This window comes from Kitasatospora sp. SolWspMP-SS2h, assembly GCF_003259315.1.
Classification (GTDB): domain Bacteria; phylum Actinomycetota; class Actinomycetes; order Streptomycetales; family Streptomycetaceae; genus Kitasatospora; species Kitasatospora fiedleri.
In genome coordinates this window covers 171,348-227,231 of record NZ_QLLT01000003.1, presented here as the reverse complement: position 1 = coordinate 227,231, position 55,884 = coordinate 171,348, and the positions used below count along the sequence as shown (strand labels likewise).

The window sequence follows — 55,884 nt, the reverse complement described above, 5'->3', positions numbered from 1 at the left end:
GTTGGTCAGCGCCTCCTGGACGATCCGGTAGACCATCAGCTGCACCCCGCGGTCCAGCGACTCCAGCGCGCCCTCGGTGCGGTGGACCACCTCCGGCCCGGCCGCCCGGATCCGCCCGCACAGTTCGGCCAGGTCGGCGATGCCCGGCTGCGGGGCCAGTTCGAGGCCGTCGCCGTGCTCGCGCAGCACGCCCAGCATCCGGCGCAGCTCGCCCAGCGCCTGCCGCCCCGAGTCGCCGATCAGCACCAGCGCCTCCCGGCCGCGCTCGGGCGTGGAACGGGCCGCGTACGCGCCGCCGTCCGCCAGGGTGATGATCACCGACAGGTTGTGGCCGATGATGTCGTGCATCTCCCGTGCCACCCGGGCCCGTTCGGCCGCCGCGGCCAACCGGCTGCGCTGGTCGCGCTCCACCTCCAGCCGGGCCGCCCGCTCGCGCAGGCCCGCGAGCCGCGCCCGGCGCATCCGGACGGCGATGCCCAGCGCGACGGCCGCCGTCACCGCCGTGGTCAGGAAGAACAGCACGTCCCACACCGGCACCGCCGAGGACATCCGCACCGCCACCGCCACCGCCCCCACCGTGCTGGCCGCGCACGCCCAGGCCAGGGTCCGCAGCCGCCCGTGCAGGGCCAGCGCGTACAGCGCCAGCAGCAGCGCCGCGTCCGCCCGCTGCGCCGCGCCCAGCGACCACTGCACCAGGAACACCGCGCCCACCACGGCGAACGCCGCCCCCGGCCGGCGGCGGCGCCACAGCAGCGGCAGCAGCAGCGCGGCCTGGAAGGCCAGGGCGGCGGGCAGCGGCAGGGGGGTGAAGACCACGCGGTGCCCGCGCGGACCCTCCCCGTCCCCGTCGCCGTCGGGGTGCAGCAGTTCCGGTACGCCGAGCAGCAGGAACGCCCAGGCCACCACGCCGACGTCCAGCAGCCACGGCCACCGCTCGTCCAGCCCGCGCAGGCGCTGGCCGACCCGGGCCAGGCGGTCCAGGAAGGGATGGCCGGGCGCGGTGTCGGCACCGCCCGGATCGGACGGGCCCGGCAGCGGGACGGCGGGCGGCGTGGCGCCGGGGGAGGCCGGATCGGACACGGGAGACCCCCAGGGTGGTCGGACGGCGGTGCGCCACGGCGCCCCGGAAATCGCTCACCGGGGCACCGCGGCAGGTCGGTGGGTCGTCAGTAGATCAGCAGGTCGGCAAGTCGGTGGGCCGGGAGGTCGACAGATCGACACGTCGGCAGGTCAGTCTGCCAGGTGTCGCGCGCTCGACCCGGACGTCCGCCCCCGCACATCCGGCCGCCGCGCGTTCACGCGTCGCGGCGTACCAGCCGTACCGCCGCGCCCGCCAGTGCCGCCGCCGTCCACAGGGCGAAGACGGCCAGTCCGGCGCCCGGCGACAGGGTGGCCTGGTCGTGCTGGAGGGCGAAGACCGCCTGGCCCGCGTTGCTCGGCAGGTAGGGGCTGATGTGGTCGTGCCACGAGCTGGGCAGCAGCTGGACCAGGCCGGGCACCAGCATCAGCGCGGCGACCAGCACCGAGATGCCGCCCGCGATCGAGCGCAGCAGCATGCCCAGCGCCACGCCGATCACGCCCACCAGGCCCAGGTACAGCCCCGCGCCGAACAGGCCGCGCAGCACGCCCGGGTCCGAGAAGGTCAGCGCGGCCCGGGTGCCGGACAGGACGCCGCTGCCGATCGCGAAGGCCGCGAACACCCCGGCGGTGGCCAGGACCAGCGCCACCGCCCCGAACACCGCGGCCTTCGCCCACAGCACCGGCAGCCGGCGCGGCACCGCGGCCAGGGTCGAGCGGATCATGCCGGTCGAGTACTCGCCCGCCGCGATCAGGACGCCCAGCACGCCCAGGGCGAGCTGCGCGAAGTTGGTGCCGAACAGCGAGAGGGTGAGCGCGTTCGCGTCGGCGAAGTCGCGGTCCATCGGACGGCCCGAGTCCAGCCGGGACTTGAACTGGAAGGCCGCGATCAGGCCGAACGCCACCAGGAAGAGCAGCCCCAGGCCCAGGGTGATCCAGGTGGAGCGCAGCGACCAGGTCTTCGCCCACTCCGAGCGCAGCACCCGGACGCCGGTGACCCGGTACGGGGGACGGGCGGGGCGCTCGGCGGCGGGCGACGGGGCGGGGGACGGGGCGATGGCGCTCACGCGGCGCTCCTCGGGTCGGCGGCGGTGGCGGCGGTGGTGACGGCGGCGGTGGTGGCAGCGCCACCGGTGGTGGTGCCGTGGTACTCCACGGCGTCCCGGGTCAGGTCCATGAACGCCTGTTCCAGCGAGACCGTCCGGGTGGCCAACTCGTACAGCGCGATGCCGTGTTCGGCCGCGACGGTGCCGATCCGGCGGGCGGTCAGGCCGGTCACCTCCAGCTCCTCGGCACCGGCCCGGCCGGTGATCTCCACGCCGGGGCCGGTGAGCAGTTCGCGCAGCTTCGCCGGGTCGGCGGAGGCGACGGTGACCCGGTCGCCGCCGGCCTGCCGGACGAGGTCCCGCACGGTGGTGTCGGCCAGCAGGCGGCCCCGGCCGACCACGATCAGGTGGTCAGCGACCAGGGCGACCTCGCTCATCAGGTGCGAGGAGACGAAGACGGTGCGGCCTTCGGCGGCCAGGCCGGTGAGCAGGTTGCGGATCCACAGCACGCCCTCCGGGTCGAGGCCGTTGACCGGCTCGTCCAGCATCACCGTGGCCGGGTCGCCCAGCAGCGCCGCCGCGATGCCCAGCCGCTGCCCCATGCCGAGCGAGAACGCCCCGGCCCGCTTCCCGGCCACCGACTCCAGCCCGGTCAGCCCGATCACCTCCTCGACCCGGGCACGCGGGATGCCGTGGGTGTGGGCCAGCGCCCTCAGGTGGTGGAACGCGAAGCGGCCCGGGTGGATCGACCTGGCCTCCAGCAGCGCGCCGACCTCCTGCAGCGGCGCGGCGTGCTCGGCGTAGCGGCGCCCGTTGACCCGCACCGAGCCGCTGGTCGGCGCGTCCAGCCCGACGATCATCCGCATGGTGGTGGACTTCCCGGCGCCGTTCGGGCCCAGGAACCCGGTCACGCTGCCCGGCCGCACGGTGAAGTCGAGCCCGTCGACCGCGGTCTTCTCCCCGTAACGCTTCGTCAGCTGCTGCGCCTCGATCATCCGGTCCGCTCCCTCGCCGATTCCGGGCCGGGCCGTCCCGACCCGCCTCTTGCCGCCACGCTAGGCCCCGCCCGGGCCCGGACGGCGGCACCCGGGGACGATCATTCGGCCGGGGGTGGTACCGCGGTACCACCCCCGGCCCCGGAGGCCGTTCCGGTACGCCCGTCGGCCCGTTTCGCCGTCCGGGCCGGGGACACACGCGCCGCATGGACCAGTCCCAGGCACCGGTGCTGGAGGCCCTGGCGGCCTTCCACGCCAATCCGCTGACCGCGTTCACCCCGCCCGGCCACAGGCAGGGGAGGGGGCCGACCCGCGGGTGCCGGCCGCCCTCGGGCCGGACGTGTTCCGCTCGGACCTGCTGGCCACCGGCGGGCTCGACGACCGCACCGGCTCGCGCGGCATCCTGCCGCACGCCCAGCGGCTGATGGCCGAGGCGGTGAGCGCCGAGCACACCTTCTTCTCCACCTGCGGCAGCTCGCTGTCGGTCAAGGCCGCGATGCTCGCGGCCGCCGGGCCGCACGAGGAGCTGCTGGTCGGCCGGGACGCGCACAAGTCCGTGGTGGCCGGACTGATCGTGGCCGGCATCCGCCCGGTCCGGGTCGACCCGTCCTGGGACGCCGGCCTGCACCTGGCCCATCCGCCCCGCGCCGAGGCGTTCCGCGCCGCGCCGGCCCGCCACCCCGACGCCAAGGGCGCCCTGGTGACCTCGCCCACCCCGTCCGGCACCCGCACCGCCCGCCCCGAGCCGCCCACCACCCGGCCCGCCGACATCCGCGCCACCGCGATCGAAGCCGCCCTGCGCCTGCTGCGCGACCTGCTGCGTCCGCTCGACTGAATCCGCCCGCCCGAACGGGTCGTCCGGACCCCCCGCACGCATGCCGCCCGGCCCGCCGGGTACACGCGCCAGCCGCAGGAACGCAGAAGCACGAGGGCCTGACGGCCACAGGAGGAGCACCATGCGCATCGGATACACCTTGATGACGGAGCAGCGCGCCCCGCAGGACCTGGTCGCCGACGCGGTGCGCGCCGAGCGGGCCGGGTTCGACTTCGCGGTGATCTCCGACCACTACTCCCCGTGGCTGGACGAGCAGGGCCACGCCCCCTACGCCTGGGCGGTGCTCGGCGCGGTCGCCCAGGCCACCGACGCGCTGCCGCTGATGACGTACGTGACCTGCCCGACCGTCCGGTACCACCCGGCGGTGGTGGCGCAGAAGGCCGCCACCGTGCAGCTGCTCTCCGGCGGGCGGTTCCGGCTCGGGCTGGGCAGCGGCGAGAACCTGAACGAGCACGTGGTGGGCCGGGGCTGGCCGCCCGTCGCGGTGCGCCAGGAGATGCTGGCGGAGGCCGTGGAGATCATCCGGGCGCTGTTCGCGGGCGGGTACGTGACGCACCACGGCAAGCACTTCCAGGTCGACGGCGCCAAGCTGTGGGACCTGCCCGGCCAGCCGCCGCCGATCGGCGTCGCGGTCTCCGGGCCGGTCTCCTGCGCGACGGCCGGGCGGCTCGCCGACCTGGTGATCGCCGTCCAGCCGGAACGGGAGCTGCTCACCGCGTTCGCCGAGGCCGGCGGCGCGGGCAAGCCCTCGGTCGGCCAGGTGCCGGTCTGCTTCGACCGGGACCGGGACGCCGCCGTCGCCCGCGCGCACGCCGAGTTCCGCTGGTTCGGCGGCGGCTGGAAGGTCAACGCGGACCTCCCCGGCACCGCCGGTTTCGCCGCCGCCAGCCAGTACGTCCGGCCCGAGGACGTGGCCGGGTCCATCCCGTGCGGCGACCGCGTCGAGGACTTCCTCGACGCGGTCCGCCCGTACGCGGAGGCCGGGTTCGACGAGCTCGCGCTGGTCCAGGTCGGCGGCGACAGCCAGCCCGCGTTCCTCGACTGGGCCGAGCACGAGCTGCTGCCCGCGCTGCGCGCCGTCTGAACCGGAGCCGCCGCGCCCGGCGGGACGACCCCCCGGCGGGCGCGACGGCGGCGCGGCGCGGCGCGGTCAGGGCGGCGCGGTCAGGGGCGGAACAGCACCTTGATCGCGCCGTCCCGCTTCTGCTGGAACATCGCGTACGCGTCCGCCGCCTCGCTCAGCGGGAGGTGGTGGGTGGCGAAGGAGTCCACGCCCAGCGGGTCGTCGTCGGTCAGCAGCGGCAGCAGGTCGTCCGTCCAGCGCCGCACGTTGGCCTGGCCCATCCGGAGCTGGAGCTGCTTGTCGAACATGGTCAGCAGCGGCATCGGGTCGGCCGCGCCGCCGTAGACGCCCGCCACCGAGATCGTGCCGCCGCGCCGCACCAGCTCCACCGCCAGGTGCAGGGCCTGCAACCGGTCCAGGCCCGCCTTCTGCATCAGCGGCCGGGCCAGCGCGTCCGGCAGCAGGCCGGCGGCCCGCTGCGCCACGGTGGCGACCGGGGAGCCGTGCGCCTCCATGCCGACCGCGTCGATCACGCTGTCCGGGCCGAGCCCGTCGGTCAGGTCGCGCACCGCCTGCGGCAGCAGCTGCGGCCGGTCGTTCAGGTCCAGCACGACCGCGCCGCGCTCCCTGGTCCGCCGCAGCCGCTCCGGCACCAGGTCGATGCCGATCACCTGCCGGATGCCCGGACGCCGCAGCGCGATCCGCGCGCACATCTCGCCGATCGGGCCGAGGCCCAGCACCAGCAGCGTGCCGCCCTCGGGGACGGCCGCGTACTCGACGGCCTGCCAGGCGGTCGGCAGCACGTCCGACAGGAAGACAAACCGGTCGTCCGGCGGCCCGTGCGGCACCTTCACCGGCAGCGTGTCGCCGAACGGGACGCGCAGCAACTCGGCCTGTCCGCCCGGCACCTGGCCGTACAGCTTGGTGTAGCCGAACAGCGCCGCGCCGCTGCCGTACTCGCGCACCTGGGTGGTCTCGCACTGCGAGTGCAGCCCGTTCGCGCACATCCGGCAGGTGCCGCAGCTGACGTTGAACGGCACCACCACCCGGTCGCCCGGGCTCAGCGTCCGCACCGCGCCGCCCACCTCCCGGACGGTGCCCATCGCCTCGTGGCCGAGGATGTCGCCCGGGTCGAGGAACGGACCGAGCACCTCGTACAGGTGCAGGTCGGAGCCGCACAGGCCGGTCGAGCTCACCTCCACCAGCACGTCCGTGGGGTCCTCGATCCGCGCGTCGGGCACCTCCTTCACCCGGACGTCCCGCCGGCCCTGCCAGGTCACCGCACGCATCGCGTGCTCCTTCCGTTCGATTTCCGTCGGTCTGTGCCGATGTCCGTCCGGGTCCCGTCCGGGATTCCGCCCCGGTTCCGTCCGACGGCCGGTGCCCTCAGCTGCCCGGCTCGTTGGCGTTGCGCCCGGCCCGGTCGCCGAGCGCGGTGAGGACCGGCACCAGGCGCCCGGTGCGCCCGGCCGCCGCCTGGCCCGACAGGTCGTGCTCCGCGACCCGCCCGGGGCCCGGCAGCAGCCGGCCCGCCGCGCCCAGCAGCGCCCCGAAGGTCGCCGGGGCCACCCCCTGGAGGCGGACGGCGAGCTTCGCGGCCGGGGTCAGCACCAGCTCCGCCCGGCCCGCCTCGGCGGCCCGCACGATCCGGCGCGCCGCCCGGCCCGCGTCCGTCGACAGCAGCGGCGTGCTCGCCGCCGCGCCGAACCACGCGTACTCCCGCGGCGCCTGCCCGGAGAACCGGGCCGCCCGGTGCGAGCCCGTCCGCATCAGGCCCGGCACCACCGTGGTCACCCGCACCCCGCTGCCCGCCAGCTCCACCCGCAGGCCGCGGGAGAACGCCGCCAGCCCGGCCTTCGCCGTCACGTACGGCAGCAGGTGCGGGGCCGGGACCGGGCCGCCGATCGAGGCGATGTTCACCACCGAGCCGCCGCCGCGCTCGCGCATCCCGGGCAGCACCGCCAGCACCAGCTCCACCGGCGCGGCCACCATGGTGTCCCACGAGCGGCGGAAGTCGTCCTGCTCCAGCGCCGCCAGCGGGCCGACCTGGATCACCCCCGCGTTGTTCACCAGCAGGTCCAGGGGCCGCCCCAGCCGTTCGGCCGCCTCCGCGGCCACCGCCCGGCCCGCACCCGGCTGGGTCAGGTCGCACTCCAGCGCCGCCCGCCGGTCCGTCAGCCGCGCCAACCTCCGCTCCGCGAAAGCCAGTTCGCTGCCGTCCCGGGCGCACACCGCGACCCGGCAGCCGCGCCGGGCCAACTCCTCCGCGATCAGCAGGCCCAACCCGCGCGACCCGCCGGTCACCAATGCCGCCTTGCCCGCGAAATCCACCCGCTGCACGGCCGTCACCTCTCCCTCGATAGCCGACTGCGCCGCGCCTGCCCGAGGTGCGGGAGCGGAAACGGCGGGATAAGGGATGTTTGGGGACGTTCACCCGTTTCCGTCCGGTCCCGACCGGTTGGTCGGGCCGATGACGCCCCGCGCGGACCGGACCGGAGCCCAGCTCCACGGGTCCGGGCCTGGGCGCGTGCCCACGTCCCGTCCACGCTCCGTCCACGTCCACGCTGTCCACGCTCCGGAAGGACACCCACGACTGCCGACGACACCCGCCCCGACCTGCCCGGCGCGCCGAGCGCGGGCGAGCCGACGGTGGCCGAGCCCACCGAGCCGCGCGAGCCGCTGCCGCCCAAGCCCGACCAGGGCGCGCCCGCGCCGCTGTCGGCCACCGGCCGGCCGGTCGAGGGGGCGGGCGTGCGGGCCCAGGACGGCGCGTACCTCACCACCGCGCAGGGCACCCGGCTGCCGGACTCCGACCACTCGCTGAAGGCCGGCCCGCGCGGCCCGGTCCTGCTCCAGGACCACCACCTGCGCGAGAAGATCACCCACTTCGACCACGAGCGGATCCCCGAGCGGGTGGTGCACGCCCGCGGCGCCGCCGCGCACGGCGTGTTCGAGAGCTACGGCACGGGCGCCGGGCCCAGCAGGGCCGGCTTCCTCGCGGAGGGCGCCCGCACGCCCGTCTTCGTCCGGTTCTCCACCGTGCTCGGCTCGCGCGGCTCCGCCGACACGGTGCGCGACACCCGCGGCTTCGCGACCAAGTTCTACACCGACGAGGGCGTCTTCGACCTGGTCGGCAACAACATCCTGGTCTTCTTCATCCAGGACGCGATCAAGTTCCCGGACGTCATCCACGCGGGCAAGCCGCACCCGGACCGGGAGATCCCGCAGGCGCAGTCCGCGCACGACACCTTCTGGGACTTCGTCTCGCTGCACACCGAGGCCACCCACCACACCCTGTGGAACATGTCCGACCGGGGCATCCCGCGCTCCTACCGGACGATGGAGGGCTTCGGCATCCACACCTTCCGCCTGGTGGCGGCCGACGGGTCCACCAGCCTGGTCAAGTGGCACTGGAAGCCCAAGCTCGGCGTCCACTCGCTCACCTGGGACGAGGCGCAGCTGATCGCGGGCACCGACCCCGACTTCCACCGGCGCGACCTGGCCGACGCCATCGAGGCCGGCGCGTTCCCGCAGTGGGAGCTCGGCGTCCAGGTCATGCCGGACAGCCCCGAGCAGACCTTCCAGGGCATCGACCTGCTCGACCCGACGAAGATCGTCCCCGAGGAGCTCGTCCCGGTGCAGCCGCTGGGCCTGATGACCCTCGACGCCAACCCGACCAACTACTTCGCCGAGACCGAGCAGGTCGCCTTCCACCCCGGCCACCTGGTGCCCGGCATCGACATCACCGACGACCCGCTGCTGTCCGGCCGGCTCTTCTCCTACCTGGACACCCAGATCACCCGGCTCGGCGGCCCCAACTTCGCGCAGATCCCGATCAACCGCACCCACGCCCCGGTCAACGACATGCTGCGCGACGGCTTCCACCAGGACGCCGTGCACACCGGCGTCGCCCCCTACAAGCCCAACTCGCTGGACGGCGGCTGCCCGTTCTTCGCCGGCGCCGAGCAGCACGCCTTCATCGAGCACCCGCAGCCCGTCCCGGCGGCCACCAAGGTCCGCCAGGCCCCCGCCGGCTTCGACGACCACTTCAGCCAGGCCCGGCTCTTCTGGACCAGCATGACGCCGGTCGAGCAGGAGCACATCATCGCCGCCTACGGCTTCGAACTCGGCAAGTGCACCGAGCCCGCCGTCCGCGAGCGCGCCCTCCAGGTCCTCGCCAACATCGACGGACGGCTCTGCGCCGAGGTCGCCGCCGCCCTCGGCCTGCCCGCGCCGCAGCGCTCCGCGCACCTCGGGGACACCGCGCCCAGCCCGGCGCTCTCCCAGCTCGGCCGCAGCTGGCCGGTCGCCGGACGGACCGTCGGCATCCTCGTCGGGCCGGACACCGACCCCGCCGAACTCGACGCCGTCCGCCGCGCCGCCCTCGCCGCCGACCTGGTGCCGCTGGTGGTCGCCCCCACCGGAGGCGACCCGGCGCAGGTCCAGCGCAGCTTCGCCACCGCCCGCTCGGTCGAGTTCGACGCCGTCCTGCTGGCCGGCGCCCCCGCCCCCGCCGCCGACGCCGCCCCCGCCTGGGACGCCCGCGCCGCCGGACCGCACGCCACCCTCGACCCGCGGCTGGCCCTGCTGCTCGGCGAAGCCTGGCGGCACGCCAAGGCGATCGGCGGCTGGGGCGGCGTCCGCGACGCGCTCACCGCGGCCGGCCTGCCCGCGGACGGGCCCGGCGTCGTCCTGGGCACCGACCCGGTCCAGGTGCTGCGCGAGCTGGCGGACCTGCTGGCCGACTACCGGGTCTGGGACCGCTTCCCGCCGCCCGCCGTCTAGGGTCCGTCTTCAAAGCTGATCAAGTGATGATGGATCATGTCGGGCATGGTGCGTCGTCATGAGCTTTCGGATGCCGAGTGGGTCGCTCTGTCGCGGTTGCTGCCGAGTTCGGGGAGCGCGGGGCGGCCCCGGTCGGACGGCCGGGTGGTGCTGAACGGGATCGTGTGGAAGTTGCGGACCGGTACGTCCTGGCGGGACGTGCCCGAGCGGTGCGGCTCCTGGCAGACCCTGTGCACCCGGTTCCGTCGGTGGGCTCTGGACGGCGCGTTCTCGCGCATGCTCCGGGCCCTCCGGGCGGAGAAGGACGCCGCCGGGGACATCGACTGGCTGGTGTCGGTCGACTCCACGGTCGTGCGGGCCCACCAGCACTCCGCCGGCCGCAAAAAGGGGCAGACGGCGGGGACGAAACGGATGATCACGCCCTCGGCCGCTCCCGTGGCGGACTGAGCACCGAGCTGCACCTGGCGTGCGACGGGAGAGGGCGGCCGCTCGGCTCCGTCCTGACCGGCGGCAACGTGAACGACTGCACCCGTCTGGAAGCCGTCCTGGCCGACATCCGTGTCCCGCGCACCGGGCCTGGCCGTCCACGGACCCGACCACGTGATCGCCGACAAGGGATACGGCTTCCGCAAGATCCGCGCCTATCTGCGCGGACGCGGTATCAAGCACACCATTCCCGAGCGGGTCGACCAGGCTCTCGGCCGCCTGAACCGAGGTGGGCGCGGCGGTCGCCCGCCCGGATTCGACCGGGAGGTCTACCGGCTCCGCAACGTCGTCGAACGCTGCTTCAACCGCCTCAAGCAGTGGCGCGGCCTTGCGACTCGCTGCGACAAGACCCGAGAATCCTTCCAAGCCGCCGTGACCATCGCCTCAATCCTGCTCTGGATCTGACCCTTTGAAGACGACTCCTGGACCTGCGGGCCAGGATGGCGGGCGCCCGCGTGAGGAACTCCTGCCCGGCGCGGCACTTGGGTACCGCGGTCCGTGGACGCGGGTGGACTGTTGAGACGCGCCGACGGGGTCGGGGCCGGCCGCCAGGGCGACCCGGGCCTGCTCGGGCCGCTGCTCCGCCTCCGACGTGCCGCTCAGGTGGGTTCCACCCGGACCGCCGTTCGCCTCCTGCCCGACGGGGAGTCCGTTCACCCTGCGACTGCGCGATCCGGTCCGTCGTCACGTCCACCGGCCTACCCGCCCCGACGCGGGGTGTATCCATGAGGTGGAGAAAGGATTCGAACCTTCGTGCGCGGCCCTGCAAGCCGCTGCCTCGCCTCTCGGCCACTCCACCGGGCCTGACGGAAAAAGTATTGCACCTCGCGCATTCTCGCGGTGAATCTGCGGCTGGAATTCCCCCGGGGAGCGCATTCGGCAGATAAAAATAATTGTCACGCCTATTGTGCCCGCTCCCGGCCCGGAAGGGGAAAGCGCTAATCTGGTTCGGTAAATTCCGACCGATGGGATGTCCGCCATGACCACCGAGGACTACCGAACCGCCCCGTCCGGAGACGCGGCGGTCCGCGCGGAGGACCGATGTCAGTACAAGAGCCTCCCGCTGCGCGACTTCCCCCCGCTGGGCGTGGTGCGGCGCCTGAGGATCGCCCACGAGCAGCGACGGCAGGTCCGAGTCGGGGTCCCGGCCCCGGGGCGGCCGTCCCGGTACCGCGAGGGCGACTGGGTCCGCATCAAGGAGGCTGCCGAGATCAGGACCACCCTGGACGCCGAGGACCGGCACCGCGGCCTGTGGTTCACCGGTAGCCAGTGGTCGTTCTGCGGCGGCGTCCACCAGGTCGAACGGGTCGTGCGGCGGATGGTCGACGACCACTACCGGATCCGGCGGCTGTCCGGCACGATCACCCTCACCGGGGCCACCTGCCAGGGCGCGGACGGCTCGCAGGGGTGCGGACTCGACTGCGCGCTGTTGTTCCGCGACGAGTGGGTGGAGCCCGCCGCCGCGCCGCCCGCCACCGCCGCCCCGGCCCTTCACTGGGCGACGGTCCGCAGCCTCGCCGACATCCGGGCGACGCTGGACGGGCGCGGCCGGCTCCACGACGTCCCTTTCCAGCCCGGCATGGAGCGGTACGCCGGAGGTCGCTTCGCCGCGGCCGAGGTGAGCCATCGTTCGCTGGCGTGGTGGCAGCGCCCGGTAGGGGGGCGCTGGTTCACCCTGGCCGGGCTGCGCTGCGACGGCGAGCCGCTGGCCGCGACCGGCTGCGACCGGCAGTGCGCGCTGCTGTGGCACGAGTCCTGGCTGCGCCTGTCCGACGCCCCGGAGCAGTGACCCGCTCCCTGGCCGACAACGGCCGGGGAGCGGCGCGGACAAGGAAGGACGGAGCGGGGCCGGCGGCCGCGGGGCCGCCGCCGCCCGCCGGTCAGCTCCGCCAGCGGTGCAAGCCGCGCTTGACGGCCAAGCGGACCGCCCCGTCCCGCTCGCCCACGTAGCAGCGCGGCAGGGCGAGCCGGCTGCCGCCGCTGCGGCCGGTGGCACACGCGTAGCCGTAGCCGGCCTCCGCCACCGCCTCCGCGGCGGCCCGGTCGTACGAGCCGTACGGGTAGCAGAAGCCCTCGACCTCGGCGCCCGTCACGTCCTCCAGGGCGACCCGGCTGTCGACGATCTGCGCCGCCAGCTCCCGCCGGCCGAGGCCCGCCAGCCGGCGGTGGGTCAGGCCGTGGGAGCCGATCTCCAGGCCGGCCGCGGCGACCTCCTGGACCTGGCGGGGCGTCATCAGCGGCTTGCGGGGCCCTTCGCAGTCCCAGTCGTTGTGGCCGCCGAGCTTGCCCGCCACCACGTACACCGTTGCCGTGAAGTCGTACTCCGCCAGGACGGGGGCCACCTGGTCCGCGAAGTCACGGTAGCCGTCGTCGAAGCTGAGCCCCACCAGGCCGCGGGCCCGCCCCAGCGCGTGGGCGCGCACCAGCGCGCCGACCCCCACGCCGCGCAGGCCGCGCGCCGCGAGCCAGCGGATCTGCTGACGAAAGCGCCGGGGGTGCACGGTGATCAGGTAGGGGTCGTCGCCGTCCTGCGCCACGGAGTGGTACATCAATGTCCACGGAAAAGGACCGCTGCCTACCGGACCCGGCACGCGCGTGGGGGAATCCTGGTCGACCTTGTCCATGGCTGCTCCCGTTATTGCTCTTCCGGTGGACGGTGATGGACAACGCAGTCTGGCAGCCCGCCCGGAGCATTCCTGAGCCATTGGCCTCGTTCGAGCAATTCTTCACCCGAATGCGAATGGTTCCACGTACGGGAGTCCGGGTCGTAGGTGACGTCCACCAGCACCCAGACGCCACCGACGCGTATCTCGATGGCACTGTGCACGTCCGCGCGGCTGGCCAGCAGGTGGACCTCGGGAGGGGACCATCCGCGGGGCGCGGGGCGCAGGTTGCACGGAGGTCTCACGGACGTCTCACGCCGGGACCATCCCCGCTCGCGCGGGGAGGACAACTGCCGCAGGGTGTCGATTACCCCGGGCTGCGGCTGACCCTCGCTCGTGCGGGGAGGACCCCCGACCGCGGGCCCAGACCCCGCCGCCGCGCGACCTCCACCCGACCTCACGGGGTGCGGCACCTGTCCGCCGCCTACGACCTCGCCAAGGACCGGCTCTACGGCCACATCAAGAAGACCAAGAACCGCTCCAAGTTCCTCGAGTTCTGCCGCTACCTGCGCTCGCTGCACCCGGCGGACCTGCGCATCGCGATCATCTGCGACAACCACTCGCCCCACCTGACCACCAAGCGGTGCCAGCGGGTCGGGACCTGGGCCGCGGCGAACGACGTCGAGATCGCCTACACCCCGACCAACAGCTCCTGGCTGAACCGGATCGAGGCTCAGTTCACCGCCCTGCGCTACGTCGCGCTCGACGGCACCGACCACCCCAGCCGCAAAGCCCAGGGCAGCATGATCCGCCGCTACATCATCCGGCGGAACAAGCACACCGCCGACCAGCGCCTTCGCACCGTGGTCAGCAGGGTGAACGTCGCCTGACTCTATTCGCCGTCACGGCACAGGCAGAAGGGGTGGCCGGCCGGGTCGAAGAGCACCCGGACGTTTTCCTGCGGCTGGAACTCCGCAACGGTGGCGCCCAGGGCGACCGCCTCGGCGACCGCTGAGTCCAGGTCGCCGACCTGGAAGTCGAAGTGCATCATCGGGCGCTGGTCGCCGTCGGCAGGTGGCCACACCGGAGCCTGGTAGCCGTCCGCCTGCTGGAACACGAGGAACGGTCCTTGCGGGGAGGCGGCCACGACGGCTGTTCCCGGCTCTTCGTGCCCGATGTGCCAATCAAGGAGTCCGGCATAGAACTTCGCCAAGCCACTGGGGTCCGGCGCTTCGATCGTCGTTCCCCACCACATGCCGCCTGTCCGAGATCGCATGCCTGAGCCTATCCGAGGCCCTACAGACGCCGCGGCCATCCGTTAACCCAGGAGAGGCGCAGTCCACGCAACACGACGGGGCGAACGTTGCCTGATGCCGCGCTAGTCCCCGGTGCCGACGCGGAGGATCGCGGGGAACCCTGCCGCCGTGTCGAAGTAGTACTTGCGGATCAGCGGGCCGAACACGTCGCCTTGGGCGCCGAGCAGCATGAGCTTGATCTGTGCGATGGCCTCTGCCTCGGTGAGCGCCGATACCTTCGCGACGGTGTCGCCGTTGGTCTTCTTGGTCACCCAAGCCCTCCGGGCTGCGTCGGTGGCACTGACGTCCGGGTCGAAGACGAGGAAGAAGGGGCGTCCACCGGGCCCGCTGTCGTTGCCGGTGGCGAGGAGCACGATCACATGGAAACCGGAGCCGTTGTCCTGCTTGAACAGGCTCTTCTCCCCGCCCACGTGGTCGGTCGGGCCCTTGAGGGTCACTGCACGGTCGCCGTGCAAGGCGCTGCTGATCCCGGCCCACTTCGCCGCGACGTCTCCGGGGGCGGACAGGTCTGCGGAGTCGTACCGGGCTGCCGGGGCGCTGAGCGCGGACCCCACGCCCTTGCTGCGAGGATCGCAGTCCGCATCGACCATGCCGGAGTGGAACATCGAGGCCTTCGGCAGTTGCAGCCAGAACTTGACACGGTTGAGCACGGTCCCCGTGCCGGGCGCGGGATTGTTGTCGATCGCTGTCGCGATCCGGGCCTGCAAGTTCGCGACCGTCGGGTTGGTCACGTCCGTGGGCTGAACATACGCCTGCTCGACCATCAGATCCCCCACTCGGCTTTGACTCCCTTGCGCCCACTATGGTGCAGAGAGGTGCCACCGGTGGTGCAAACGGGAGAAGCCCACCCGACCGGCCGTCCGACCTGACCGGGCGGGCGAGGGGCGAACCCGGACGGAACGACGCGGAAGAGGGCAGCACGCGGTCCCGCTCCTCTTGGCCCTGCTCCTCGCCCGCGGGGCCCACGCGACCGGCGGTCGCGGACGCCGGTACCGCTGGTAGCGGAACTGCGGAACCGCGGAACCGCGGTACCGGCGCGCAGCGGAGGGGACGGAGGCGGACGGCCTCCGTACCCTCCGGCGTGCCCGGGGCTCGGGACGGGCTCGGCGGGGGCGGGTCACCAGGTGGAGGCGCGGGGGCGGGTGTCGTCCAGCAGCGGCGGGATGGGCGGCTGCCACTCGATCATCATGATGGTGGCGTCGTCGGTGAGGCCCTGCTCGTCCTGGTGCTCCAGGATGGCGTGCATCAGCCGGCGCAGCGTCTCCGGGGCGGTCTCCCCGGCGGCGGCGGCCCGGATCACGAAGTCGGTGAACCGCTCCAGGCCGAAGAACTCGTGGTGGCCCCCCTTGGCGTCCACCACCCCGTCGGTGTAGATCAGCAGCCGGTCGCCCGGCCGGAGCGAGACGGTCCGCACCGTCCGGGGCCGGTCGGTGTAGTGGCTCAGCCCCAGGGGCAGTTCGCCCGGGCCTTCCAGCGCCCCCGCGACCACCTCGCCGGAGCGGATCAGCAGCGGGTGCGGGTGCCCGCAGTTGGCCCAGTGCAGGGTGCCGGTGGCGATGTCCAGGCGCAGGAACACGCCGGTCGCGAAGCGGTCCGGGAACCAGTCGTGCAGGGCCCCGTCGATGGTGTCGACCAGGTCGGGCAGGTCGGCGCCGTTGCGGCGCGCGTTGCGGCAGGCGGCCAGCGCCAGTGCGGCGGTCAGGCCGGAGGCGAGGTCGTGGCCCATCGCGTCCAGCACGGCGGCGTGCAGCACCCCGTCGGCCAGCGAGTGCTCGAACGCGTCCCCGCCCAGCCGGTATGCCGGTTCGAGGACCGCGGTGGAGACCGCCCGGTCGGTGCAGACGGTGCGCGGCGGCAGGAAGGCCCGGAGCATCTCGGACGGCAGGCTCATGGTGTCCGCCCGGGTGCCGTGCGCGTAACTGTCGCTGGTGTCGCGCTTGGAGGTGATCACCATGGCGAGCACCGAGGTCAGCAGCCGGCAGCGCCGGATCGCGTCCCGGTCCAGGGAGGTGGTGCGCAGCCCCAGCACGCCCAGCCGCTCGGCCCCGTCGGTGAGCGGGAACCAGGCCACCAGGCCCGACCCGGTGTCCTCGGCCACCCGCAGCGAACCCGTCCGGAACGCCCACCCCGCCAGCGTGCCGTCGATCGGCAGGTCCAGGCCCCCGGCCAGGGGGACCAGGCGGTGCTGCTGGATGTCGGCCAGGTACACGGCAACCGAACCGAGGCCGAGCGCCCGGGTGTACTGCTCGGCGAAACGGGGCGCGTCCCGCGGGTCGAGGGTGCGGCCGGCGGTCAGGAACTGCTCCAGCAGCTGTTCGCCGAGGTTCAGCGGCGGGGTCCGTTCAGGCATCTCCCACACCTATCGCGGGGACCGGGCCCCCGCCGCTCCGGCGCGCCCGCGCGTGACGGACGGGGGCCGGGGGCCGTACGAGGGGAGGTCGCCGCCCGCCCGGCTCCCCGCCCCGGCGGGGACGGGACCGGGGCCGGGGCACGGGCCCGGCAGCAGCTCGCGTTCGAGCCCGTCGATCCGGGCGGCCACCTCCGGCGGGTCCGGCCGCAGGGCGCCGCCGGCGTGCCCGGCGCGCCCGCGATCCAGCGCCACTGTGCCGACCGGGCGGTGCAGCAGCGGGGCCGGCCGCGCCACTGGCCACAGCGCGCCCGAGCGGAGCGCGGACGCCTCGGCCGGCCGGCGCTCCTGCCGCTCGAACGGGCCGATCCGCCGCCCGTCGGCCACCGCCCGGGTGCGGCCGGCCCGCAGGACGCGGTTCCGCTCCCGCCGGAAGACCGCCGAGCACGTGGCCCGCCATCATCCCGGGACGGAGCACCACCACCGCTGACCTCCTCCCGGATCGCCGGAAGCCTCCGAACGCGTCGCACGTATGCCCGACATTCCGGACCTCGACGGGCCGCCGGCGGGGTCGTCGCCTCCGGCCGGGAGGCCCGGGCCTGGTCCGCCGGGGTCAGCGCCCGTACGGGTTGTCGCTGCCGCGCGGGGGAGCGGTGGGTTCGGGGTGGTCCGGGTCCGGGCCGCCGTCCTGCGGGGTGCTCCAGGAGTCGGCCCGCCCGGCGGCCGGGCCGGGGGACGCCGGGGGACGCTCGCGGTTCCGCCGGCGGCTGCCCCAGACGAAGGCGCCGATCAGCAGGCCCACGATGATCACCGCCGGAATGACCACCACCAGGAGGGACGGGCCGCTCGACTCCGCCGCCAGTACCGTATCGACCGCCGTGACCTGCATGGTCTGCTCCTTCTCGCTCCGGCGGACCCGCCCGTGCGGACCCGCGCCGCCGGGCGTCTACCCGGACGAACCGGGATGAACGCCCGGCCGGCCCGGATACCGGCAGGTCACCCCGAACGGCCCAGCGGGGAGGCCCCGGGGTCCGCCTCCGCTCAGGAGGCCCGCTTCAGGTTCCGGCGGGGGCGGGCGGCGGCCCTGAGCGCGTACTGGAGCTGCTCGCGCGTCATGGTGGACCGGTGCGGGACCCCGAGCGCGGCGGCCCGCCGGTAGAGCTCGGCCTTGCTGAGCGAGGCGAGGTCCTCCACCGCCGCGGCCTTCCCCGGCGTGCCGTCCCGCTCCGGTGCCGTCGCCTCCGCCGGTTTCCGGGCTTCCGCCGGTTTCCGGGCCTTCGTCGGTCTCCCGGTCTTCGCCGGTTCCGCCGCCCGTACCGCCCGCACCGGCCGCGCCGCCTTCGCCCGGCCGCCGCCCCCGCCGCCCCCGCCGCCGCCGCGGGCCGGGGCGCGGCCCCCGGCACCCTTCCGGGGGGTGCCGCCCGCCTTCGCGCGGGCCTCGTCCAGGCTGCGGCGCAGGACGTCCATCAGCTCGGAGAGGTCGGTGGGCGCGGGCTGCGCGCCCGCGGACAGGGCGATCTCCCGGCCCGCCGCCTTGGCCTCGACCAGCGCCCTGACCTGCTCCTCGTAGCTGTCGTGGTAGTCCTCCGGGTCCCAGTCGACGGCGAGCATGTCGATGAGCTGCTCGGCGGTGGCCAGCTCGGTGCGGTGGAAGTCCCGGCGCCGGGCGGGCAGGTCGGCGACCTCCCGGTGCGGGTCGCGCAGCTCGTCGGCCCAGTGCATGGTGCGCAGTTCGAGCAGCCCGTCGACGGAGTCGACCGCGGTCAGGTACTCCTTGCCGCGCATCGCGAACACGGCGATCCCGGCCCGGCCGGAGTGGCCGAGCGCCTCGACCAGGAGCTGGTAGACCTTCGCGGTCCCCGGGTCGCCGGGGCCGAGGTAGTACGTCCGGTCGAAGAAGACCGGGTCGATCTCCGCCAGGTCGGCGAAACCGCTGATCTCGATGGTGCGCGAGCGGCCCGGGGAGATCTCCTCCAGCTCGGCGGGCTCCACGACGACGTACTGCCCCTCGGCGATCTCGTAGCCCTTGACGACGTCCTCGAACGGCACCTCCTCGCCGGTGCGCTCGTTCACCCGCCGCTGGCGGATCCGGTCGGTGGTGCCGCGCTGCAACTGGTGGAAGCGCACCGCGTGCGACTCGGTCGCCGGGTACAGCGCCACCGGCAGGCTCACCAGCCCGAACGTCAGCGTTCCCTTCCAGAGCGGTCTGGCCATCGTGCTCACCTTCCTCCGCCGTCCCGGTGCCGCTGTCGCGCGGCCCGGGGCCGTCCGTCCTCCGCCGCGCGGCTGCCCGATCCGGCCCGCCCCACACCCGGGCCGCCGACCCCGCGGGTGTCGGGCCCGCCCCGGCGGGGTAGACGCGGGCGCACCGGCGCCGGCCCGGCCCGGGGCGGTCGCGGACCGCCGCGCCCGGGCCCGCGCGAGCACGGACGGCCCGCCCCCGGCGGGCCGGGAACGGGGTGCGCCATGACCACCGCCGAGATCCGGGCGAGCGGGCGGATCATCCAGCTCAGGCGGGCCGACAAGGAACTGTTCCCGGCCGACGGCCTCACCAAGGCCGACCTGGCCGCGCACTACCGCCGCGTCGCCCGCCGCATCCTGCCGCAGCTGCGCGGCCGGCCGCTGATGCTGGAGCGCTACCCCGACGGCATCGACGGCCCGCGGATCGTGCAGAAGGACACCCCCGGGCACTTCCCGGCGTGGATCCACCGCAGCGAGCTGCCCAAGGCGGGCGGCACCGTCGACTACCCGGTCTGCGACGACCTGGCCACCCTGCTCTACCTGGTCGGCCAGGCCTGCGTCACCCCGCACCGCTGGCTCTCCCGGGCCGACCGGCCCGACCACCCCGACCTGCTGGTCTTCGACCTCGACCCGTCGGGCGAGGACTTCGAACCGGTCCGGGCCGCCGCCCGCGCGCTGCGCGGCCTGCTGGACGAACTCGCCCTCCCCGCCGACCTGATGACCACCGGCTCGCGCGGCCTGCACGTCCTGGTCCGGCTCGACCGCCGCGCCCCGTTCGACGAGGTCCGGGCCTTCGCCCGGGACGCGGCCGACCTGCTGGCCCGGCGGCACCCCGACCTGCTCACCACCGAGGCCCGCAAGGCGGCCCGGCGGGGACGGCTCTACCTCGACGTCCAGCGCAACGGCTACGGCCAGACCGCCGTCACCCCCTACGCCGTCCGCGCCCTGCCCGGCGCGCCGGTCGCCACCCCGCTGGGCTGGGACGAACTGGACGACCCCGCCCTCACCCCGCGCCGCTGGACCGCCGCCACCCTCGCCGAACGCCTGCTGGCCCCGGACCCGTGGCGGCCCGCCGCCCGCAGCCGCTCGCTGGGACCGGCGCGCCGACGGCTGGAGGGGCTCTGACGCCGGAGGCGGGCGGGGCGGCTCAGGCGCCGCCGGGGTGCCAGGCGACCAGCAGGACGGTGGCGTCGTCCCGCAGCCGGTCGCCCTGGTGCGCGGTGAGCCGCCGCACCAGCCGGCGCAGCGCCTCGGGGGCGGGCAGGCCGTCGGCCATCGCCCGGGAGACCACGTCGACCAGCCGCTCCTCGCCGAACGGCGCCCCGGCCGCGTCCCGGCCCTCCGTCACGCCGTCGGAGTGCACCAGCAGGCGGTCGCCGGGTTCGAGCCGCGCGGTGTGGACGGCGGGCGCGGTGCGGGGCAGGCCGGCGGGGAGGCCGAGCGGCAGGTGCGGGGGGCGCTCCAGGGCCCGGGCGACGATCCGGCCCCGGCGGATCAGCAGGGGCGTCGGGTGGCCGCAGTTGATCCAGGACAGCACTCCGGTGACCAGGTCGAGGTCGGCGATCACGCAGGTCAGCAGCCGGTCCGGGATCCACCGGGTGAGCGCGTCGTCGATCGCCCCGGCGATGTCAGTGAGGGTGCCGCCGGCCCGGCGGGTGGAGCGGCAGGCGGCCACGGCGACGGCGCTGCACCCGCCGGAGGCCAGGTCGTGGCCCATCGCGTCGACCAGGGTCAGGTGCAGGCGGTTCCCGGCCAGGTTGTGGTCGAAGGCGTCGCCGCCGATGTCGTAGGCGGGCTCCAGCACGGCGCTGGAGGTGACCAGGCGGCTGCCGATCGTCCGGGGCGGCAGGAACGCCCGGACGAGTTCGGCCTGGAGGGTCATCGGCCGGCGCCGGCCGGTGCGCACCAGCTGGTCGCTGAACGGCGCCTGCCCGGCGACCAGCAGGCCCGCCGCGGTGGCCAGCGCCCCGCCGGCGGCGAGCCGGGCCCCGTCCAGCACGGGCGCGGTCACCTGGAGGACGCCGAGGCGCCCGATGCCGTCCACGACCGGGACCCAGCCCACCGCGTCCGGGCCGGGCCCGCCGCCGGTGCAGACCCGCTCGGTGCGGTAGGCGCGGCCGGCCAGCGAGTTGTCGACGTCCAGCAGCCCGGGGCCGGCCGGCCCGGTGGCCCGCGGGTCCTCCGGCGGGACGGGCAGCGCGGTCAGGTGCTTCTCCTGCACGTCGGCCAGGTAGAGCCAGGCGCCGGTGAGGCCGAGCCGCCGGGCCGCGTCCTGGAGCAGCCCCGGCAGGTCCCGGGGCCCGGCCCGGTGGGAGTCCTCCAGCAGCCCGAGCACCACGGCCCCGGCCGCGTCCCGCTCGTCACGGCCCATCGCCCGTCACCTCCGCTCCCGTCCGCCCCCGCACCTGTCCAGCCTGCCCGCCTCCCGGGCGGAACGCCACGCACCGCCGGGGCGGACCGCCGGGGCGCGTCGGCGTGCGTGCGCCGGTGTGCGCCGCCGCGTGCCACGCAGGGTGAGCGCCCGCGCGGACCGGGGTCCGTGTCCGAACTGTTCGACGGATCGTCATATTCCGTTCTACCAGCGGGTTTTACTCGCCGTTGAATCTCCGAAACCCCTTACGCGGTGACGTTCCGTACGTAAGCTGGAACCGCGCGGCGACCGGGCCGGGCGGACGCCGGGGGAGGCGGGGATGACCGGACGGGGGAGGGCGCGGGGCGGCTGCCTCGCCGTGCTGCTGGCCGCCGTCCTCGCGGCCGTGCTCACCGTCCTCACCGCCGGGCCCCCGGCCCAGGCCCGGGCACCCCGCGCGGCGACCGCGACCGTCGCGGAGGAGCACCTGGAGGGCGCGCCCCACCAGGAGGCCCCGGCCCCGGCAGGCCGGTCCGCCGGCCGGCACCGGGTGAACGGCGGCCCGCCCGCCCGTCCCCCGGCCCGGCCGGGGGAGGAGACCGCCCCCGACCCCACCACCGCCCCCGCGCACCCCGCCCCGACGACCGCCGGCGGGTCCAGACCGGCCGCGCTCGCGCGCCTCCAGGTGTTCCGCTGCTGAGCGGGCCCGCGAGCCGACGGCGACGGTCCGGACACCGGCGCGCCCCCGAACCCGGGGCCGCCCGGTCGCTGTGACGACCCGTCGGCACGCTCCGCTGCCCACCGACAGCACCCCCCGTCCGGCCGACGCCGGGCGGGCGGAAGGAGAACCCCGATGCGACCGTCCGTGCACCACCACGCCCGCGTCCTTCCGACCGGAGAGGCCCGAGCGCTGTGAACACCACTCCGCACCGCACCCCGCCGCCCGGCCCCGACCCCGACCGCACCCCGTCGCCCGGCCGCACCTCGCCGTCCGGCCGCGCCGCCGCCCTGTCCGACCCCGGCCGCGCCGCCGCCCTGCGCGGGGCGCTCGCGCACTGGCGCCAGGACCTGCCCGCCTCGCTGGTGGTCTTCCTGGTCGCCGTCCCGCTCTGCGTCGGCATCGCCGTCGCCTCCGGCGCGCCCGCCGAACGCGGGCTGGTCACCGGCATCGTCGGCGGCCTCGTGGTGGGCCTGCTGCCCGGCAGCAGCCTCCAGGTCAGCGGCCCGGCGGCCGGCCTGACCGTCCTCGTCTTCGACGCCGTCCAGCGCTTCGGCCTCGGCTCGCTCGGCGTGCTCGTGCTGGCCGCCGGCCTGCTCCAGATCGCCATGGGGCTGCTGCGCACCGGCCGCTGGTTCCGGGCGATCTCGCTGTCCGTCGTGCACGGCATGCTGGCCGGCATCGGACTGATCCTGATCCTCGGCCAGCTCTACGCCGTCTCCGGGCGCACCGCCCCCGGCAGCGGCGGCGGGAAGATCCTCCACCTGCCCGCGCTGGCCGCCGACTGGTTCACCGGCCGGGCCGCGACCACCGCCCTGCTGATGGGCGCCGCGACGGTCGCCCTGCTGGTGGTGTGGCCGAAGCTGCCCGCCGCCGTCCGGGCGGTGCCCGCGCCGCTGGCCGCGGTGGCCCTGGCCGCCGGGGCCACCGCGCTGTTCGGCCTGGACGTGCCCCGGGTCCGGGTGGACGGCCTGCTCGGCGCGGTCGCCCTCCCCACCGCGGACGGCTTCGCCGCGGTCGCGGGCGCGGCCGGGCTCGGCACCGTCCTCGCGTTCGCCCTGATCGCCTCCGCCGAGAGCCTGTTCAGCGCCGCCGCCGTCGACCGGATGCACCACGGGCCGCGCACCGACTACGACCGCGAACTCACCGCCCAGGGCATCGGCAACACCCTGTGCGGACTGCTCGGCGCCCTCCCGATGACCGCGGTCATCGTCCGCAGCGCCGCCAACGTCCAGGCGGGCGCCCGCACCAAGGCGTCCCGCGTCCTGCACGGGCTGTGGCTGCTGCTGTTCGCCGCGCTGCTGCCCGCCGTCCTGGGGCTGATCCCGCTCGCGGTGCTCGGCGGCGTGCTGATCCACGCCGGGGCCAAGCTGATCCCGCTGCGCCCGGCCGCCGCCCTGTGGCGCGGCCAGCGCGGCGAACTGCTGGTGCTGGCCGTCACCACCGGGGCCGTCGTGCTGACCACCCTCTTCGAGGGCGTCCTGATCGGCGTGGCCCTCGCGGTGGCCCGGAGCGCCTGGCAGACCTCCCACCTGCACATCGACCTCACCGACACCGACACCGACACCGAAGCCGGGACCGACACTGAAGCCGGAGCCGAAGCCGGGACCGGCACCGGGGCCCGGGGGCCGTTGAAGGTGCGGCTCAGCGGCAACGCCACCTTCCTGCGCCTGCCGCGCCTGCTGGACGCCCTGGAATCGCTCCCGGTCGGCCGCGCCGTCGAACTCGACTGGACCGGCCTGCGCCACCTCGACCACGCCTGCCGCACCGCCCTGCTCACCTGGGCCGCCCGCCACGCCGCCGACGACCCCGCCACCGTCAGCTGGGAGCCCCCGCTCACCGTCGCGACCTGAGCGGCCGCGACCGGCCCGGCACCACACACGACGGGGCCCGGCGGTACGCGTCCTGCGTACCGCCGGGCCCCGTGGCCTGCCCGGGATGGGCAACGGTCAGAAGCGCCGCCAGCGGGCGGAGGCGAAGGAGAACACGCCGTACAGGACCAGGCCGCAGGCCACCACGGCGAGCAGCCACGGGCCCGCCGCGCTGGAGGCGAAGGAGCGCAGGGTGTCGTCCATGCCCTTGGCCCGGTCCGCGTCGAAGCGGACGGCCGCCACCACGACGAAGGCCCCGGCGGCGGCGTAGACGCTGCCGCGGGCCACGTTGCCGGACAGGCCCGTGCCGGTCACGGCGGTGCGGGTGCGCGGGTTCATCGACGAGGTGTCGAGCTTGCGCAGGAAGCGCCGCTGCAGGGCGCGCACGGCGATGGCGGTGCCCACGGCGGCCAGCCCCAGGCCGACGGCGCCCACCAGCCAGCGCCCGCCGGGCTGGGCCAGCGCGGTGGCCGTCCAGTCCTTGGAGGCGGAGTCGCTGTCGGACCCGCCGCCGGAGCCCGCCGCGTACGAGGCCGTTCCCCAGGCCACCGAGGCGTAGAAGACGGCCCGACCCGCCGACAGCAGCCGGGAGCCGGTCTTCTTCTGCCCGGCCTCGCCGAACACCGCCGTCGAGGCCCGCCACAGCGCCATCCCGACGAAGCCGACGGCCAGTGCCCACAGCAGCACCTCGCCGAACGGCCGCATCGCCACCTGGTGCAGGGCCCCCTGCCGGTCGGCGTCCTCGCCGCCGGACCCGAACGCGATCCGCAGCGCCAGTACTCCGACCAGGGCGTACACCACGCCCCGGGCCACGAAACCCACCCGGCCGGCGACCGTCGTCACCCGGTCCACCGAGCCGCCCTCGGGCTTGTTCGCTTCCATGTGCCGTTCTCCTCCGTCGCTCTTCCTGCGCTCCACTGCTCTGACGATCGCCGCGGGCCGGTTCAGTCGAGGGCGCGGGCGCGGGTGACGAGGTTGCCGAGGACGACGTAGACCAGGGCGGGCAGGCCGTAGTCGAGCAGGACCTGGCCGGTGTGGTTCGACACGTTGAACAGGCCGCGGGACCAGCCCGACAGCCAGTCGGCGGCGTCGTGGAACCAACTGACGACGGAGTTCCCCTGGTTGGCCTTGAAGAGGTCCAGCAGGATCCAGATGACCAGGACGGCCGCAACGGCGTGGGCCAGAACGGATATGACCGAAGTGATGCGTCTCATGGTCGTCGCTTTGCCCGGCAGGATTTTTCCAAACCGGTTGCGCGGCAAGCGAGTTCGTGATTCCGGGCGTCGCGCGGGCGTCGTCGGCCGACTCGGCGCCGTCGGCCGGCCGGGGCGTCAGAGGAAGTGCCGGATCGGGGCGGTGGCCGCCTCCAGGGCCCGCCGGCCCGGGCCGCGGCGGTGCCAGCGCTCCGGGACGACGGCCTCGCTGCGGGTCAGGTCCTCGTCGAAGTGCCGGTCCAGGGCGGCGGTGAACTCCGGGTCCACCACGGCCAGCACCACCTCCTCGTCGTGGTCGAGCGAGCGCCGGTTGAAGTTCGCCGAGCCGACCACGGCCGCCGTCCCGTCCACGGTCAGCACCTTGGCGTGCATCATCGTCGGCCCGTACCGCCAGACCGTGACACCGGCGGCGGTCATCCGGCCGAAGTGCCGCTCGCCCGCCAGCTGGCACACCCGCTTGTCGGTGTGCCGCCCCGGCACCAGCAGGTCGACCGCGACGCCCCGGCGGGCCGCGTCGCAGAGCAGGCCGACGAAGTAGTCGTCGGGCGCGAAGTACGCGGTCGCCAGGCGCAGCCGCCGCTCGGCGGAGGAGATCACCACCCGCATCAGGGTCTGCAGGTCCTGCCAGCCGACGGCGGCCGAACCCCGCACCACCTGGACCACCGAGTCGCCCGGCTGCTCGTGCTCCTCGAACCGGTCCGCCGCGTCGTACAGCGTGCCGGGGGCGCACTCGGCCCAGTTCTGCGCGAAGGCGGCGGCGATGCCGTCCACGGCGGGCCCGACCACCCGGACGTGGGTGTCGCGCCACTCGCCCGGGTGCCGGGCGTCGCCGCACCACTCCTCGGCGATCCCGACGCCGCCGGTGAACGCCGTCCGGCCGTCCACCACCAGGACCTTGCGGTGGCAGCGGTGGTTCTGCTTGAAGGGCGACAGCCGCACCGGGCGCCGGAACCAGGAGATCTGGACGCCGCACCCCTCCATCAGCTCGATCAGGTCCGGTTCGATCAGCCGGCTGCCGAAGCCGTCCAGCAGCAGCCGCACCCGGACGCCCTCCGCGGCCTTGCGGGCCAGCGCCCGGGCGAAGGTCCGGGCGATGTCGCCGCGCCAGTAGACGAAGGTCATCAGGTCGACCGTCCGCCGCGCCCCGTCGACGGCCTCCAGCATGGCGGGGAAGATCTCGTCGCCGTTGCGTAGCGGGGTCAGCAGGTTGCCCTCGGTCGCGGCGATGCCCAGCAGCCCTTCCAGCCGGCGGCGCAGCACCTGGCCGCGGTCGGAGGGTAGCGACGCGGGGACGGCGGTGAGCGAAGGTCCGGGGACGGCCGCGAGCGCGGGCCCGGCGGGTGCCGGGGTGGGCTCGGGCGCGATCTCGGTGGTCATGGGGTCCCTCCGTCCGGGGCGGTGCTGTGGCGGGCGCTCGGTTACCCGCTGCGCGGCGATCGACGCCTGGTCGGACCGGTCGGGGATGTAAAGCGGGGATGAAAACCGCAGACCGGGGGACACGGGTCCCATGACGAGGACACAGGGGCGGGTCGCACCGCTCGGGGTACTGGCCGCGGTGGTCGGCCAGTTGACGGCCCTGGTGGCCGTGGGCCTGCTGATCACCCATCCGCCGCAGGGCTGGTGGGACCCGGGCGAGAACGGGCTGGTCTCCTGGCTGGCCGGGCACCGCACCGACGCGCTGACCACGGCCAGCTCCTGGCTGTCCGCGCTCGCCTTCACCCCCGCGATCGTGACGGTGACGGCGGTCGCCGCGCTCCTGCTGCTGCTCGGGCGCCGGTGGCGCCCGGCGGTGCTGCTCGCGGGCGCGGTGGCGCTCCAGGCGACGCTGTTCGTGACCGCCGCCCACGTGGTGGACCGGGCCCGGCCGGACGTCGCCCGGCTGGACGGCTCGCTGCCCACCTCCAGCTTCCCGTCCGGGCACGTCGGGGCGGCCACCGCGCTGTACGGCGGCCTCGGCCTGCTCGCGCTGCACCTGCTGCGCGGCCGGTGGCGGGTCGTGCTGTGCGCGCTGGCCTGGGCGGTACCGGTCCTGGTGGCGGCCAGCCGGCTCTACCGGGGCATGCACCACCCCACCGACGTGCTGGCCGGCGCGCTCAACGGTGCGGCCGCCCTGTGGGTGGTGCACCGCGCGCTGCCCGCCCGCCGGACACCGGCCGCCCCGGCCGCCCCGGCCCCCGACGCCCCGCTGCGGGTCGCGCTGGTCTACAACCCGCTCTCGGTGGACGACGCCCTGCTGCGCCGCCTCTCCGCCGTGCTGACCGCGCACGGCCACCGGCCGCCCCTGCTGCTGCCCGGCGAGGCCGAGGACTGCGGCCGGGCCGCCGCCCGGCGGGCCCTCGCCGACGGCGCCCGGCTGGTGGCGGCCTGCGGCGGCGACGGCACCGTGACGGCCTGCGCCGAAGTCCTGGCCGGCACCGGCGCGACCCTGGCGGTCGTCCCCTGCGGCACCGGCAACCTGCTGGCCCGCAACCTCGGCCTGCCGACCGACCCCGAGGCCGCGCTGGACGCCGCCCTGGCCGGCCGCACCCGCCCGATCGACCTGATGCGGGCCGAGGGCGACGACCTGCCCGCCCGCGCCGCCGCGACCATGGCCGGGATGGGACTGGACGCCGCCGTGATGGCCGACACCGGCCGCACCCTCAAGCGCCGCCTCGGCTGGCCCGCCTACGTGCTCGCCGCCGCCCGGCACCTGGGCGACCGGCACTTCACCCTGACCGTCGCCGTGGACGACGCCGAGCCGGTGCGCCGCCAGGTGCGGGGCGCCGTCGTCGGCAACGTCGGCTCCCTCCAGGGCGGCGTCCGGCTGCTGCCCGACGCCGAGCCCGACGACGGGCTGCTCGACCTGGTCCTGGTCCAGCCGCACGGGCCGAGCGGCTGGGGGCGGGCCGTGCACGCCCTGCTCACCGGCGCCCACCGCCCCGGCCCGGCCGCCCCGCTCGAACACTTCCGGGGCCGCCGCATCGCCCTCACCGCCGAGCGCGCCCAGCCGCGCGAGTGCGACGGCGACCCGGTGGGCGACGGCCGCACCCTCACCCTGACCGTCCGGCCGGACGCCCTGCTGGTCCGCGTCCCCGCCGCCGCCCCGGAGACCGCCCCCGGGACGGCCGCCCTCGCGGCCCCCGTCCACCCGGCGGCGGGCGCCCTCGCCGCCCGGCGGGAAGTGGCCTGATGGGCACGGCCAGCCGGGTCAGGCCCGGCCGGGAGCACCTCTCCGCGGACGAGGCCGTGGTGGCCTTGCGCCGGCAGTCCTGGTGGCCGCTCGCCCGGGACGCCTTCGTGCGGTTCCGGTACGCGGACGGGTTCAGCCACGCCCGGGCGCTGGCCTTCCAGGTGGTGCTGGCCCTGGTGCCGTTCGCGATCGCGGTGGTCGGACTGGCCTCCTCGCTGCACGGCGGGCCGGTCGGACAGCTGGTCGCGGCGAGCATCCAGCGGATGGTCCCGGCGTCCAGCGCGGGCCTGGTCAGCGAGGTACTCGACCGCAGCCGGCACCGCGACGGCGGCACCGTCGCGCTCTGGTTCGGCGCGCTGTTCGCGGTGGCCAACCTGGTGACCGCGATGTCCCAGATCGAACGCGGGGCGAACCGGATCTACGGCATCGAACGGGACCGGCCGTTCGACCGCAAGTACGGGCGCAGCCTGCTGATGGCGGCGGGCGCGGGCCTGCCGCTGGGCGTCGGCTTCCTGGTCCTGGTGGCCGGGCCGCAGGTCGCCGCCGCCGCGGACGAGGTCTTCGGCCTGGGCCCGGGCACCGCCGCCGCCTGGACCCTGCTGCGCTGGCCGGTCGGCGTGGTGCTCACCCTCGCCGCGGCGGCCGTGATCTTCCGCCGGGCCCCCCGCCGCCGCCAGCCCGGCTACAGCTGGCTGGCGTTCGGCGCGGGCGTCCACCTGGTGCTCTGGCTGGCGGCGACCTGGCTGCTCAGCCTCTACCTGCGCCTGAGCGGCTCCTTCGACGCCGTCTACGGCCCGCTCAGCGCGGTGTTCTCGCTGCTGGTGTGGGCGTACCTGACGGCGATCGCACTGTTCCTCGGCCTCTCCTTCGCCGCCCAGCTGGAGGCCGACCGCACCGGCCGGCCCGGCCCGGTCCTGCCCGACCCGCTGGCCGCCGAGTCGCCGGCCGCCGAACCGCGGACCGCCGACCCGTCGCCCGCCCCCGTCCCCGCTCCCACCCCCGACCCCGACGCCGACCCGTCGCCCGCCCCGCCCGTCGGCCCCGAGAGGACGCAGTAGTGATCCGCCGCCCCACCCTCCTCCACCGCAAGCTGCGCGACGCCGACCTGCGCCTGGGCGAGCGGCTGCTCGCCGCCGTCGGCGCGTCCGCAGTGGCCGCGGTGCCGACCGCGCTGCTGCTGGTGCTGATCGAGGCGCACTGGGGGCCGCTGCACCGGCTCGACGCGGGCGCGGCGCAGCGGCTGCACGCCGTCGTGCGCGACCATCCGGCCGTGCTCTCGGTGCTGCGCGCCCTCAGCAACGGGGTGTGGGACCCGCTGACGATGCGGCTGCTGGTCGCGGCGGCCGTCGGCTGGCTGCTGTGGCGGCGGGCCTGGCGGCTGGCGGTGTGGGCCGCCGCCACCACGACCGCCTCCGGGCTGATCGGCTGGGCGGTGAAGGCGGCGGTGGCCCGGGCCCGCCCGTCGCTGCCCGATCCGGTCGCGCACGCGCCCGGCTTCTCGTTCCCGTCCGGGCACGCGATGACCGCGGCGACCTGCTGCACGGTGCTGCTGCTCGTGTCCTCCCCGGCGCTGCGCCCGGGGTGGCGGCGGGCGGCCCGGGCGGCGGCCGGGCTGAGCGTGCTGGGGGTGGGGTTCACCCGGGTCGCGCTCGGGGTGCACTGGGTCAGCGACGTGCTCGGCGGCTGGCTGCTCGGGGTGGCCCTGGTCGCCGCCACCGCCTGGGCGTTCGAGGGCTGGCGGCGCGACACCGGCCGTCCGGTCCCGCCGCCGCTCAGCGAGGGGCTGGAGCCGGAGCTGGCCGCGGGCGGCCCGGCCCGCCCCGAGGGCTGACCGGGGCGGGGGCTCAGCCGCCCGGGCGGAGCGCGCCGACGGCGGCGTCGACCGTGTCGTGGTTCGGCAGCAGCCGGTCCACGCCGGTCATGGTGAGCAGCCGCCCGACGTCGGCACTGGTGCCGACCAGGGCGAGCGAGGTGCCCGCCGCCCGGGTGCGGCGGAACGCGAACAGCAGCTCGGCCACGCCGAGCGAGTCGCAGAACCTCAGCAGCGCGAGGTCCAGGACCAGCGGCAGCGCCTCGGAGGTCCGCTCCACCGCCCGGTGCAGGCGCGGCGCGGTGTGGTAGTCGAGCTCGCCCGCGAGCGCGACGACGGTCGCCCCCACGGGATGGGTGCGGACCTCGATGGTCAGGTCGTACTCGGGCACGGGGGCTCCGTACGGTGCAGGGGGCTTCCGGGTGGACGGGGAGCGGGCGGGAACGGGTGGGAGCCGGCGGGAGCCGGGGCGGCCCGGCGGCGGCCGGGACGCGGTCAGTCGAGCCGGGCGACGAGCAGGGCCACGTCGTCGGTCTGGGCCCGGGCGAACGAGGACAGCAGCAGGTCGCCCGCCCGGTCCAGCTCCGGCGGCGCGCCGGCGAAGGCGTCCCGCAGGGCGTCCAGGCCGGCCTGGAGGTGCTCGCCGGGCACTTCGATCAGGCCGTCGGTGACCAGCAGCAGGGTGCTGCCGGGCTCGACCGCGTACTCGACGGTCGGCGGCTGCGGGACGTTCAGGCCGAGCAGGATGCCGTGCTCGGTCAGGTAGCGGGTCGAGCCGTCCGGCAGCCGCAGCAGCGGCGGCAGGTGGCCCGCGTTGGCGACCTCGATGCGCCGGCGGTCGGGCGCGATCAGCACCAGGCACACCGTCGCGGTCAGGCCGGGACGCAGCCTGGTCATCAGCGCGTCCAGCCGGTGCAGCAGGGTCCGCGGGTCGTGGCCCTCGATGGCGTAGGCGCGCAGCGCGTGGCGCAGCTCGCCCATCGCCATGGCGGCCTCCAGCGAGTGGCCGGCCACGTCGCCGATCGCCAGCAGCAGGCCGTCGGGGGTGTCGATGGCCTCGTAGAAGTCGCCGCCGATCTCGCTGCGGGCCGAGGCGGGCTCGTACCGGACGGCGAGCTCGACGCCCGGGACGGCGGGCAGCCGGCTGGGCAGGAAGCTGCGCTGCAGGGTCAGCGCCAGGGCGTGCTCCTCGGCCTGGCTGCGCTGGGCCTCCAGGGCGAGCGCGGCGGCCTGGGTGAGCTGGGGGAGCAGGCCGCGCTCGTCCCGGTCGGCGACCGCGTCCCGGTCGGCGACCACGGCGAGCAGCGGACGACCGGGTTTGGTGCGGGCCACCACCAGGGCGACCGGCCCGGCCGGGAGGCCCGCGCCGTCCAGGCCGTGGTCGGCCAGCACGGCGCCCCACTCCGCGGCGTCCAGCAGGGCGGTGTCGGTGCCGGTGGCGTCGCCCAGGGTGTGGTGGGCGAGCACGTCGAGCAGGACGGGCGGGGCCGCCAGCAGCCGCACCGGGCCGTCCTCGGGCAGCGCCGGGTCGTGGTGGGCCAGGTGCAGGGTGTCGCGGTCCGGCCCGAGGGCGATCGCGGTGGCCCGGGCGGCGCCCAGCCGGACCGCGCCGAGCACGGCCGAGGTGACCAGGGCGTCCGGGTCGGCGGCGCCGTACAGGGCGAGGGTGCTGCGGTGCAGGGCGGCGACCCGGGCGGCCAGCCGCTCGGCGCGCCGGCGGGCCCGGGTGTAGCGCAGCACGGCGGTGACGGTGGCCTGGAGCTCGGCCGAGTCGATCGGCTCGGTCAGGTAGGCGTCGGCGCCGCGGTGCAGCCCCTGGGTGCGGTCGCTGGCCTCGATCGCGGTGGCGGAGATGTGCACGACCGGCAGCGCCGAGGTGCGCGGCACCCGCTTGATCCGCTCGCACACCTCGAAGCCGGTCATGTCGGGCAGGCTGATGTCCACCACGGCGATCTCGGGCAGCTCGGCGGTGGGGGTGCGCTCCAGCAGGGCGAGGGCCTGGGTGCCGTCGACCGCCTCGACGACGGTGTGCCCGGAGCGGCGCAGCCAGCTCCCGACGATGTACCGGGTGGTGTCGTTGTCGTCGAGCACCAGGACGGTGGCGGGTCCGGCGTCGGGGCTGGTGCTGGTCACGATCCGTCCTCGGGCGGCAGCGGTCGCCGCGGCGCGGCGGCGCGGGGGGCGGACAGGGCGGCGGCGATCCGCGCGGCGCTCAGGCCGGACTTGGGCAGCACGGCGCGGGCGTGCGCCAGCCGGGCCCGGTCGGCGGCGGTGAGCGAGGCGGAGGTGAGGATGACCACCGGGACCTGCCGCAGCTCCGGGTCGGCCCGCAGGTCGGCGAGCACCTGGTAGCCGTCGACCTCGCCCAGGTGCAGGTCGAGGACGATCCCGTCCGGCCGGGCGTCGCGGACGGCGGCGAGCGCGGCGGCGCCGTCGTGCGCCTCCACCACCCGGTCGGCGATCTCGTCCAGCAGCGGGCGCAGCACGCCCCGGAACACCGCGTCGTCGTCGACCGCGACCAGCACCGCCCACCGGGTGTCGGCCGGCGGCGCGGGGTGCGCGGGCAGCCGGACGGTGATCGCGGTGCCCCGGCCCGGCTCGCTGTCCAGGCGCAGCGTGCCGCCGAGGATCTCGGTCAGCCGCCGGGCGTACGGCAGGCCCAGGCCGGTGCCCCGGCGGCCGCGCTGGTGCGGGCCCCGGACCTGGTAGAACTCCTCGAAGACCCGCTCCTGCTGGTCGGCCGGGATGCCGATGCCGGTGTCGGTGACGGTCAGCACCAGGACCGGGCCGCCGTCCGGGCCGTCCTCGACCCGGGTGGCCAGCTCCACCGACCCGCGCTCGGTGAACTTCAGCGCGTTGGACAGCAGGTTGCGCAGGATCCGCACCAGCATCGTCTCGTCGCCCAGCAGCGCCTCCGGCCCGGCGGGCGCCGGGCCGATCCGCAGCGCGACGCCGGGGCGGGCCAGGCCGCGCAGGGTGCCGTCCAGGTGGGCCAGGACGGCGCGCAGGTCCAGCGGCGCCCACTGCGGGTCGAGGGTGCCGGACTCCGCCTTCGCGACGTCCAGCAGCTCGTCCACCAGGGCGAGCAGGGTGCGGCCGGAGTCGGCGATCAGCGACAGCTGGTGGGCCCGCTCCTCGGCCGGGGCGTCGGCGTCCGCGCGCAGCAGCTCGGCCAGGCCCACCACCGCGTTGACGGGCGTGCGCAGCTCGTGGCTGACGTTCGCCCAGAACCGGCTCTTGGCCTCGCTCGCCTCGCGCAGCTGCTGCGACTTCTCGTCGAGTTCGGCGTACAGCGCGACCACGCCCCGGTTGGTCTCCTCCAGCTCCTCGGACAGCTCCGAGTACAGCGCCAGGACGCCCCGGTTGGTCTCCTCCAACTCGCTGTTCAGACGGCGCAGTTCCTCGCGCTGGGCCCGGGTGTGCTCCAGCGCGGCGATCAGGTCGCGGGTCTGCGCCCGGGAGTCCTCCAGGGCGCTGGGGCCGGTGTGCGCGGCGAGCAGGTCGCGGATCCGGCCGGCCAGCTCCGGGACGGTGCCGGGGAGGGGACCGAGCCGCTGCTCGACCCGGACCAGGCCGCCGTCCCCGGTGCGCTCCTGGTGGGTGGGCAGCAGCCGGCCGGACGCCTCCAGCGCCTCCTCGGGCAGCCGGTGCCCGCCCTGCCAGGTCAGGGTGACCCGCAGCACGGCCGGCGGCCCCGGCCGGAGGTCGAACGCGGCGGCCAGCCGGTCGGCGCCGAACAGGCCGCGGCCGAGTTCGCTCAGCGCGGTGGCCAGCCGGACGGCGTCCTGGCCGTCCGCGCCGAGCAGGTCGGCGACGGCGCGGGCGCTGCGGCGCAGCGCGAAGGTGTCCTGCACGGTACCCAAGGGCGTGCTCTCCAGGTGGACGGGCGGAACCTCCGCCGCGTGCTCGGCGGAGGGGCCGGGGCGCGCGCTCACCAGGCGCCCTTCGCGACCACCACGCCCGCGTCGTCCCGGCGCACCCCCGCCTCGCGCAGCAGCAGGGCCGCGGCGGTGACGGGCAGGTGGGAGAAGATCCCGGGGACGTCGGCGGCCCTCCAGCGGTCGGTCAGGCCGTCCGAGTGCAGCACCACCGCGCTGCCGGGCGGCAGGCCCTGCCGGACGGGGTGCGGCGCGGGCAGCTGGTGCCCGACGATGCCGGGGGCGGAGGGCAGCGAACGGCGGTTCCCGGTGGCGGTGTCCACCACGAAGGCGCTGACGTTGCCCGCCCCGCAGAGCGTCACCCGGGCCTCGGCGGGCTCGACCAGGGCGACCGCGACCGCCCCGCCGCGCCCGCCGCGCAGCACCCGGTGCAGGTCGGCCAGCACCTGCTCGGGCCGGTGCGCGGAACCGCGGTGGAAGGCCGCGACGGCGTCCGAGGCGGCCCGGGCGGCCAGCGCGCCGTGGCCCAGGCCGTCGCAGAACATCAGCAGGAACGCGCCGGTGGCGCCGGCCCGCTCCGGGGCGGCGGCGCTGTGGGCGCGCGGCGCCCGGTTGGTCAGCACCGACCAGTCCAGCCGGGCCGCCGCGGCGGAGCCGGCCCCCGGCGGCTCGGCCGCCGCCGGGACGGCCGGGGCCGCCGACGGGCCCGCGCCGACCGCGCGCACCGCCCAGGCGTCCCCGCACAGCTCCTGCCCGCTCATCGGCCGGGTCAGCCCGGCGGCGACCGGCTCGGTCGCGGCGGCGGCCCGCCCCGCCGGGGTGCGGTTCCAGAACCGGGCGGTCATCACCGTCCCGCGGCCGGGCAGCGAGTGCAGGTCGAAGGCGTCGGCGAGCCGGGAGATCGCGCCCAGGCCGATGCCCAGGGTCGGACCGGAGGAGTAGCCGTCGGCCAGCGCCGCGGGCACGTCCGCCATCCCCGGCCCGCTGTCGATGGTGAGGAACTCCAGCGCCGCCTCGGTGTCGGTGCGCACCACGCGCAGCACCATCGCCCCGTCCACGGCGTGCCGGCGCAGGTTGGTGGCGGCCTCGCTGACGGCGAGCGCCACCTCGCCGACCCGCTCGGGCAGCAGCCCGATCCGGTGGGCGAGCTGCCGGGCCGCGCCGCGGGCGGCGGCGGGCAGCGAGTCCGAGTGCCGGAACCACACGGTGTCCTCGCACACGGCCAGGGCGGGCGTCACCGGGCCCACTTGGTCACCGCGACCCTCGTCCCGGCACCCGGCTCGCTGTGCAGCTCGAACTCGTCGACCAGCCGGCGCGCCCCGCTCAGGCCCAGGCCCATGCCGTTGCCGGAGGTCCAGCCGTCGGTGAGCGCGAGGTCCAGGTCGGGGATGCCGGGGCCGCTGTCCTCGAACACGGCGTGCACGCCCGTCCGGGTGCCGTTGCGCACGACGGCGCAGCGCATCGAGCCGCCGCCGCCGTAGACCAGGGTGTTGCGGGCCAGCTCGCTGGCGGCGGTGACCAGCTTGGTCTGGTCGACCAGCGACAGGCCGCACTGCTGGGCGTACGTCCGGACGGTCTGCCGGGCCCGGACCACGTCGTCGTTGGACCCGATCGGCACGGCCTGCTCGTCCTCCACCGCCCCGGGGCCGGTCACGGGCGGGCCGTACGCGCGGTACGGTCGCGTTCCAGCAGGGCCAGGCCCTTCTCCAGGGTGAGCGCGGTGCGCACCCCGCCCAGCGAGAGCCCCAGCTCGACCAGGGTGATCGCCACCGCCGGGCGCATGCCGACCACCACCGTCTCGGCGTCCAGCATGCGCGAGATGGCGGCGGTGTTGGCGAGCATCCGGCCGACGAAGGAGTCGACGATCTCCAGCGCGGTGATGTCGATGACCACGCCGTTCGCGCCGGTGGCGACGATCCGCTCGGCCAGGTCGTCCTGGAGGTCCAGGACGATCTGGTCCTCCAGGTCGACCTGGATGGAGACCAGCAGGACCTGGCCGATCTTCAGGACGGGGACGCGCTCGCTCACCGGGTGCCGCCCGACGGGACCTGGCCGCCGCTGAGCTGCAGGACGTGGCGCAGCGCGTCCTGCAGGGTGGCCTTGGTGACGATGTCGCCGAACTGCACGCCGAGCGCGACCAGGGTCTGGGCGATCTGCGGGCGGATGCCGGAGATGGTGCACTCGGCGCCCATCAGCCGGGCGGCGACCACGGTCTTCAGCAGGTGCTGGGCGACCTCGGTGTCCACCGCGGGCACGCCGGTGATGTCGATGATCGCGTGCTCGGACCCGGAGTCCACCAGGCTCTGCAGCAGTTTCTCCATCACCACCTGGGTGCGGGCCGAGTCCAGGGTGCCGACCAGCGGCACCGCGACCACGTTCTCCCACAGCTTGACCACCGGCGTGGACAGTTCGAGCAGCTGCTCGGCCTGCGCGCTGATGATCTCCTCCCGGGTGCGGGCGTACGTCTCGATGGTGAACAGGCCGAGCGCGTCGAGCAGCCGGGCCAGCTGGAGGTAGGCCGTGATGTCCTCGGCGGTGCTGGCCGTGGTGGGCTCCAGCACGTCCTTCCCGGCGAAGACGCTGACGGCCGTCTCGGTGGGCGTGAAACCGTACCGGGCCCGGCTGCGGGAGAGCTCCACCAGCAGGGCGCGCACCTCCGAGTACGACTCGTCCTGCCAGTCCAGGCCGCCCTTGCCCAGGGCCTGGACCAGGGCCTGGTGGAGGTCGGTCAGCTCGCGCTCCAACTCGGCCCGGCTGATCCGGCTGCCCAGTGACGCGGCCACGGCCGACACCCACTGTCCCTGCACCGCATCGTCCCGGGTCAGCAGCTCGACGAGCCGTTCGGACGCATGCTCCACCGCCATCAGGCGTTCTCCTCGCTCATCAAGGCCCCCGCTGATCGGGGGCCCCGTCCGCCGTACGACGGCACGCGGCGAGCCCGGCCGGGGTCGGCCGGGTCACCGCGTGCCGTATGTCCCGGCCAGTGTGAAGTATGCAGGGGAGAGCCGGAAAGTTTTTCCCGCGGCCCCCGGACGGGGTCGGAGCGGGCCGCGCCGGAGGTCAGGGCCGGTGCACGTGTTCGGCCCGGAACATCCAGGCGTGCTTCTCCAGCGCCGCGGTCACCGTGATCAGCAGGTCCTGGGTGACGGGGTCGGCCTCGCCGGTCTTGGCGATCCGCTCGCGCATCCGGGCGACCACCCCGGAGAGCGCCCCCACCAGCTGCTCCACCACCTCGGTGTCGGCCTGCCAGCCGGAGGGCACCCCGGGCAGGCCGCCGGCCGCGACGGTCGCGGCCCGCCCGTCCGGGCTGACGCCGATCGCCGCCGCCCGCTCCGCCACCTGGTCGGCGAAGTCGCGGGCGGTCGCCACCACCTCGTCGAGGTGGAGGTGGACCGAGCGGAAGCGGGGGCCGTACAGGTTCCAGTGCGCCTGTTTGCCGACCAGGGACAGGTCCACGAGGTCGACCAGGGCGCCCTGGAGCGCCTCCCCGGCCGTGTCGCGGTCGGGCCCGTCCAGCGGGCTGCCGGTGGCGATGTCCATCGTCGGGTCCTCTCCACGTCGGGGGCGGCCGGCGGACACCGGCCGCCCCTCCGGCTGCCCGGCCCGGCGGAACGGAAACCCGCCGGGGCGGCGGTAACGTTTTCGCATCGTTCGCGTGGCCCGTCCCGCCGGGGGTACCCGGGCTGGCGTCGCCCGGCCGCCCGGCCCCTCCCGGGACCGGGTCGCTCCCGCAGGCACGCCACCGGTACGCCAGCACGAACAGGAATGGGGACCCGCATGTCCGCCGCCGTGTCCAGGCCGATCTCCGTCACCCTCCCGGAGAGCCCCTACCCCCACGTCCCGGTCACCGGCCAGCTGCGCTTCGACCCCGCGCTGCCCTACGGCGTCGGGCTGGCCTTCCCGCCGCAGCACCCCGGCGACGAGGACGTCGTCTGGTGGTTCGGCCGCGAACTGCTCGCCGAGGGCCGCCGCGCCCCCAGCGGCGAGGGCGACGTCCGGATCGCCCCCGGCGTGGACGGCCGGGTGCTGATCACGCTGGGCGCCCGGGGCGAACGGGCGCTGATCAGCATCCCCGCCGACACGGTCGCGGCCTTCCTCGTCGACACCTTCGCCGAGGTGCCCCCCGGCACCGAGTCCGCCCACCTCGACCTCGACCTCGGGCTGGCCCGGCTGCTGGCCTGACGCCGCCACCGGTCACCGCCACCGGTCACCGCCCCTGGTTCACTGCCACCGCCCCGTCGGCCGCGCCGCGCCGGGCGGCTTCGTCCTGTCCGGGCGCGGGGTGCCCGGTCGGCGGTTCGACGGCTCGGCGGTTCACTCGTTCGGGGGAAATCCGCCGGGCCCCGGCCCCGGCCCGCGGTCCGTCAGGCGCTCAGGGTGACGCGGATGAGCTTGCCGCCGCCGGGCAGCGGGTGGATCTCCCAGCGGGTGGAGATCAGTTGGACCAGGGGCCAGCCCCGGCCGCCCAGGCGGGTGGGGTCCTGGAGGTTGGCGGCGTCGCCGTGCGGGCGGGTGTCGGCGGCGTCCTCGACGTCGATCGTCAGGGTCCGCCCGTCGCCGCCGGTCCGGACGGCGAACCCGGTCACCCCGCCGGCGTGCCGGATCGCGTTGGTGACCAGCTCGGTGACGGCGAGACAGGCGTCGCCGTGCAGGCGGTCCCCGGCCGCGCAGTACCCGGCGAGCGCTTCGGTGACGGCGGCCCGGGCCTCGGCCGCGGTGCGCACCGGGAGGCGGGGGCCGGGGCGGGGGCGGTGGATCGTCGGGGGGCGCCGCCGTGTCGGGTCGGTCTCGGCACGGGACATCGGGTGACCTCGAATCGAACGGGGCGGGAACGGTGCTTCAGTGATCCGGCTGCCCGGACGATGCGTTGATCACACCGGTGGAGTGCGCGGCGAACGGGTGACGCTCGTCCCGGACGCGCTCCGCACCGCCGTCTCGGCGTCCGCCGCGAGGTGCAGGTACCCGGTGGCGGCGGCCAGGTCGAGCAGCCGGCGGACCGGTTCCCGCAGCGGCCCGGCCAGCACCAGCCGCCCGCCGGCGTCCGCCATCCGGCCGTGGGCGATCAGCAGGCCGTGCAGCACGGAGGAGTCGGCGAAGGTGACCTCGGCGAGGTCGACCACCAGCAGCCGGGGGGAGCGTTCGAGCGCGGTCGTCAACCGCCGGACGAACTCCTGGGCGTCCTCCCAGTCCAGTTCGCCCCGCGCCCGCACCGTCTCGACGTCCGTCGGGTCCGCCCCGGCGGCACCGTGGGTGTGATCGGTCATGTCCGGCATGGTAGTGGTCCCGGCCCCGGCGGGTGACGGCCGCTCCGCCCGCACCGGGCCGCAGTAGCATGGCGGTTCGGGTGCGGCCCGCCGGACGCATGTGCAGGACCCCGGCAGGACGCGCCAAACCCGCCGTCCGCAGCGCGCCCCACCGGGCTCCTGGGCCGGCGGAAACCGAATGCGAGGTGAGGGTCCGTCAGGGCCCGGACGATGGCATTTCCGACTTCTCCCACGGCGACCACCGGCTGGGAGTTCCTGGCCGGCTCCCCGTACCCGGTGGCGGTGCTCGGCCCGGACGGCGCGCTGCTGCACGCCAGCGACAGCGCCCGCCGCCTGCTGGCCGCCCCGGCGGACAGCGGCCCGGCGGACAGCGACCCGCTGCCCGGCGCGCCGGTGGTCGGCGCCCCGGCCGGCGTGGTGCCGCCCTGGCTGCGCCGGGCCCACCTGGACCTGCCCGCCGACGGCACCCGCCCGGCGGCCGTCCGGCACACCGACCCGGTAGCCGGACCGGTCGAGGCGCACCCCTCGCCCCGCCCGGACGGCAGCGCCGTGTGGTGGTTCGTCGTCCCGGAGGGCGGACCGGCCCTGCTCCCGCCCGCCGCCGGAAGCGGCTCCCACGACTGGGAGCTGCTGACCCGCCTGTCCGGACTGCTGCTGTCCTCGCTGAACGTCGACCGGATCCTGGAGGCGGCGGTCCGCCAGGCCGCGCTGCACCTCGCCGACGCCGCCGTGGTGGTCGCCCCCGGCTCCGGCCGGACGCTGCGCTTCGTGACCTGCCTGCGCGGCGGCGACCCGGCGCACGTCCAGGTGCGGGCCGACCCGGCCGAGGTCCCCGGGCTGGCCGAGGCGCTCCAGGGGTTCCCGCCGGTGCCCTCGCGGTGGATCGACCCGGACACCACGCCGCGGTGGCTGGTGCCCGCCGGTTTCGGCCGGGTCGGCTCGGTGCTGGTCACCCCGCTGCCCGGGCACGGCGTCCCGGCGGGGGCGCTGGTGCTGCTGCGGGCGGCGGGCGGCGGCCCGTTCCCCGTCGACGAGGAGGTCTTCGCCCGGATGTTCGCCGCCCGGGCCGGGGCCGCCGTCTCCGCCGCCGTCATGTACTCCGAGCAGGCCGCCGTCACCGACCTGCTGATGCGCGAACTGCTCCCGCCGCGGCTCGAACACCTCAACGGGGTGGACTTCGCCGGCGGCTACCGGGCCTCGGTCGACCGGGACCGGATCGGCGGCGACTTCTACGACGTCCACCCCGCGGCCGACCCCGACGGCGAGACGCTCGCCCTGCTCGGCGACGTCAGCGGCAAGGGCCTGGAGGCCGCCGTCATGACCGGCAAGGTGCGCAACACGCTGCACGCGCTGCTGCCGCTGGCCGACGACCACCAGCGGGTCCTGCACCTGCTCAACCGGGCGCTGCTCACCTCCCACCACACCCGCTTCGTCAGCCTGGTGCTGGCCTCGGTCCGCCGCGAGCAGGACCGGGTCCGGGTCCGGCTGTCGGCCGCCGGGCACCCCGCGCCGATGGTGGTCCGGGCCGACGGCCGGGTCACCGAGTCCACTACCCTGGGCAGCATCGTCGGCGTCCTGCCGGAGGCCACCACCCACACCGACACCGTGCTGCTCGACCCCGGCGAGGCGTGCGTCCTGTACAGCGACGGGATCACCGAGGCCAAGGGCGGGCCCACCGGCCAGGAGCAGTTCGGCGACCACCGGCTGCGCCAAGCGCTCGGACAGTGCGCGGGCATGCCCGCGGAAGCGATCGTGGAACGGGTCCAGATGCTCATCGCCCAGTGGCTCCGCGAGGGCCGGCACGACGACATGGCGATCATGGTCATCGCCGCGCCCCCGCCCGGCCACCTGCCGGTGGTCGGCGCACGCCGGGGGGACGACGCATGAGCACCGACATTCCGGGCGACACGCTCACCCACGGCCGGCGCCCGTTTCCGGCCCCCGCCCGTCCCCGCGCCGCGGCCCCCCGGCCCGAGGAACTGGTCGAGGAGCTGTGGGAGGTCGTCATCGGCGGCGACCAGGCCGGGGCCGCCGCGCTCACGACCGGGGCCCTGGAGCGGGGGCTGCACCCGGAGTCGCTGCTGCTCGACGTGATCGGCGCGCTCCAGGCCCGGATCGGGCGGGAGTGGGCGGCCGACCGGATCACGGTGATCCAGGAGCACGCCGCCACCGCCGTCAACGACCGGGTGGTGTCCCTGGTCTCCGGCCACCCGGCGTTCGCCGCCGCCGCCGGACCGCGGCGGCCCGGCCGGATCGCGGTGGCCTGCGTCGACGGCGAGTGGCACGCCTTCCCCGCCCGGCTGCTGGCCGAGGTGCTGACGCTGCGCGGCTGGCGGGTCGACCACCTGGGCGCCCAGTGCCCCACCCCGCACCTGATCGCGCACCTGCACCGCACCGCCCCCGACGCGCTGGCGCTGTCCGCCTCGCTGTCCACCCGGCTGCCCGCCGCGCACGCCGCGATCACGGCCGCCCAGGCCGCCGGGGTGCCGGTCATCGCGGGCGGCGCGGCGTTCGGCCCCGACGGCCGCCACGCCCGGCTGCTGGGCGCCGACGCCTGGGCCCCGGACGCCCGGACCGCCGCCGAGCGCCTGGCCCGCGGACTGCCGCTGCCGGCCTCCCCGCACCAGCCCGTCGACGCCCTCCCGCACCTCGCCGACCAGGAGTACACCCTGGTCGGCCGCAGCGGGCGCGAACTGGTCGGCGCCGTGATGGCCGCCCTGGAACGGGAGCACCCCGCCGTCCGCTCCTACACCCCGCTCCAGCGCGACCACACCCTGGAGGACCTGTCCCACATCGTCGAGCACCTGTCCGTCGCCCTCTACACCGGCGACCCGGAGCTCTTCACCGCCTTCACCGGCTGGACCAGGGAGATCCTGCTGGCCCGCGCCGTCCCGGACACCCTGCTCGCCTTCGCGCTCGGCGTCCTGCGCGAGCAGCTGCGCGACCTGCCGCGCAGCGTCGCCGCCCTGACGGCCGCGCTGACGGCCGCCCGGCCGCCCGTGCCCGCCGACCCGCGCCCGCTGCCGTCCGTGCCCGCCGACCCGTGCCCGCTGCCGTCCGCGCCCGCCGACCCGTGCCCGCTGCCGACCCCGGGGACCCCCGCGTGAACGCCCACCCCGTCCCCCCGCCCCGGCCCGCCGCGGGCGCGACCCGCACGGCCACCGTCCCGGTGGACGGCGAACTCGACCACGAGAGCTGCGGGGAACTCGTCCGGGCGGTCGCCCGCCACCTGGCCGCCCGCCCCCGGGTCGACGTGGTCCGGCTGGACTGCGGCGGCATGTCGCTGTGCGACTCCATGGGGCTGTCCGCGCTGCTCCAGATCCGCCGGGACGTCGACGCCGCCGGCCGCCGCCTGCTGCTCGACCACCGGCCCGCCCACCTGGAGCGCCTGCTGCGCCTCACCGGCACCACGGACTACCTGCTCGCCGACCGCGCGGACTGAACACCCGGACCGACCGCCCTGGCCGGGTGCCCGGACCGGGCCCCGGCCCGGGCGCTCCGGGGGGTGGTCCGTCCGGGGCCCGGCCGGTTTCCGATCTCCCGGCAGGGGCAGCCGACGGCCATGGACCGACGACGCGCCCCCTGGTGGGACAGTTCCCTCTCACTGCTGACCCGCGGCTACGCGTGGCTCCCCGACCTGCGCCGCCGCCACCCCGGGCCGGTGGTCCGGGCCCGGCTGGCCGGGCGGCCCGCGGTCGTCCTGCACGGACCGGAGGCCGTCCGCTTCTTCTACGACGAACGGCACGTCCGGCGCGCGGGCGCGCTGCCCGAGCCGGTCCGGAGCACGCTCTTCGGGCACGGCGCCGTGCACTCCCTGGACGGCCAGGTGCACCGGCTGCGCAAGGCGCTGTTCCTCTCGCTGCTGGCCGACCCCGCGCAGGTCCGCGCGCTGGTCGACGAGGTCGGCGCGGCCTGGGACACCGCCGTGGGGGAGTGGGCCGAGCGGCCCCGGGTGGTGCTGCTGGACGAGGTCGCCCGGGTCCTCACCGAGGGCGTCCGCCGGTGGGCCGGCCTGCCGCTGCCCGAGGACGGCGCCGACGCGTTCGCCGCCGACCTGGTCGCGATGGTCGACGGCTTCGCCACCCCCGGCCCGCGGCACTGGCGGGCCCGGCTGGCCCGCCGCCGCCGGGAGGCCTGGATCGCCGGGATCGTCACGGACGTGCGCAACGGCACCGCCCGCGTCCCGGCCGGCTGCCCGCTGGAGCGGGTGGCGCTGCACCGGGACGCGGACGGCGAACCGCTGGCGCCGCGGGTGGCGGCCGTCGAGGTGCTCAACCTGGTCCGCCCGACCGTCGCGGTCTGCTGGTTCGTCGCGTTCGCCGCCCACGCCATGCACCTGCGGCCGGAGAACCGCGCGGCGCTCGCCGACGGGGCCCCGGCCCGGGCCTGGGCGTTCGCCCAGGAGGTCCGCCGGTTCTACCCGTTCGCCCCGTTCGTCGGCGGCCTGGCCGCCGCCGACCTGACCCACCGGGGCGAACCGATCGCCGAGGGCACCCTGGTGCTGCTCGACCTGTACGGGCAGAACCACGACCCGGCCCTGTGGGGCGACCCGTACGCCTTCCGCCCCGAGCGGTTCCTGGACCACCCCGCGGACGTCGGCCAGTCCGTCCCGCAGGGCGGCGGGGACCCGGCGCGCGGGCACCGCTGCCCCGGCGAGGCGGTGGTGGTCGAACTGCTGGAGGACCTCTCGGTGCGGCTGGCCCGGCTGGAGTACGTGCTGCCCGCCCAGGACCTCTCCATCCGGCTCGGCCGGATGATCGCCCGCCCGCGCAGCGGCTTCGTCATCGAGGCGGTCCGCGCCGGATGACGCACCCGCGACCGATCGGAGGACCGGCCGGCGAGCAGGCCGCAGACACGCACCGCACGGAGAGGACGACCATGCCGAACGGCGAACACGGCGAACACGGCGAACACGGCGAACACGGCGAACACGGCGAGCACGGACAGCACGGACAGCACGCCGAGCACGGCGAGTACGGACAGCACGGACAGCACGGTGAGGAGGGCCGCGGCGCCCACCGCGCGCCGGAGGGGCCGACGCAGGTGCCGGCCCGCGGCTGGGCCGCGGTGCTGCGCCGCACCACGAAGGAGTTCCTGGACGACGAACTGCCGGACCGGGCCGCCGCCCTGACCTACTACGGGGTGCTGGCGGTCTTCCCGGCGCTGCTGGTGCTGGTCTCGGTGCTCGGCCTGCTCGGCCACTCGGCGACCGACCGGGTGCTCGACAACCTCCAGCAGCTCGCCCCCGGGCAGGCCCGGGACGTGCTGCGCTCCACGGTCGAGCAGTTGCAGGACGGGCGCGGCACCAGCGGGGTGCTGGCCGCGGTCGGCCTGCTGGGCGCGCTCTGGTCGGCCTCCGGCTACGTCGCCGCGTTCATCCGGGCGTCCAACGCGGTCTACGACATCCGCGAGGGCCGGCCGGTGTGGAAGCTCACCCCGCTGCGGGTCGGCCTGACCCTGCTGATGATGGTGCTGCTGCTGGCCAGCGCCGTGATCGTGGTCTTCACCGGCCCGGTGGCCCGGCGCGCCGGGGACCTCCTCGGGGTCGGCCCCACCGCCGTGACGGTCTGGTCGATCGCCAAGTGGCCGGTCCTGGTCCTGCTGGTCTCCGTCATGATCGCGCTGCTGTACTGGGGGGCCCCCAACGTGCGCGGCCGGGGCTGGCGCTGGGTCTCCCCGGGCAGCCTGCTGGCCGTGCTGCTCTGGCTGCTGCTCTCCGGCGGGTTCGCCGCGTACGTCGCCAACTTCGCCTCCTACAACCGGACCTACGGCACCCTGGCCGGGGTGATCGTCTTCCTGGTGTGGCTGTGGCTGTCCAACCTGGCGATCCTGCTCGGCCTGGAGTTCGACGCCGAACTCTCCCGCGAACGGGCCGTCGAGGGCGGCCTCCCGCCCGACGCGGAGCCGTACGTGCCGCCGCGCGACACCCGCAAGTGGCCCGACGGCGCCGACGGCGCCCGGAGCTGACATCCGGAGCCGGCGGCCCGGCGACGGCGCCGGCCGGGGCGGTCGGACCGGGGAAAACGGGCAGACGGTCCGGCGGGGGTGACCCCCGACGACACGGGCACCGAGAGCGAGGAGTCGTGATGACCGAGTACGGGTTCTTCCTGTCCTGCGAGGAGTTCACCCCGCGGGAACTGATCCACCAGGCCGAGCGGGCGCAGGCCGCCGGGTTCACCCGGCTCGCGATCTCCGACCACTTCCACCCGTGGAACGAGGCGCAGGGCAACAGCGCCTTCGTCTGGTCGATGATCGGCGCGCTCTCGCAGACCGTCGACCTGCCCGTCACCACCCTGGTGACCTGCCCCACCGTCCGCCTGCACCCGGCGGTCACCGCCCAGGCGGCGGCCACCTCCAGCGTCCTGCTGGAGGGCCGGTTCACCCTCGGCGTGGGCACCGGCGAGGCGCTCAACGAGCACGTCCTGGGCGACCGCTGGCCCTCCTACGAGGAGCGCGCCGAGATGCTGGAGGAGGCGGTCGAGGTGATGCGCGAGCTGTTCACCGGCCGCCAGGTCAGCCACCGCGGCCCGAACTACACCGTCGACAACGCCCGGCTCTACACCGCGCCCCCCGGCCGGCTGCCGATCCTGGTTTCCGGGTTCGGCCCCCGGGCCGCCGCGACGGCCGCCCGGATCGGCGACGGCTTCGTCACCATGACGCCCGACGCCGACCTGATCGCCGTCTTCCGGGACGCGGGCGGCGCGGGCAAGCCCGTGGTCGGGGGGCTCAAGGTCTGCTGGAGCGCCGACCGGGAGAAGGCGGTCGACGAGGTGCACCGCCGCTGGCCGACCGAACTGCTCCCCGGCGAGCTCGCCCAACTCCTGCCCACCCCGGCGCACTTCGAGCAGGCCAGCGAACTCGTCACCCGGGAGATGGTCGCCGACGCCGTGACCTGCGGCGACGACGTCGAGGCGCACGTCGAGGCGGTCCGCGCCTACGAGCGGGCCGGCTTCGACGAGGTGTACGTCGGACAGATCGGCCCCGACCAGGACGCCTTCTTCGACGCCTACCGGGACCGGGTGCTGCCCGCCCTGCGGGGTGCCGCGGCGGACGCGCACCGGCCGCTGGAGACCCCGGAGGCCCGGATGACCGGGGAGGGCGCCCCCGCCCCGGACGAGCGCGCCGAGGACGGCCCCGAGTCCGCCCGCACCGATTCCGGACAGTGAAACCGGACGGAACGTGCATGACCGGCGGCCGCCCGGTTAGACGGTGGTTGTTCGATTCCACCGTTCGGAAGGCAATGTCGTGACCAAGGCCTCTCGCCTCCCCGGCGCGCAGACGCACCACTGGGACTGGCAGCTCGAAGGCTCCTGCCGCACCGTCGGCAGCGAGGTCTTCTTCCGACCCGCGAACGAGGGCCGCGCCGAGGCCCGGGAGCGCGAGCAGGCCGCGAAGCGGGTGTGCGGCGGCTGCCCGGTCCGCCTGGAGTGCCGCCGGTACGCCCTCGCCACCCACGAGCCCTACGGAGTCTGGGGCGGCCTGACCGAGGACGAGCGACGCGCCCTGCTGGTGCGCCGCGAGCCCGCCGCCACCCGGGTCATCCCCGTCGCCGCCTGACCGCGACGACGCCACGCGGGCCGACCGGACCCCGGTCGGCCCGCGGCGTTCCCGGCGGCCCGCTCCGCAGCGCGTGCGGCCGGGGCCGGACGACCGTCCGCACCCCCGCCTCCTCGACCGGCAGGTACGGCGCGCAGCGGGTGATCTCCAGCACCCGGCGCACGCAGGGCGCCGGGGAGCCCAGCGCCAGCGCCACCCCGAGCACGCCCGCCGCCTGCCGGGCCCGCAGCAGGGTGTCCAGGGCGGACGAGGTGAACAGCTCGACCGCCCGCAGGTCGACGCAGAGCCGGGCCGGACGGGCCCGCAGACCGCGGTGCAGGGCCAGCGCGAAGGCGTGCTGGTTGTCCTGGTGCAGGGCGCCGACCAGGGCGCACCGGACGGTGCCGCCGGTGTGCCGGGTCTCGATCCGCAGATCGGGGGCGTGCAGCACGGCCGTCCGACCGGTGCGCCCGGTCACCTCACGGCACCGGCCGGAAGCGCGGCACCGACCCCGGCGCCGGCCGGAAGCGCGGCGGCGGACCGGGCGCCCGGCCCGGAGCGGGGAGCGGGCAGCGACTCGGACCCGGTCGGCCCCTTCGCCACCGCGGCCCCCAGGATCTCCCACAGCGCGACGGCGTTGCCGCGCAGCTGGTCGGTGACCGGCGCGCCGTCCTCGGCGGCCGCCAGGTAGGCCCGCACCCCGGCGATCGCGTACCGCAGCTGCGGCGGCAGGTCCCGGTCGGTGCCGGCGCCGGCGGTCAGGACCGCGGCGAAGTGCTCAAGCCGCGCTCGGGTCAGAGCCTCCACCATCACATCGCCTCCAGGCACCGGTGCGGGAGACCGGCACGTCCCACTGTCCCCGCACACTCAACATGCGTCAATGAATGCACGAAAATTATGTCATGCATCGCGAGTCGTGAAATCCACTACCTATCCTGGGACGGTGGAGCGAACCGCCGAATCCAGCCGCCAGTGGACCTTCCTGACCAATCACGCCAGGGTGCTGATCCAGATCTACCGCGACCCCGGCATCCGGGTGCGCGACATAGCCGCCCGCTGCCTGCTCACCGAGCGCGCAGTGCAGCGCATCATCGCCGACCTGGAAGAGGCCGGGTACCTCACCCACGAGCGCCGCGGACGCACCAACCACTACCGCGTCATCGACGGCCAGCTGCGCCACCCCGCCGACGCCGGGCCCACCATCGCCGAACTGCTCTCCGCCCTGCTCACCCCGCCGACGGTCACGTCCTGACGGTCGCGTCCCGACGCTCACGCCCCGACCGGCCGTCCCCGACCCGCCGCCCGCGCGGGTCCGGCCGGAAAACGACCGTCCCGGTCCCCGCCCCTCCGGGGGCGGGGACCGGGACGGTCGCGGGCGCTCAGGGCGCCTGGCTGTCCGCGGCCGGCGGCTCGGGCTCGTCCGTCCGGCCGTCCTCGGCCTTCGCCCGCACGTCGGCGGGAGTCGGCGCGGTGATCTCGCGCTCCTCGGCCGACCGCTCGCGCACGCTCTCCTCCGGTGCGTCCTGCGCGGCCCGGTCCTTGCCGTCCTGCGTGGTCATGGCTGTTCCTCTCCGTCTCCGACTGTCCGTCTCCGACTGGGACACCCGGCGGCTACCCCCGACCGGGGCCGTCACACCGGGCCGATCGGGTGAACCCGCGCACCGGGCCCGGCGGCCCGGGCCCGACGCCGCCCTCAGCTCCGGCCCGCGGGCCAGGTGCCCGTCACCCGCCGCCAGGCGACCGCCCCCGACCGGTCCAGGACCGCCTTCACCAGCGCGAACAGCGCGCCCTGGAGCGCGGCGGCGGTCAGCACCTGTCGCCAGCCCCGGTCCTCGTCGGTCGCGTTCGGGGTGTCCTCCTCGTGGGCGATCCGCTGCCACAGCCGTTTGAACACCGCCCCGGCCAGCACCCCGCCCAGCGCCCCCACCAGCATGCCGACCGGCTTGTACACCACCACTGCCGCGTTCACACCCGGCCTCCTCTCCTCCCGGCCCGCCGCCGGACCGCCGGGCCTCCCGCGCGGCTGCCCGACCGCCCCACCCGCAAACGACCGCCCCACCTGCAGACGGCCGCCTCCGGGAAGCGGGGCGCTCACCGCCCGGCGCTCACCGCCCGGCGCGGCGCCCCCCGGCGCGGCGCTCCTCGTGGCGCAGCAGCAGGGAGGGCAGCACCAGCCAGGTCAACGCGAAGTAGGCGAGCCCGGCGGCGGAGACCACCGCGGCGAGCACGGCGTTGCCGGTCGCGGTGCGCAGCAGCAGCAACAGGGCGCAGCCGATGGTCAGCGCGAGCAGGGTCAGCCCCAGCCCGAGCAGCCGGGAGCCGGTGCGGATCAGCACCGGCTTCAGGTCGTGCCCGGCCAGCAGCCGGTGGAAGGCGACCGGGGCGATCAGCGAGGCGGTCGCGCAGGCCCCCAGGATGACGGTGGCCGTGTAGAGGTTCCGGTCGAAGTCGCCCAGCGTGGCGAACCGCGGCGTGAAGGCGACGCTCAGCAGGAAGCCGAACAGGATCTGGGCGCCGGTCTGGGCGACCCGCACCTCCTGGAGCATCTCGTCCCACTGCCGGTCGGCCCGCTCCTGCGGGCTCTCGTCACGGCCGGGCCCACCGCCGGGGGTCGAGGCGTCGCTCACTGGGGTCCTTTCGATCGTCGCGCCCGAACCGGGGCGCGGGCCCGGGGCCGATTCTCGCCCCGCGCCGGGCCCCGCGTTCCGCACCCGGGCGCCCGCGGGGTCGTGTCGCGCCCCGGGAAGCGGCTGCCCGGCGGGCCGCCGCCCATGCCGTCCCGGCGTGGGCGGCGGCCGACCGGGCATGCGAGGGGATATCCCACCCGACCGGAAGGCCCGTCCATGGACAGTGCGGAACGGCACGTCAACGACCACCGCGCGAAAGCCCTCCGCCGCTTCCCGCGCCACGAACGCCGGGGCGAGGCCCGGCTACCCGCCGTACTGGCCACCCTGACGGCCGTCCTGCTCTACCTGGCGCTGCCCGAACAACTCCTGGTCGTCCCCCGGTTCGTGCTGCCCGCGCTGGAGGTGCTGCTGCTGATCCCGCTGATCGCGGTCAACCCGCGCCGGATGACCCGGCAGAACCGCTTCTCCCGCATCCTGTCGCTGGCCCTGGTCGCCCTGATCGGCATCAGCAACCTGGTCTCCCTCGGCCTGCTGGTCCGGGCGATGGTGACCAGCCAGGCCCAGGAGGGCGGCCCGCTGCTGCTCGCCGCGCTCCAGGTCTGGGCCACCGGCATCATCGTCTTCGGCCTGGCGTTCTGGGAGCTCGACCGCGGCGGCCCGGTGATGCGCACCCAGGCCGACCGCTCCGAACTGCCGCTCGCCGACTTCCGGTTCTCCCAGGACGAGAACGACGACGCCGTCGAGGAGGTCGCCGACGGCTCCTCCCGCACCAGTGACTGGGTGCCCACCCTGATGGACTACCTGTACGTCTCGGTGACCAACTCCACCGCCTTCAGCCCCACCGACACCATGCCGCTCTCCACCCGGGCCAAGGCCCTGATGGCGGTCGAGAGCGTCTCCGCGCTGATCACCTCGCTGCTCGTCATCGCCCACGCGGTGGGCATCCTCGACCAGTAGCCGCGCCGCCGGACCGGGGACGACAGGGGACGCCGGGCCCCCGGACCCGGGGGACCGCCCGCCCGGCGGAACCGGCCGCGCACGACCGACCGTCCTTCCCGGGCATGAGTGACAACACCTTGGGACGACGCGGACTCCTCCGGACGGCGGTCGCGGGAGCCGCCCTGCTGCCGGTGGCCGGAGCCGCTCCCGCGGCCGCCGCCGCGGGCGAGCCGCAGCAGCCGGGCGGCGGCGAGACGGCGTTCACCTGGCTGGGCAACAGCGGCTGGCGGATCGAGGGCAACGGGAGGACCGTGCTGTTCGACCCGTACCTCACCCGCTACCCCACCCACGGCTTCGACCCGAAGACCCCGCTCACCGTCGACCCCGCCGCGGTCGACCCGCACCTCGGGACACCGGACCTGGTGCTGGTCAGCCACAGCCACTGGGACCACGTCAACGACGTCCCGCACATCGCCACCAGCCGGGGCGTGCGGGTGGTCGGCACCGCCACCACCTGCCACCTGCTCCAGGCGATGGGCGTGGACCCGGCCCAGCTGATCGTGGTCAAGGGCGGCGAGGTGCTCGACTTCGGCGGGTTCACCGTCCGGGTGGTGGCCGCCCTGCACAGCCGCAACGCCAAGCACCGCTACTGGGCGCCGGGCACCCTGACCGCGCCGCCCGCGCAGGCCCCCACGACGATCGGCGAACTCGTGGAGGGCGACACCCTGGCCTTCCAGGTCCAACTGGGCGACGGCCCGCAGACCCTGCTGACCGGCGCCAGCGACTTCGTCGAGCACACCTACGCCGGCCTGCGCCCCGACGTCGCGATGATCGCCGTGGAGAGCACCGCCCGCACCACCCACCGGTACGTGCCCCGGCTGCTCCGGGCGCTCGACTTCCCGCGCACCGTCGTCCCCGTGCACTGGGACGTCTTCGAGACGCCGCTGACCGACCCGGCCGTCCAGGACCCGTCGATGGACCTGGACGGCCTGCTCACCCAGGTCCGCGCCCTCGCCCCGCGCACCCGGCTGATCCGCCCCGAGCACCTGGGCACCCTGCGGCTGCGCGCCTGACCCGCCCGGCGGCGCCGGCCGGACCGGGCCTACCGCACCTCGATGCCCACCAGGCAGGTGTCGTCGTCGGTGTCGGCGCCGCTGAAGCGCAGCAGGTGGTCCAGGTGGGCGTCCAGGGCGGTCGCGCCCTCGCGGGGGGCCGCCTCGGAGAGGCTGACCAGGTTGGCGAGCGAGGCGTGCAGGCCCTGGTCGCGGCGCTCGATCAGACCGTCGGTGTACATCACGATCCGGTCGCCCGGCGCCAGCGCGATCTCGCTCTCCTGGTAGTCGGCCTGGTCGATCACGCCCAGCAGGATGCCGTCCACCTGCGGCAGGCACTCCGCCGCCCCGCCGCGCAGCAGGACCGGCGGCAGGTGGCCGGCCCGGGCCCAGCGCAGCAGGCGCCGCTCCGGGTCGTACAGGCCGCAGACCGCGGTGGCCGTGACATTGTCGGTCAGGTGGTGCGTCACGCTGTTCAGCCAGGCCAGCAGCTGGGCCGGACCGGCCCCGGTCGCGGCCAGGCCGCGCAGCGCGTTGCGCAGCGCGACCATCCCGGTGGCCGCCTCGATGCCGTGCCCGGCGACGTCGCCGACGCACACCAGCACCTGCCCGGAGGGCAGCGGCAGCGCGTCGTACCAGTCGCCGCCGACCAGGTGGTCCTTCTCGGCCGGGCGGTAGCGCACCGCCACGTCGAGGTTGTTCAGCGTCCGCGACCTGACGCTGGGCGGCATGATCGCGTGCTGGAGCTGGAGCACCAGCCGGTGCCGCTCGGCGACCTGCTGCTCGCTCTGCGCCAGCTGGTCGCGGGTGGCGGCCAGCGCGACCTCGGTCCAGTGCTGCGCGGAGACGTCCTGGTAGGCGCCGCGGACCGCGCTGACCTGCTCCAACCGGTCGGGCACCGGCTCGGCCACCACCCGGATGTGCCGGGTCACCCCGTCCGCCCGCTGGAGGCGGAAGGCCGTGGACGCCGGGCGCCGGTGGTGCAGCAGGGTGCGCAGGAAGCGGCCCACCGCGTGCCGGTCGTCCGGGTGGGCGTGGTCGACCAGCCGCTCCAGCGGGATCGGCCGGTCGGTGGCCGGCAGGCCGTACAGCTCGAACAGCGTCTCGTTCCAGACCACCTCGCGGGTGGTCAGGTCCTCCTCGAAGCCGCCGATCCGGCCCAGCCGCTGCGCGTGGTGCAGCAGCCGCGCGATCTTCGGGGTGCTGTCGGTCAGCCGCCACAGCACGGTGACGTGGCTGCCGTGCCGGCTGATCGACACGTACGCGTCGGCGGTCAGCGGCACCCCGTCGACCAGGGCGGCCAGCTGCATCCGGGGGTCCTTGAACGGCGCCCCGGTGGCGTGCACGTCCTCCACCGCCTCCAGCAGGTTGCCCTCCTGCGCGGCCAGCGGGTACGCCTCCAGCAGCGGGGAGCCCACGATCGCCCCGGTCGGGCGGCCCGCGAAGTCCACGAACGCCGGATTGGCGTAGCGGATCACGAACCGCGGCGGGAAGGCGTCGTCGGCGGGCTCCAGGATCATGCACGGGTCGAGGACGCCGTCGACCAGCCGGCTCAGCTCCTCCAGCCGCCCGGCCCCCGGGGCGTCGTCCGGCGCGTCCCCGGTCCAGGTCTCCAGGGTGGCCGCGCACAGCTCGGCCAGCGCCTCGAACTGCCGGTGCAGCGACTGCGACCACCTCGGCAGCTCGTCGCGCCAGCACACCTCCAGCACGCCGATCAACCGGCCGCCGACCCCCGCCGGCACGGCGACCCGGCCGCCGCTGGCCTCGTGCTGGCCGATCGAGGGCACCGACGCGTCCGCCAGGGTGCGGTACGTCACCGGTGCCCGCTCGTCCAGCGCCCGGCGGGCCGCGGTGACCACCCCCGGCGGCACGTGGCGCCACCGCCGGGCCTCCGCGTCGGCGAAGCCCGCGCTGCCCGCCAGCGCCAGCGACAGGTCCGGCCGGGCCGCCCAGATCGCCACCGCGACCGCGCCCAGCGGCCGCAGCGCGTGCTCCAGCATCGCGCGGGCCGCCGCCGCCGCGTCGGTCGCGCTCAGCGCGTCCGCCTCGGTGTTGCGCAGCCGCACGCCGACCCGCTGGGACGCCGGGTTCGCCGCCCGCGCCACGAAGTCCTGGGCGGCCTCGGAGATCTTGTCCGCGGCGGCCTGGTTGACCAGGCCCGCCGCCAGCTCCAGCGGGGTCGAGCCGGCCTGCCCCGCCAGCAGGTCCAGCTGCCGGGCGGCCTCGGTGGGACCGCAGCGCAGCCGCTCCACCAGGATGCCGACCGCCATCTCCACCACCGACCGCCCCGCGGCGTGCGCCTGCGCGTCGTCCAGCTGCCGGCGCAGCTCCTCCACGGTGCCGGCCAGCCGCCCGAGCGCCCCGTCGACCACCGGGTCGTCGTCCACCGGGTCGTGGCCCGCGAAGTCGTGACCCGCGAAGTCGTGGCCCGCGACCAGGCCGTCCGGCGCCGCGAACGGCACGGACGGCAGGAAGGGCGCGGACGGGGCGGGGCGCTGGGCGCCGATCAGCCCGGACCCGGTCGGCGTGGTCGGCAGGCCCTGGTCGGGGCGCGGCTCCCGGGACTGGTGCACGGCGTGGTCTCCTGCGGCTCTGCTGGACGGACGGGGGACGGGCGGGGGAGCGGGGCGGCTACTCGGTGAGCTGGGCCTCGATCCGGCCGATCAGCTCGCCGGCGTCGACCGGCTTGGTGATGTAGTCGCTGGCTCCGGAGGAGAGGCTCTTCTCCCGGTCGCCCACCATGGCCTTGGCGGTCACGGCGATGATCGGCAGCGCCGCGTAGCGCGGCATCGCGCGGATCGCCGCGGTGGCGGTGTAGCCGTCCATCTCGGGCATCATCACGTCCATCAGGATCACGTCGATGCCGGGGTTGGCGGCCAGCGTCTCCAGCGCCGCCCGGCCGTTCTCGGCCTGGAGCACCCGCATCCCGTGCAGCTCCAGGATGCCGGTGATGGCGTACAGGTTGCGGTCGTCGTCGTCGACGACCAGCACCAGGCGGCCGCTCAGCGCGGAGTCCACCCCGGCCGCCTCCCAGGTGGCGTCCTGCGGGGTGCCGCGCACCAGCGGCACGTCGCCGGGGTGGTCGGCGCTCATGTGCAGGGCGATCCGCTCGCGCAGCTCGTCCAGGCTGGAGATGACCTCCAGCGGCCGGGCGCCGGCCCGGGAGAGCGCGTCGGCGTCGCCCGGCGTGCCGCGGTTGCTGTGCACCAGCACCGGCACGCCCTGGAGCGCCGGGTCCCGGTCCATGTCGCGCAGCAGCGCCGGGGCGGCGCCGTCGGGCAGGTCGAGGTCCAGCACCACGCAGTGCGAGGGCGCCGAGGCCAGGACGGCCGCGGCCTCCGCCGCGCCGACCGCGGTGACCACCTCGACCCGGCGGCGGCCCTCCTTGGCCCCGGTGAGGCCGGCCGGCTCGGTGGTGGCGTTCTCGGCGACCAGCGACAGCAGGCCGCCCTGGCGGTCCTCGACCACCAGCAGGCGGCGCGGCTGGAGCGCCGCCGCGCCCTCCTCGGAGACCTGGTGCGGCAGGTCGGCCGCCACCGGGCCGCCGACCGCCGCGTCGGCGCGCGGACCGGCCTCCAGGGCCAGGAACTCCGGCCGGGTCACCGGCAGGAACAGCGTGAAGGTGCTGCCGCTGCCCAGCACGCTCTCGGCGGTGATCGCGCCGCCGAGCAGGTAGGCGATCTCCCGACTGATCGACAGGCCCAGGCCGGTGCCGCCGTACTTGCGGCTGGTGGTGCCGTCGGCCTGCTGGAAGGCGCCGAAGACGGTCTCCAGGTGCTGCGGCGCGATGCCGATGCCGGTGTCGGAGACCCGGAAGGCCAGCACCGGGCCGCCGCGGCGCACGCCCTCGGGGATCTGGTCCTCGGGGGCCATCCCGATCCGCAGCTCGACCCGGCCGCGCTCGGTGAACTTCACCGCGTTGGAGAGCAGGTTCCGCAGCACCTGGCGCAGCCGGTAGTCGTCGGTGACGATGTCCTCGGGCACGTCCGGGGCGGTGCGCACGGTGAAGGCCAGGCTCTTCTGCCCGGTCAGCGGCTTGAAGGTGGCCTCGGCGTACTCCAGCAGGCTGCGCAGCGCCACCGGCTCGGGGTTGAGGTCCATCTTCCCGGCCTCGACCTTGGACAGGTCGAGGATGTCGTTGATCAGCTGGAGCAGGTCCGAGCCGGCCGAGTGGATAATGCCCGCGTACTCGACCTGCTTGGCGGTCAGGTTCCGGGTGGGGTTCTGGGCGAGCAGCTGGGCCAGGATCAGCAGGCTGTTGAGCGGGGTGCGCAGCTCGTGGCTCATGTTGGCCAGGAACTCCGACTTGTACGTCGAGGCCAGCGAGAGCTGGTGCGCGCGCTCCTCCAGCTCCTGCCGGGCCTGCTCGATCTCCAGGTTCTTGGTCTCGATGTCCCGGTTCTGGGCGGCCAGCAGGGCGGCCTTGTCCTCGAGTTCCGCGTTGGACGCCTGGAGCTCCTCCTGCCGGGCCTGCAACTCCTGCGAGCGGACCTGGAGTTCGGCGGTCAGCCGCTGCGACTCGCCGAGCAGTTCGTCGGTACGGGCGTTGGCGACGATCGTGTTGACGTTGACGCCGATGGTCTCCATCAGCTGGTCCAGGAAGGCCCGGTGGACGGCGGTGTACGGCCGGACCGAGGCCAGCTCGATGACGCCGAGCACCAG

52 protein-coding genes, 1 tRNA gene and 3 pseudogenes (2 of these 56 running past the window's edge) are annotated in these 55,884 nt (G+C 75.7%); 23 read left to right on the top strand and 33 right to left on the bottom strand.

Annotated elements, in window-relative coordinates:
- From K353_RS05160 to K353_RS05150, 3 genes are all read right to left on the bottom strand, one after another.
- On the bottom strand, window positions 1-1,080 hold the 5' portion of the coding sequence (locus K353_RS05160) for a sensor histidine kinase (protein ID WP_370447560.1). Its footprint begins 432 nt before the window's first position; 1,080 of the gene's 1,512 nt are visible here — the first part of the coding sequence; the start codon lies at window positions 1,078-1,080; its stop codon lies beyond the left edge, outside the window.
- Window positions 1,081-1,295: 215 nt separating this feature from the next.
- Window positions 1,296-2,144, bottom strand: a complete 849-nt coding sequence (locus tag K353_RS05155; protein ID WP_370447559.1) for an ABC transporter permease — start codon at window positions 2,142-2,144, stop codon at window positions 1,296-1,298.
- On the bottom strand, window positions 2,141-3,118 hold the full coding sequence (locus K353_RS05150) for an ABC transporter ATP-binding protein (RefSeq protein WP_111552356.1): 978 nt from the start codon (window positions 3,116-3,118) through the stop codon (window positions 2,141-2,143). The genes K353_RS05155 and K353_RS05150 overlap by 4 nt, the downstream gene beginning before the upstream one ends.
- Window positions 3,119-3,324: 206 nt before the next feature.
- Between K353_RS05150 and K353_RS05145 the strand changes: the two are divergent.
- Window positions 3,325-3,845: pseudogene (locus K353_RS05145) on the top strand (ornithine decarboxylase); the annotation flags it as partial.
- Between the two features lie 229 nt (window positions 3,846-4,074).
- Entirely contained in the window at window positions 4,075-5,037 is a 963-nt protein-coding gene (locus K353_RS05140; RefSeq protein ID WP_111552355.1) for an LLM class F420-dependent oxidoreductase, read from the top strand.
- A gap of 80 nt (window positions 5,038-5,117) precedes the next feature.
- Here K353_RS05140 and K353_RS05135 read toward each other — a convergent pair whose 3' ends face one another.
- Together K353_RS05135 and K353_RS05130 are read right to left on the bottom strand one after the other, a co-directional pair.
- On the bottom strand, window positions 5,118-6,305 hold the full coding sequence (locus K353_RS05135; protein WP_111552354.1) for an alcohol dehydrogenase catalytic domain-containing protein: 1,188 nt from the start codon (window positions 6,303-6,305) through the stop codon (window positions 5,118-5,120).
- Between the two features lie 97 nt (window positions 6,306-6,402).
- The gene (locus tag K353_RS05130; RefSeq protein ID WP_233533396.1) at window positions 6,403-7,356 is read right to left on the bottom strand and encodes an SDR family oxidoreductase; all 954 of its coding nucleotides are present in this window, start codon (window positions 7,354-7,356) and stop codon (window positions 6,403-6,405) included.
- A gap of 276 nt (window positions 7,357-7,632) precedes the next feature.
- Between K353_RS05130 and K353_RS05125 the strand changes: the two genes are divergently transcribed.
- Window positions 7,633-9,801, top strand: a complete 2,169-nt coding sequence (locus K353_RS05125; RefSeq protein WP_111552508.1) for a catalase — start codon at window positions 7,633-7,635, stop codon at window positions 9,799-9,801.
- A gap of 45 nt (window positions 9,802-9,846) precedes the next feature.
- A pseudogene (locus K353_RS05120) lies at window positions 9,847-10,692 on the top strand (IS5 family transposase).
- Between the two features lie 323 nt (window positions 10,693-11,015).
- Here the strand turns inward: K353_RS05120 and K353_RS05115 are convergent.
- Window positions 11,016-11,086: transfer RNA gene (locus K353_RS05115), tRNA-Cys, on the bottom strand.
- A 180-nt stretch (window positions 11,087-11,266) separates the two neighbouring features.
- Between K353_RS05115 and K353_RS05110 the strand changes: the two genes are divergently transcribed.
- Window positions 11,267-12,076 carry a hypothetical protein gene (locus K353_RS05110; protein ID WP_146616397.1) on the top strand — a complete coding sequence of 270 codons (810 nt, stop codon included), beginning with the start codon at window positions 11,267-11,269 and terminating at the stop codon, window positions 12,074-12,076.
- 91 nt (window positions 12,077-12,167) lie between these two features.
- Here the strand turns inward: K353_RS05110 and K353_RS05105 are convergent, their stop codons facing one another.
- Window positions 12,168-12,836: a polysaccharide deacetylase family protein gene (locus K353_RS05105; RefSeq protein ID WP_199527990.1), complete on the bottom strand. Its 669-nt coding sequence runs from the start codon at window positions 12,834-12,836 to the stop codon at window positions 12,168-12,170.
- Window positions 12,837-13,285: 449 nt separating this feature from the next.
- On the opposite strand from K353_RS05105, the pseudogene K353_RS05100 reads away from it, so the two are divergent.
- Window positions 13,286-13,780, top strand: a pseudogene (locus K353_RS05100) (transposase); the annotation flags it as partial.
- A gap of 2 nt (window positions 13,781-13,782) precedes the next feature.
- Here the strand turns inward: K353_RS05100 and K353_RS05095 are convergent.
- The 5 genes from K353_RS05095 to K353_RS05070 form a co-directional block, all read right to left on the bottom strand.
- The gene (locus K353_RS05095) at window positions 13,783-14,145 is read right to left on the bottom strand and encodes a VOC family protein (protein ID WP_111552351.1); all 363 of its coding nucleotides are present in this window, start codon (window positions 14,143-14,145) and stop codon (window positions 13,783-13,785) included.
- Window positions 14,146-14,268: 123 nt separating this feature from the next.
- The gene (locus K353_RS05090) at window positions 14,269-14,982 is read right to left on the bottom strand and encodes a hypothetical protein (RefSeq protein ID WP_111552350.1); all 714 of its coding nucleotides are present in this window, start codon (window positions 14,980-14,982) and stop codon (window positions 14,269-14,271) included.
- Between the two features lie 341 nt (window positions 14,983-15,323).
- Window positions 15,324-16,556, bottom strand: a complete 1,233-nt coding sequence (locus K353_RS05085; RefSeq protein ID WP_111552506.1) for a PP2C family protein-serine/threonine phosphatase — start codon at window positions 16,554-16,556, stop codon at window positions 15,324-15,326.
- A gap of 610 nt (window positions 16,557-17,166) precedes the next feature.
- On the bottom strand, window positions 17,167-17,442 hold the full coding sequence (locus tag K353_RS05075) for a DUF6479 family protein (RefSeq protein ID WP_111552348.1): 276 nt from the start codon (window positions 17,440-17,442) through the stop codon (window positions 17,167-17,169).
- Window positions 17,443-17,594: 152 nt separating this feature from the next.
- Window positions 17,595-18,767 (bottom strand): Ku protein, encoded by a 1,173-nt coding sequence (locus K353_RS05070; RefSeq protein ID WP_111552347.1) that lies wholly within the window; start codon window positions 18,765-18,767, stop codon window positions 17,595-17,597.
- 252 nt (window positions 18,768-19,019) lie between these two features.
- On the opposite strand from K353_RS05070, the gene ligD reads away from it, so the two are divergent.
- Window positions 19,020-19,919, top strand: coding sequence for a non-homologous end-joining DNA ligase (ligD, locus tag K353_RS05065; RefSeq protein WP_111552346.1), 900 nt, complete (start codon window positions 19,020-19,022; stop codon window positions 19,917-19,919).
- 22 nt (window positions 19,920-19,941) lie between these two features.
- On the opposite strand, the gene K353_RS05060 is transcribed toward ligD, so the two are convergent.
- On the bottom strand, window positions 19,942-21,165 hold the full coding sequence (locus tag K353_RS05060) for a PP2C family protein-serine/threonine phosphatase (RefSeq protein ID WP_111552345.1): 1,224 nt from the start codon (window positions 21,163-21,165) through the stop codon (window positions 19,942-19,944).
- 319 nt (window positions 21,166-21,484) lie between these two features.
- Here K353_RS05060 and K353_RS05055 point away from each other — a divergent pair, with 319 nt between their 5' ends.
- Together K353_RS05055 and K353_RS05050 are read left to right on the top strand one after the other, a co-directional pair.
- On the top strand, window positions 21,485-21,844 hold the full coding sequence (locus tag K353_RS05055) for a hypothetical protein (RefSeq protein WP_111552344.1): 360 nt from the start codon (window positions 21,485-21,487) through the stop codon (window positions 21,842-21,844).
- A 308-nt stretch (window positions 21,845-22,152) separates the two neighbouring features.
- Window positions 22,153-23,715: a SulP family inorganic anion transporter gene (locus tag K353_RS05050; RefSeq protein WP_199528003.1), complete on the top strand. Its 1,563-nt coding sequence runs from the start codon at window positions 22,153-22,155 to the stop codon at window positions 23,713-23,715.
- 96 nt (window positions 23,716-23,811) lie between these two features.
- Here K353_RS05050 and K353_RS05045 read toward each other — a convergent pair whose 3' ends face one another.
- From K353_RS05045 to K353_RS05035, 3 genes are all read right to left on the bottom strand, one after another.
- Window positions 23,812-24,615 (bottom strand): DUF1206 domain-containing protein, encoded by an 804-nt coding sequence (locus K353_RS05045; protein WP_111552343.1) that lies wholly within the window; start codon window positions 24,613-24,615, stop codon window positions 23,812-23,814.
- A 62-nt stretch (window positions 24,616-24,677) separates the two neighbouring features.
- On the bottom strand, window positions 24,678-24,947 hold the full coding sequence (locus tag K353_RS05040) for a hypothetical protein (RefSeq protein ID WP_111552342.1): 270 nt from the start codon (window positions 24,945-24,947) through the stop codon (window positions 24,678-24,680).
- Window positions 24,948-25,064: 117 nt separating this feature from the next.
- Window positions 25,065-26,324: a phosphatidylserine/phosphatidylglycerophosphate/cardiolipin synthase family protein gene (locus K353_RS05035; RefSeq protein WP_199527989.1), complete on the bottom strand. Its 1,260-nt coding sequence runs from the start codon at window positions 26,322-26,324 to the stop codon at window positions 25,065-25,067.
- A gap of 130 nt (window positions 26,325-26,454) precedes the next feature.
- Here K353_RS05035 and K353_RS05030 point away from each other — a divergent pair, with 130 nt between their 5' ends.
- Genes K353_RS05030 through K353_RS05020 form a run of 3 tightly spaced genes read left to right on the top strand, consistent with a single transcriptional unit; the run spans window position 26,455 to window position 29,947 of the window.
- The gene (locus K353_RS05030) at window positions 26,455-28,116 is read left to right on the top strand and encodes a diacylglycerol kinase family protein (RefSeq protein WP_111552341.1); all 1,662 of its coding nucleotides are present in this window, start codon (window positions 26,455-26,457) and stop codon (window positions 28,114-28,116) included.
- Window positions 28,116-29,174, top strand: coding sequence for a YihY/virulence factor BrkB family protein (locus K353_RS05025; RefSeq protein WP_111552340.1), 1,059 nt, complete (start codon window positions 28,116-28,118; stop codon window positions 29,172-29,174). Before K353_RS05030 ends, K353_RS05025 begins: the two co-directional genes overlap by 1 nt.
- On the top strand, window positions 29,174-29,947 hold the full coding sequence (locus K353_RS05020; RefSeq protein ID WP_111552339.1) for a phosphatase PAP2 family protein: 774 nt from the start codon (window positions 29,174-29,176) through the stop codon (window positions 29,945-29,947). Before K353_RS05025 ends, K353_RS05020 begins: the two co-directional genes overlap by 1 nt.
- Window positions 29,948-29,960: 13 nt before the next feature.
- On the opposite strand, the gene K353_RS05015 is transcribed toward K353_RS05020, so the two are convergent.
- From K353_RS05015 to K353_RS04980, 8 genes are all read right to left on the bottom strand, one after another.
- Window positions 29,961-30,317, bottom strand: a complete 357-nt coding sequence (locus K353_RS05015; protein WP_158585340.1) for an anti-sigma factor antagonist — start codon at window positions 30,315-30,317, stop codon at window positions 29,961-29,963.
- A 104-nt stretch (window positions 30,318-30,421) separates the two neighbouring features.
- Window positions 30,422-32,059, bottom strand: a complete 1,638-nt coding sequence (locus K353_RS05010; protein ID WP_111552338.1) for a fused response regulator/phosphatase — start codon at window positions 32,057-32,059, stop codon at window positions 30,422-30,424.
- The gene (locus K353_RS05005) at window positions 32,056-33,861 is read right to left on the bottom strand and encodes an ATP-binding protein (RefSeq protein WP_111552337.1); all 1,806 of its coding nucleotides are present in this window, start codon (window positions 33,859-33,861) and stop codon (window positions 32,056-32,058) included. The genes K353_RS05010 and K353_RS05005 overlap by 4 nt, the downstream gene beginning before the upstream one ends.
- Window positions 33,858-35,051 carry an ATP-binding SpoIIE family protein phosphatase gene (locus K353_RS05000; protein ID WP_111552336.1) on the bottom strand — a complete coding sequence of 398 codons (1,194 nt, stop codon included), beginning with the start codon at window positions 35,049-35,051 and terminating at the stop codon, window positions 33,858-33,860. The genes K353_RS05005 and K353_RS05000 overlap by 4 nt, the downstream gene beginning before the upstream one ends.
- Window positions 35,039-35,458 (bottom strand): anti-sigma regulatory factor, encoded by a 420-nt coding sequence (locus K353_RS04995; RefSeq protein ID WP_111552335.1) that lies wholly within the window; start codon window positions 35,456-35,458, stop codon window positions 35,039-35,041. The genes K353_RS05000 and K353_RS04995 overlap by 13 nt, the downstream gene beginning before the upstream one ends.
- Complete coding sequence (locus K353_RS04990) at window positions 35,455-35,832, bottom strand: STAS domain-containing protein (protein WP_100834768.1); 378 nt, start codon at window positions 35,830-35,832, stop codon at window positions 35,455-35,457. The genes K353_RS04995 and K353_RS04990 overlap by 4 nt, the downstream gene beginning before the upstream one ends.
- Window positions 35,829-36,668 (bottom strand): STAS domain-containing protein, encoded by an 840-nt coding sequence (locus K353_RS04985; protein ID WP_111552334.1) that lies wholly within the window; start codon window positions 36,666-36,668, stop codon window positions 35,829-35,831. The genes K353_RS04990 and K353_RS04985 overlap by 4 nt, the downstream gene beginning before the upstream one ends.
- A 196-nt stretch (window positions 36,669-36,864) precedes the next feature.
- Window positions 36,865-37,344 (bottom strand): DNA starvation/stationary phase protection protein, encoded by a 480-nt coding sequence (locus K353_RS04980; protein ID WP_111552333.1) that lies wholly within the window; start codon window positions 37,342-37,344, stop codon window positions 36,865-36,867.
- A gap of 237 nt (window positions 37,345-37,581) precedes the next feature.
- On the opposite strand from K353_RS04980, the gene K353_RS04975 reads away from it, so the two are divergent.
- Window positions 37,582-37,986, top strand: a complete 405-nt coding sequence (locus K353_RS04975; protein ID WP_158585339.1) for an SsgA family sporulation/cell division regulator — start codon at window positions 37,582-37,584, stop codon at window positions 37,984-37,986.
- Window positions 37,987-38,168: 182 nt separating this feature from the next.
- Here K353_RS04975 and K353_RS04970 read toward each other — a convergent pair whose 3' ends face one another.
- Both K353_RS04970 and K353_RS04965 read right to left on the bottom strand, forming a co-directional pair.
- A complete protein-coding gene (locus K353_RS04970; protein ID WP_111552331.1) occupies window positions 38,169-38,606 on the bottom strand; it encodes an ATP-binding protein in 438 nt (145 codons plus the stop codon).
- Between the two features lie 69 nt (window positions 38,607-38,675).
- Window positions 38,676-39,068, bottom strand: coding sequence for an STAS domain-containing protein (locus tag K353_RS04965; RefSeq protein ID WP_111552502.1), 393 nt, complete (start codon window positions 39,066-39,068; stop codon window positions 38,676-38,678).
- A 210-nt stretch (window positions 39,069-39,278) separates the two neighbouring features.
- On the opposite strand from K353_RS04965, the gene K353_RS04960 reads away from it, so the two are divergent.
- The 7 genes from K353_RS04960 to K353_RS04930 all read left to right on the top strand — a co-directional run bounded on the left by K353_RS04960 (window position 39,279) and on the right by K353_RS04930 (window position 46,625).
- Window positions 39,279-40,955 carry a PP2C family protein-serine/threonine phosphatase gene (locus tag K353_RS04960; protein ID WP_111552330.1) on the top strand — a complete coding sequence of 559 codons (1,677 nt, stop codon included), beginning with the start codon at window positions 39,279-39,281 and terminating at the stop codon, window positions 40,953-40,955.
- Window positions 40,952-42,175 (top strand): cobalamin B12-binding domain-containing protein, encoded by a 1,224-nt coding sequence (locus tag K353_RS04955; RefSeq protein ID WP_111552329.1) that lies wholly within the window; start codon window positions 40,952-40,954, stop codon window positions 42,173-42,175. Before K353_RS04960 ends, K353_RS04955 begins: the two co-directional genes overlap by 4 nt.
- Complete coding sequence (locus K353_RS04950) at window positions 42,172-42,510, top strand: STAS domain-containing protein (RefSeq protein WP_111552328.1); 339 nt, start codon at window positions 42,172-42,174, stop codon at window positions 42,508-42,510. The genes K353_RS04955 and K353_RS04950 overlap by 4 nt, the downstream gene beginning before the upstream one ends.
- Window positions 42,511-42,630: 120 nt before the next feature.
- Window positions 42,631-43,875 carry a cytochrome P450 gene (locus K353_RS04945; RefSeq protein WP_111552327.1) on the top strand — a complete coding sequence of 415 codons (1,245 nt, stop codon included), beginning with the start codon at window positions 42,631-42,633 and terminating at the stop codon, window positions 43,873-43,875.
- Between the two features lie 71 nt (window positions 43,876-43,946).
- Window positions 43,947-45,035 carry a YihY/virulence factor BrkB family protein gene (locus K353_RS04940; protein ID WP_146616396.1) on the top strand — a complete coding sequence of 363 codons (1,089 nt, stop codon included), beginning with the start codon at window positions 43,947-43,949 and terminating at the stop codon, window positions 45,033-45,035.
- Between the two features lie 119 nt (window positions 45,036-45,154).
- Window positions 45,155-46,234 carry a TIGR03557 family F420-dependent LLM class oxidoreductase gene (locus tag K353_RS04935; RefSeq protein ID WP_111552326.1) on the top strand — a complete coding sequence of 360 codons (1,080 nt, stop codon included), beginning with the start codon at window positions 45,155-45,157 and terminating at the stop codon, window positions 46,232-46,234.
- A 79-nt stretch (window positions 46,235-46,313) separates the two neighbouring features.
- Window positions 46,314-46,625, top strand: a complete 312-nt coding sequence (locus tag K353_RS04930) for a WhiB family transcriptional regulator (protein ID WP_111552325.1) — start codon at window positions 46,314-46,316, stop codon at window positions 46,623-46,625.
- Here the strand turns inward: K353_RS04930 and K353_RS04925 are convergent.
- Window positions 46,606-47,082, bottom strand: a complete 477-nt coding sequence (locus K353_RS04925) for an STAS domain-containing protein (RefSeq protein ID WP_111552324.1) — start codon at window positions 47,080-47,082, stop codon at window positions 46,606-46,608. The two genes, K353_RS04930 and K353_RS04925, sit on opposite strands and share 20 nt — an antisense overlap.
- On the bottom strand, window positions 47,079-47,414 hold the full coding sequence (locus K353_RS04920) for a hypothetical protein (protein WP_111552323.1): 336 nt from the start codon (window positions 47,412-47,414) through the stop codon (window positions 47,079-47,081). The genes K353_RS04925 and K353_RS04920 overlap by 4 nt, the downstream gene beginning before the upstream one ends.
- Before the next feature lie 133 nt (window positions 47,415-47,547).
- Here K353_RS04920 and K353_RS04915 point away from each other — a divergent pair, with 133 nt between their 5' ends.
- Window positions 47,548-47,856 carry a helix-turn-helix domain-containing protein gene (locus tag K353_RS04915; RefSeq protein ID WP_111552322.1) on the top strand — a complete coding sequence of 103 codons (309 nt, stop codon included), beginning with the start codon at window positions 47,548-47,550 and terminating at the stop codon, window positions 47,854-47,856.
- A gap of 127 nt (window positions 47,857-47,983) precedes the next feature.
- Here K353_RS04915 and K353_RS04910 read toward each other — a convergent pair whose 3' ends face one another.
- The 3 genes from K353_RS04910 to K353_RS04900 form a co-directional block, all read right to left on the bottom strand.
- Entirely contained in the window at window positions 47,984-48,163 is a 180-nt protein-coding gene (locus K353_RS04910; RefSeq protein WP_111552321.1) for a hypothetical protein, read from the bottom strand.
- Window positions 48,164-48,297: 134 nt separating this feature from the next.
- Window positions 48,298-48,573 (bottom strand): DUF4235 domain-containing protein, encoded by a 276-nt coding sequence (locus tag K353_RS04905; protein WP_111552320.1) that lies wholly within the window; start codon window positions 48,571-48,573, stop codon window positions 48,298-48,300.
- A gap of 136 nt (window positions 48,574-48,709) precedes the next feature.
- Window positions 48,710-49,231 carry a DUF6328 family protein gene (locus K353_RS04900; RefSeq protein ID WP_111552319.1) on the bottom strand — a complete coding sequence of 174 codons (522 nt, stop codon included), beginning with the start codon at window positions 49,229-49,231 and terminating at the stop codon, window positions 48,710-48,712.
- 216 nt (window positions 49,232-49,447) lie between these two features.
- Between K353_RS04900 and K353_RS04895 the strand changes: the two genes are divergently transcribed.
- Window positions 49,448-50,188, top strand: a complete 741-nt coding sequence (locus K353_RS04895) for a hypothetical protein (RefSeq protein ID WP_111552318.1) — start codon at window positions 49,448-49,450, stop codon at window positions 50,186-50,188.
- Between the two features lie 104 nt (window positions 50,189-50,292).
- Complete coding sequence (locus tag K353_RS04890) at window positions 50,293-51,243, top strand: MBL fold metallo-hydrolase (RefSeq protein WP_111552317.1); 951 nt, start codon at window positions 50,293-50,295, stop codon at window positions 51,241-51,243.
- A gap of 29 nt (window positions 51,244-51,272) precedes the next feature.
- Here the strand turns inward: K353_RS04890 and K353_RS04885 are convergent, their stop codons facing one another.
- Complete coding sequence (locus tag K353_RS04885; protein ID WP_233533379.1) at window positions 51,273-53,795, bottom strand: SpoIIE family protein phosphatase; 2,523 nt, start codon at window positions 53,793-53,795, stop codon at window positions 51,273-51,275.
- Window positions 53,796-53,853: 58 nt separating this feature from the next.
- On the bottom strand, window positions 53,854-55,884 hold the end of the coding sequence (locus K353_RS04880; RefSeq protein WP_111552316.1) for a HAMP domain-containing protein. 2,250 nt of this gene lie beyond the right edge of the window; 2,031 of the gene's 4,281 nt are visible here — the last part of the coding sequence; the start codon falls outside the window, past its right edge — the gene reads right to left on this strand; it ends in the stop codon at window positions 53,854-53,856.

Coding starts and splice junctions, on each gene's coding strand:
- K353_RS04985 (WP_111552334.1), bottom strand. CDS start 36,668: ATGGCGGTGGAGCATGCGTCCGAACGGCTCGTCGAGCTGCTGACCCGG.
- K353_RS04890 (WP_111552317.1), top strand. CDS start 50,293: ATGAGTGACAACACCTTGGGACGACGCGGACTCCTCCGGACGGCGGTC.
- K353_RS04920 (WP_111552323.1), bottom strand. CDS start 47,414: ATGGTGGAGGCTCTGACCCGAGCGCGGCTTGAGCACTTCGCCGCGGTC.
- K353_RS05070 (WP_111552347.1), bottom strand. CDS start 18,767: ATGGCCAGACCGCTCTGGAAGGGAACGCTGACGTTCGGGCTGGTGAGC.
- K353_RS04945 (WP_111552327.1), top strand. CDS start 42,631: ATGGACCGACGACGCGCCCCCTGGTGGGACAGTTCCCTCTCACTGCTG.
- ligD (WP_111552346.1), top strand. CDS start 19,020: ATGACCACCGCCGAGATCCGGGCGAGCGGGCGGATCATCCAGCTCAGG.
- K353_RS05040 (WP_111552342.1), bottom strand. CDS start 24,947: ATGAGACGCATCACTTCGGTCATATCCGTTCTGGCCCACGCCGTTGCG.
- K353_RS04895 (WP_111552318.1), top strand. CDS start 49,448: ATGGACAGTGCGGAACGGCACGTCAACGACCACCGCGCGAAAGCCCTC.
- K353_RS04980 (WP_111552333.1), bottom strand. CDS start 37,344: ATGGACATCGCCACCGGCAGCCCGCTGGACGGGCCCGACCGCGACACG.
- K353_RS05085 (WP_111552506.1), bottom strand. CDS start 16,556: ATGCCTGAACGGACCCCGCCGCTGAACCTCGGCGAACAGCTGCTGGAG.
- K353_RS05060 (WP_111552345.1), bottom strand. CDS start 21,165: ATGGGCCGTGACGAGCGGGACGCGGCCGGGGCCGTGGTGCTCGGGCTG.
- K353_RS05025 (WP_111552340.1), top strand. CDS start 28,116: ATGGGCACGGCCAGCCGGGTCAGGCCCGGCCGGGAGCACCTCTCCGCG.
- K353_RS04970 (WP_111552331.1), bottom strand. CDS start 38,606: ATGTCCCGTGCCGAGACCGACCCGACACGGCGGCGCCCCCCGACGATC.
- K353_RS04940 (WP_146616396.1), top strand. CDS start 43,947: ATGCCGAACGGCGAACACGGCGAACACGGCGAACACGGCGAACACGGC.
- K353_RS05030 (WP_111552341.1), top strand. CDS start 26,455: ATGACGAGGACACAGGGGCGGGTCGCACCGCTCGGGGTACTGGCCGCG.
- K353_RS05055 (WP_111552344.1), top strand. CDS start 21,485: ATGACCGGACGGGGGAGGGCGCGGGGCGGCTGCCTCGCCGTGCTGCTG.
- K353_RS04935 (WP_111552326.1), top strand. CDS start 45,155: ATGACCGAGTACGGGTTCTTCCTGTCCTGCGAGGAGTTCACCCCGCGG.
- K353_RS04975 (WP_158585339.1), top strand. CDS start 37,582: ATGTCCGCCGCCGTGTCCAGGCCGATCTCCGTCACCCTCCCGGAGAGC.
- K353_RS04910 (WP_111552321.1), bottom strand. CDS start 48,163: ATGACCACGCAGGACGGCAAGGACCGGGCCGCGCAGGACGCACCGGAG.
- K353_RS05075 (WP_111552348.1), bottom strand. CDS start 17,442: ATGCAGGTCACGGCGGTCGATACGGTACTGGCGGCGGAGTCGAGCGGC.
- K353_RS05035 (WP_199527989.1), bottom strand. CDS start 26,324: ATGACCACCGAGATCGCGCCCGAGCCCACCCCGGCACCCGCCGGGCCC.
- K353_RS05110 (WP_146616397.1), top strand. CDS start 11,267: ATGACCACCGAGGACTACCGAACCGCCCCGTCCGGAGACGCGGCGGTC.
- K353_RS04960 (WP_111552330.1), top strand. CDS start 39,279: ATGGCATTTCCGACTTCTCCCACGGCGACCACCGGCTGGGAGTTCCTG.
- K353_RS05140 (WP_111552355.1), top strand. CDS start 4,075: ATGCGCATCGGATACACCTTGATGACGGAGCAGCGCGCCCCGCAGGAC.
- K353_RS04955 (WP_111552329.1), top strand. CDS start 40,952: ATGAGCACCGACATTCCGGGCGACACGCTCACCCACGGCCGGCGCCCG.
- K353_RS05135 (WP_111552354.1), bottom strand. CDS start 6,305: ATGCGTGCGGTGACCTGGCAGGGCCGGCGGGACGTCCGGGTGAAGGAG.
- K353_RS05095 (WP_111552351.1), bottom strand. CDS start 14,145: ATGTGGTGGGGAACGACGATCGAAGCGCCGGACCCCAGTGGCTTGGCG.
- K353_RS05105 (WP_199527990.1), bottom strand. CDS start 12,836: ATGTACCACTCCGTGGCGCAGGACGGCGACGACCCCTACCTGATCACC.
- K353_RS04965 (WP_111552502.1), bottom strand. CDS start 39,068: ATGACCGATCACACCCACGGTGCCGCCGGGGCGGACCCGACGGACGTC.
- K353_RS05045 (WP_111552343.1), bottom strand. CDS start 24,615: ATGGAAGCGAACAAGCCCGAGGGCGGCTCGGTGGACCGGGTGACGACG.
- K353_RS05150 (WP_111552356.1), bottom strand. CDS start 3,118: ATGATCGAGGCGCAGCAGCTGACGAAGCGTTACGGGGAGAAGACCGCG.